Below are 57,671 nucleotides of genomic sequence, written 5' to 3'. Positions count from 1 at the left end.
TGTCGAAGGCGGCGCCGAAGGACTTGCCGTGACACTCGGCTGAATGCGCGGCGTGCTCCCCGTCTCCGGCTGATCCAGCACGACGTCGCACAAAGAACGGACGACCGCCACGTGACGCTTCAGCTCCTCATCACCTTCAGCCGTCTTTGCTTTCTTCAATTCCTCTTCCATCTTCTGAATCAAAGCGGATATATGAATGTTCATAAAAAATCCTCCAAAAATAAAATGTAGTCTCCCTGCATTTTATCAAATTCCCGCCGCAAACGCAGACAAGAGTTTGTTATTTTTTCTGACAAGCGCCTCGCATTTGACAAGCAGAAGACAATTTTCACATAATGAATCACCATGACCCGCAGGAAGGAGAGAGAATATGAACAGCATCCCCTCTATTGTCAGCAGCCATCAAGCATTTTTCGCGGCAGGGCATACGAAATCAATTGACTCAAGACTGGACGTCTTAAAGAAACTGAAACACACCATCAAAGCGTATGAAGCAGACATCACAGCCGCTCTCTATCAGGATCTTCACAAATCTGAACAAGAAGCATACTCAACGGAAATCGGCATCGTTCTGGAGGAAATCAGCTTTGTGATGAAACGGCTGAAAAAATGGGCCAAGCCGAAAAGAGTCAAAACGCCATTAACCCATATCGGTTCCAAAAGTGTCATTATCCCCGAGCCGTATGGCACCGTCTTGGTGATTGCGCCATGGAACTATCCCTTCCAGCTGGCGCTTTCTCCACTGATCGGAGCCATTGCGGCCGGAAACACGGTCGTTCTCAAACCCTCAGAATATACGCCAGCTGTTTCGGCTGTTCTTTCCGATCTCATCCGCGACGTTTTTCCGGATCATTATGTCGCTTTGGCGGAAGGCGGGCCGGACATCAGCACAGCTTTATTACAGCAGCCGTTCGACTACATATTTTTTACGGGAAGCGTCGCCATAGGAAAAGTTGTCATGGAAGCGGCGGCCAAACAATTAATCCCTGTCACCTTAGAGCTGGGGGGCAAAAGCCCCTGCATCGTGCATAAGGATGCTGACATCAAGCTTGCCGCCAAACGCATCGTCTTCGGGAAATTTACGAATGCGGGCCAAACCTGCATCGCACCGGATTATTTGCTCGTTCACAAAGACATCAAAATAGCGCTTGCGGAAGAAATGAAGCGTGTCATTGGCGAGTTTTACGGACCGCAGCCCGAACTGAATCCGGCTTATGGCAAAATCGTCAGTGAACGCCACTATCAGCGGCTGCTGAGCTTTCTGAAAGACGGCGTCGCGCTAAGCGGCGGCCAAGCCGATCACAGGCACCACAAAATAGCGCCGACCATTCTCGATCAAGTCACAGATGATTCCCCTGTAATGCAAGAGGAAATTTTCGGACCCATTCTTCCGCTGTTTACATATCGCGGCATCGATGAAGTCATTGAGAAAATCAAGTCGCGTCCCAAGCCGCTCGCCCTGTATGTGTTTACGACAAACCAAACAATTGAACGAGAGGTATTAGAAAACCTGTCGTTTGGCGGCGGCTGTGTCAACGATACGTTAATGCATGCCGCGACACCGTATTTGCCATTTGGCGGCGTGGGAGAAAGCGGAATCGGCAGCTATCACGGATTTGACAGTTTTAATACATTTACGCATAAAAAAAGCGTCGTCAAGCAAACGAACCGCTTCGACTTCGCTTTCCGTTATCCATCCTCCAAAAACGGCTTGCGTTTGATTCGAAAAATACTCAAATAAAAAAGCGCAGGCCATCTGCGCTTTTTATAAATCCTTTATACACCAATCAATCGGAGCCTCACCCATTTTCTCCAAGAAGGCATTTGCCCTTGAAAATGGCCTGCTGCCAAAAAATCCGTTTCTTGCTGAGAACGGGCTGGGATGCGTCGATTCAATAATAAAATGCTTGGACGTATCGATCCGTTCTTTTTTCATTTGGGCATGCCGGCCCCACAATATAAAGATGATCGGCCGCTCTCTTTCATTCAGCACGTCAATCATCCGGTCAGTCAGCCGCTCCCAGCCTTTTCCCTTATGGGAATTCGCCTGTCCGCGCCGCACCGTGAGCACGGTATTCAGCAAAAGAACCCCCTGCTTCGCCCAGCTGACGAGCGACCCGTGATTCGGTATGCTGCATCCGATATCATCCTGAAGCTCGAGAAAAATATTTTTTAATGAAGGCGGCTGCTTCACGCCCGGCTTTACGGAGAAGCTTAAGCCTTGAGCCTGTCCAGGCCCGTGATACGGATCTTGGCCGAGAATGACCACCTTGACATCATCGTACGGCGTATAGTGCAGCGCATTAAAGATATCGCGGCTGTCCGGATAGATCGTCTCCTCCATGTATTCCCGCTTCAGCATTTCTCTCAGCTCTTGATAATACGGTTTTTCAAACTCTTCCTTCAGCTGTTCCCACCAGCTGTCCTGTAAAAGCTGTTTCAAGATGCAAACCTCCTTACGAACGATGAAGTCTGGAATAGACAGGTTTGCCATCCCAAACAATCTCACTTTGTGCTTCCCGTCTCTTCATCTCAGGCTCTTCAAGCAGGACGGCAAAGTTTTTCGTCGGCAGTTCCCCTAGTCCGTGCTTCTCGCTTAAACGATCCAAATATTGCTTCCGCTTGGCGCCAAGGTCTGCGGACTGATTGTCTCCCGCGTCACTGAATGCATATATTACACTGGCACAAGGCACACGCTTGACCCGGTAATCCTTCGCTGCACGCAAGTAAAAATCCCAGTCCCAATAATTATGCACATCAGCATCGAAATACCCGATCTCATCGTGCAGGAAACGTCTGTACATGCTGCCCGACGGCACGTAGGTCGAGAACACTCTCATATCCTCATAATCAGCGGTATACGCAAATAACTTCCGCGAAATCGGATATCTTGTCCCTTCCCTCTCTTCAAACGACACAATTTCGGCATCAGAATGAACGAAATCTGCCGTTTCCATTTCCTTCGCCATTCTTTCCAGATGGCCCGGCGTGAAGAAATCATCATCATCACAAAGCATGATACAGTCGCCTGACACCTCTTTGACACCCGCATTTCTCGCGGCCACATGGCCTGAGTTCTTCTCTAAATCAATCACAACAATCGGCAGCTCCGGATACAGTGCTTTGGCCCGCTCAACCGATTCCCCGGCATCATTGACAATAATGACTTCATACGGCTTCATAGTCTGCTGCGAAATCGACTCCAGCAGCTCGCACAAAGCCGGAATCCGATTATAGGTCACAATTACGATAGAAATCTTCATGATGCTCTCCTTCTCATTTTCATAGTCATGTACTATTAAAACATATATTGGACGGGAGATCAGTGGGAAGATCCTACCGAACTGTGAAATGGAAACTACAGAAACAGCAATGTGACGCCTACCAGAAGCACCATAATCAGCATCAGATCTGCGCATACACGAACGACATCTTTCAGGCGGACGCCATTCGGCAGGACGAGATGCCACAGCTTCGATTGATAGACCGGCAGCAGCACCAATGCGTAAGAAAGGCACAAAAAAGTGAATGCCGGCGGAACAAAAGCACAGCCTGCATCGTCCCAATCCCTCACAATTTCAGAAACACTCGTTCCATCTGATAAGAACAAACCAATCAGCAAGGCCAGCAGAACAAAGGACCCCAATTGAACATCAAACAGACGCATGCGTTGGTGGCAAGCAAGCCTGAGTGCCCAAAACCAGCCTATAGAATAGAAGAATAATAGAAAAATGATTGCACCAGCAGTAAAAACAACATCTGGCAGCCTATCGAGCAAAAAAACAAGCGGTACGGACACAGCCATAACCAAAAGCATGGAGGCACCCACAAACAAAAATACAGCCACATGAATAACAAAGCCATATAAACAAGAGCCGAGTCTCATGACAATCCCCCTTATTACATAGAATTTCTATGTATATACCTAAAAAATCAGGCAAGCTGGCACCTGCCAAAATAACAGCCTATTCGTCCGCACGCCGGAAATAACAGCGTAGCACAAGCACACGCCCCTATAAACCAAGGTGTCAGCAAAGATTGAAACAGCGCAGCAGGAACGAGATCAAACAGAAAAACAAACATAAAAATAACGTTCGGCACCATGGAAATAAGAATCGTATGTAAAACAAGCCGTTCACCGCGTTGCCCGAACTCCCTGACGCCTTGGTACCCAATCAGCACCCAATAGAGAATATAAGCAGCTAAAATCAGCCACACAGAAACAGAAATGCCTTTCCACACTGCATGAACAAAGGGAGATTCTAACCATGCATGCAATACCGTAATGATAATACCTGCTGCAAATAAAGCACTATTGCAGAAAAGATGGAATAATAAAAACGTACGGGCGGATACAGGCTGTTCTTTCTGAAAGGAAGATACAATCTCATCCGGTGTGCCAAAATCCCGAAGCAAACATTCCATGGCTTCCACCTCACTCTTTCCCTCTTGAATGAAGTGAAACAAGTGGTGTTCAATATGGTTTTCGATCTCTTCGATCATCGCTTCACAATCAGAAACCCCTTTAAGCCCGTTTTTCACTTTATATAAATAAGTCTCTTTATCCATTCTGTCCGCCCCGCTTCAGCATTCGGTCCATCATGGCTGAAAACATGCTCCATTCCTTTGTGCGCTCTGCCAGGATCTCTCTGCCGTCTTCTGTAATCCGATAATACTTACGATCCGGGCCTTTCTCCTGCTTCTCCCAATAGGAAGAAATATATCCTTGCCGTTCAAGTTTATGAAGGGAAGGATACAATGTTCCCTCTTTCATTTGCAGTTCATGATCGCTGCGGCTTCCCATCTCTTTTACAAGCTCATAGCCATACATCGGCCTCTCACTCAGGAGCGTTAATACCAATATCACAGTGCTGCCTTTAATCAGCTCACGATTTAACATGACAAAACCCCTACCTAGTTTTCTTATGTAGCATTTTACGAAATCACCCTGATACTGTCAATTGATTCCTATAAACCTTTCATATTGTGATAAGCAGAAAATCTAACTATAATGAGATATAAAACATTGATGGAGGTTCAACACATGTCTATGCATAAAGCACTCACGATTGCCGGCTCCGATTCCAGCGGCGGCGCGGGAATTCAAGCTGATTTAAAAACATTTCAAGAAAAAAACGTATACGGGATGACGGCCTTAACGGTGATCGTCGCGATGGACCCAAACAACAGCTGGGACCATCAAGTCTTTCCGATCGATCCTGACACGATTCGCGCCCAGCTCGCAACGATTGTAGACGGCATCGGTGTGGACGCCATGAAAACAGGAATGCTGCCAACCGTTGAAATTATTGAGCTTGCGGCGAAAACGATCAAGGAAAAACAACTGCAAAACGTCGTGATTGATCCGGTTATGGTTTGCAAAGGGGCAAATGAGGTCCTTTATCCAGAGCACGCGCAAGCCCTGCGTGAACAATTAGCACCGCTCGCTACCGTGATTACGCCAAATCTGTTCGAAGCCAGCCAGCTCAGCGGCATGGGCGAATTAAAAACGATTGAAGACATGAAAGAAGCGGCGAAAAAAATCCACGCCCTCGGTGCTCAATATGTTGTGATTACAGGCGGAGGCAAGCTGAAGCACGAAAAAGCTGTAGACGTTCTGTATGACGGAGAAACAGCGGAAGTCCTTGAAAGCGAAATGATTGATACGCCTTATACACATGGCGCCGGCTGTACGTTCTCCGCAGCGGTGACAGCAGAACTCGCAAAAGGTGCGGAAGTCAAAGAAGCGATTTACGCGGCGAAAGAATTTATTACAGCTGCGATTAAAGAATCCTTCCCGCTGAATCAGTATGTCGGACCTACGAAGCATTCTGCTTTGCGCCTGAATAAGCAATCATAAGCGTAACAGGCTGCCTTATAAAGAGGCAGCCTGTTTTTATGTTCAATCTTACATATTGGGACGCTCTGTCGCATTCCATTTCACATCTTCGTAACCGTCCGCCTCAAAAATGTCTATATCACAAGAGTCTTTGTGCGTTTCATCTGCCGCTTCCATACTTGAAAGTAGTCCTCTTTTGCAACAGAAAAAACTGCCGATCACATCGGCAGCCTGTTTATTTGGTTTTTAAATTGTTCGCAGATGACCTCAAAAATGTTTCTATCGACTGAACAAAAAGTGCATATTCCTTCATTTGTTCATATGCCCGTGAAAGGGTTTCTGCCGCTTCACTATGCGGCGATGTTCCCCTAAGCATTTTTTTCAGCTGAAGAAGCACATCCTTATATTCTTCCCGCTTATCCTCAACATGATCCGCAGCCTTTTCTAAACATTCCGGTGTTATCTTCTGTTCATGTATATTCAAGAAAACAACTCCTTTTACAGAAAAAAATAGTAGGTTATCGTTGAAGAATAGCACAGATGGCACAGATTTCACATAAGAAAATAGGAGGATTTTCTACATAAGTGTCCAAATTCCGACTTTCATTTCAGATTTTCCATTTGATCTCGCTGTCACTTCATCATTTCCCGGGAAAGGAAAATATCTCGCACTGAATACCTCTTCCCCATGATTGATAAAGACTTCCACAGATGACGCGTCGATAAACATGTGCACTGTGTGCAGATTGCTGATTCGGCAATGTCTCACTTCTGTTCTTGTACCGTCAAAGCTTGTGCGCGTTAGCGTGATAAGCCCTTCTTCCTTCTGGAAAGAGAATGTGGCAGTGGCTCGGATATCGATTTCAAAACCAGACTCCGTATTAATGTCTTCAATCAAAATCTCAGCTCTTTCAGGATTTTCGACTGGCAGCGTACCAGACGATCCATACATGTTGATTTGAACTTCCTGCCTATTTTTCCGCATCGCTTTCAGCTCGGGAAGCGGCTGCTGAATCAGCTTCTCCCCTGATAGCGTCAGCTGTCTCGGCAGCGTCATGCAGTGAATCCAGTGATAATCTTTCGTCGGATGATCCTTCTCATCCTGATCAGGTACAGCCATCCACGCAAACAGTATCCGGCGTCCCTGATCGTCTTCAAGTGTTTGCGGCGCGTAAAAATCAAAGCCTTGATCAAGCTCCGTAAACGCAGCATGCATCAGTCCCGTTTTTTCATAATCGAGCCGGCCTACAAAATATCCAGATTGATACACATTTTGATAATGATAGCCATCAGCTTCAAGTCCTTGGGGCGAGACAATCAGCACTTCGGAGCCTTGAAGAGAAAACAGGTCAGGGCACTCCCACATATACCCGAAACCGTTCAGTCCGTTGAGGCCGGCACCTGTTATCGGGCCGAGAAACGCCCATTCTATCAGGTTATCGGAAGTAAACAAAACAGCTTGGCCTTTCATGTTCTCCGTTTGTGCACCGATCACCATATACCATTTTCCTTCATGCTCCCACACCTTCGGATCGCGAAAATGAGCTGTATAGCCTTCCGGAAGGCGGGCGACAACACCTTTTTTCTCAAAGGTCAGGCCATCATCCGATACAGCAAGGCACTGATACGTTTCCCGATTCCCATCCTGATCCCTGACATTTCCTGTGTAAAACAGATAGAGCCGGTCATCCTTGACAACAGCGCTGCCCGAGTAGCAGCCGTTTTTATCAAACCAATCACTCGGAGCCAGCGCAATCTCTTCCCGCTTCCAATTCACAAAATCGCGTGTCGTATAATGCCCCCAAAACTTTGCGCCATGCCCCGTCTGAAACGGCTGCCACTGAAAAAACAAATGATAGACTCCTTTCCAATACACCACGCCATTTGGATCATTCAGCAAACCAACCGGAGGCATAATGTGAAAGTGCTGGCGGTGCGGATCGCTGGCAGCGATATGTTCTTTTTTCTCAACTTCTTCATAAGCCCGGCGACGCAGCTCCTGATCATGTGCTGTCATTTTTTTCTCTCCTCATCTTCATTAATTTTCATGACAAACGCCGCAATGAATGCTGATACTGCTGCAATAACCATTCCAATCATATAGTTTACTAGATTTCCAAAGCCAAACGGTGCTGCAATGGCGATCATCGGAATGCCTGTTAACCCGTAAGCGTTTGCAGCAACATGTGTAAATACGACATACGCGCCGCCCAACGCGCCCCCGATCATGGCGGCGATAAACGGCTTCCGGTATCGAAGGTTCACCCCGAAAATGACAGGCTCTGTAATGCCTAGAAAAGCGGAAAATGCCGCCGGAAGAGCGATTTCCTTCGTTTTTGCCTTTTTCGCTAAAAAGAAGACGGCAAGGCCTGCCCCGCCTTGGGCGACATTCGCCATAGACCAAATCGGCAATAAATAGTTCCTGCCAAGATCTGAAATAAGCCCCGCTTCAATCGCATGGAAGCTGTGATGAACACCTGTCAGGACGATCAGTGAATAGGTGCCGCCGAAAAGAAGGCCTGCGACAAAACCGGCATGATCATACACATATGTTAAAGCAACAGTAATACCGGAGCCAAGCGCTCTTCCTAGAGGACCGATGGCAATAAATGCGACAAACCCGGTGACAATGACAGTAACAAAAGGCGTAACAAGCAAATCGACCGCATGCGGAACCACTTTTCTTGTCCATTTCTCTACCTTGCTCATGACGTAAACTGCCAGCAGAACAGGGATGACAGTTCCCTGATATCCGAGAAGCGCGATATCAAACCCGAAAAGATGCATATAATCAGGTGATGCTTCCGCCAGACCCCATGGATTCAAAAGAGTGGGGTGTATCATGATTCCCCCGATGACCGCTCCTAAATACGGATTGCTTCCAAACTCTTTTGAAGCGCTGACCCCGATCAAAATCGGCAGGAAGATAAATGCCGCGCTTGAAAACATATCGAGGAGCTGCAGCAGCGCAGAGTCCTTACTCATCCAATGAAAGGCATTGATCATTCCCAATAACCCCATTAACAGGCCGCTGGCTACGATGGCTGGAATGATCGGAACAAAAATATTCGAAAGCGTTTTCGCAAATCTCGCCGCAGGGTTCAGTTTCTCTTTAGCAGCATCCTGGTGATTCACATGTTCTTCACGCTCTACATCGGCTTCCTTAGAAAAAGCGTCATACACTTTATTGACAAGGCCTGTTCCAAAAATAATCTGGTATTGGCCTGAACTGCTGAAAGCGCCTTTGACGCCTTCAAGCTCTTCTACTTGTGCTTGATCTATCTTTGATTCATCCTTAATCACCAAACGCAGTCTTGTCGCACAATGAGCCGCGCTGATGATGTTTTCTTTTCCTCCGAGAAGCTCAATGAGGCGTTTTGCAGTCTCTTTTTCATTCATCTATTTCTCCCCCTTTTATAAACAAAAAAGACCTAAAATTCGCCAACGAATAAAGGACACAGCGATCCTTTTTCATTTACGCAAATTTTAGGTCTTGCCTGCTTTACCAGTCACAATCCCGCTTATTCAAATAAAGAATACGCTTTCATCATAATTGATGACAGCGTTTTCGTCAACTGTTTTTTTAGATAAAAAGTGATGTAAAACATTTAGACAAAAAGTCGTAAATATTAATTGTGAAATACTTCACAATATCGTGCTATACTATGCTCATCTATCAAAGAAAGCAGGAAAAGACAATGGAAACTCAAGCATTGCAAAAGGTTGAACAGTATGCTTTAAGAAAACAAAACATATTCGTTTCAAGCAAAATCCGTTATTTGCTCAGATCCATTTTGGCCAGCATGTTTATCGGTTTTGGCATTACAGCCGCAAGCAAAACAGGCAGCTATTTCTCTATTGCTGACTCACCGTTTGCCTTTCCGGCTGCCGCTGTGACATTTGGAGCTGCTATTGTATTAATTGCCTACGGAGGCGGGGATTTATTCACCGGCAACACCTTTTATTTTACTTATACCGCACTCCGGAAAAGAATCCGCTGGCGCGACACCCTGTACCTGTGGGTTTTCAGCTATACCGGCAATTTGATCGGAGCCGTTTTGTTTGCGATTCTTATCAGCGCAACCGGGCTCTTCGAGGGGGCATCCCATTCCTTTTTGATTCATCTGGCAGAGCACAAGATGGAGCCGCCTGCCTCAGAGCTGTTTTTCCGAGGAATGCTGTGCAATTGGCTTGTATGTCTCGCTTTTTTCATTCCGATGTCTCTCAAAGGAGAAGGGGCAAAGCTGTTTGCCATGATGCTTTTCGTTTTCTGCTTTTTTATTTCCGGTTTTGAACACAGCATTGCCAATATGTGCACATTTGCGATCTCACTTTTGATCGATCACCCTGATACAGTCACACTGGCGGGAGCAGCCAGAAACTTAATTCCTGTTACACTCGGCAATCTGGCCGCAGGAATTGTGATGATGGGCTGGATGTATCACACGCTGAATGCCGATAAATAAAAAAACTTCCAGAGATCACTCCCTGCAAGTCAAAGCGGTTATTCCGAGAGATCTTGAAGACGCTGGACATGCAGCGTGATATAGCCGGCCTCGGACTCCGGCAAATGTAATTGATATTCATTTTTCAGAAACTCCGCCAGCTCCAGCGCACATTGATAGGCAAATGAATACTTTTTTTGGATGAAATAAAGCATCTCTTCGTCCATGGCATGAAACGCTTCATTTGATTCCAACCGGCTGACCGCGTATCGCAAATGCGTGACAAGGCGTTGATAGGAAATGCTGTTTTCATCCACCTTTCGATTAAAGTAGTTTTCTATTTTCTCTATCATTTCTTTTATCATCGTCGTATGCTTCAGCGCTGAATACATACTCTCTGCATCCATCTTTGCCGTATGGATGTGAAGGGCAATATAACCCGCTTCATCTTCAGGCAGAGACACGCCCAATGTCTCTTTTACATGTCCGATCGCCCACAGGCCGATCTCGTATTCTTTTTTATAGAGCGCCTTTATCTCATGCAATAATTTATTTTGCACAAGCAGCCCATTTTGAATCCTTTCGATCGCAAAGGACAAATGGTCAGAAAGCGCGATATGAACATGGTCGCTCAGCGGCGCCGCGAGCTCCCCTTCCGCATAGCTGATGATATCCTCAGCTATGTCAATATGCTCCTCAGGCAGTGTTTGCAGGATTTGTTTAAATTTTTCATTCTCGTCGTGCACGACAAAAATCTTTTCTACTTTATTCATAGGGATGAGATCATTTTTCTTTTTTTGAAAAGCGATGCCCGGACCCATGACGATTTTTTCCTGATCATCCTCTTTGATTAAAGCCGCATTGTTGTTTAATACCTTATAGATTTTCAAGAGGCTCTCTCTCCCGCCAATTAGCTTTTATGACTGGGATTTTACCTCCTTTTGACCGCCATGTAAAGATGCGGGCCGGCCCTCTCCTGCTTTGGCGATTCCTTGAAGGCTTGCAGACATCTTCTTTTATAGAGAGCGGCGGCTTTCGCTTTCTGTTTTTCTTCGTCATTCACAGCCATCCGCCATTCATAAAACGAAACCAGTCCTGCGGCTTGCACCGCCGCTTTTCTTTGATATGTACGCTGAGCCGAATAAATAGCGGCAGCCGCATGTTTTCGGTCCGGCGCCACCCAGTTCATCAAAAAGACCATCCACACCCGTAAAGATACAAGCAAACGTTTCATAGAAAAACATCCCTCCGCTTCTTTTTGGCAGGCAGCCTTTTTAGCAGCCCGTTTTTTCAGCCGCAGCTCACAGGAAAAGACGGCCGATTTCTTTTCTCGCAAACTAGCAGCTCTAGCAAAACTCATGACTCTATGATAGACCGTGGAAAGAGAATTCTTTGTCACAATATGAGTGAAAAAACAAACTAGTTTTAAGAAGTTTTGTTGAAAGCTGAAAGAAATGAAATGAAAATTGGAGAACCGCTTTAAAAAGTTTATACACAAGTTATCCCAAAGATAAGAACAACTTAATCACAAGAGATATCCACATGTCCACAAACCCCATCTATATTTTGTATAAGAACATATATTCCCAACTATATATATACACAGCTTTATTCACTTATACACAGGGTTCTGTGTATAACTCCTTCCTTATACACAATCAAAATCCAATAAATGGTCCAAATGACACAAGGATTTTTTTGAATTTTCAAGAAATATATACTAGATATTTAACACTTTTTCTAAACACAAAGGGGGAAACACATTGAAAAACGGGATTATTCGTTTTCTGCTTCTAGGTTTGGTTTTATTCTTTACGTTATCCACAGGCATTACAGGTGTACAGGCAGCACCGGTTTCTTCAAAAGGATCGGCGGATCTGGAAAAGGCCGAGGTATTCGGTGATATTGACATGACAACAAGAAAACAAACAACGGTGATTGTGGAATTAAAAGAAAAATCCTTAGCAGAGGCGAAAGAAGCGGGAGTAAACCAAACGAAAAGCAAGCTCAAAAACGCCCGCTCAAAAGCAAAAAATAAAGCCGTGAAAGCGGTGAAAAACGGAAAAGTAAAACGAGAATATGAGCAGGTATTCTCCGGATTTTCTATGAAGCTTCCAGCTAATGAAATTCCAAAACTTCTAGCAGTAGATGACGTTAAAGCTGTGTACCCGAACGTCACTTACAAAACAGACAATATCAAGGAGAAAGACATCACCATCTCCGAGGACGCTGTCTCTCCGCAAATGGATGACAGCGCGCCATATATCGGAGCAAATGATGCATGGGATTTAGGCTACACAGGGAAAGGCGTCAAAGTGGCTGTTATTGATACAGGGGTTGAGTACAATCACCCTGATCTGAAGAAAAACTTCGGACAATATAAAGGATACGATTTTGTAGACAATGATTACGATCCGAAAGAAACACCGACAGGCGATCCAAGAGGCGGAGCCACTGACCATGGAACACACGTGGCCGGAACTGTCGCTGCAAACGGTACGATTAAAGGCGTAGCGCCTGATGCAACACTTCTCGCTTACCGCGTTCTCGGACCGGGAGGAAGCGGCACAACAGAAAACGTCATCGCCGGTGTAGAACGTGCAGTTCAGGACGGAGCAGATGTGATGAACCTGTCTCTCGGAAACTCGTTAAACAACCCGGATTGGGCGACGAGCACAGCGCTTGACTGGGCCATGTCAGAAGGCGTTGTCGCCGTTACATCAAATGGCAACAGCGGACCAAACGGCTGGACAGTCGGATCGCCAGGCACATCCAGAGAAGCGATTTCTGTCGGCGCAACGCAGCTTCCTCTCAATGAATACGCCGTCTCATTCGGCTCTTACTCTTCAGCAAAAGTCATGGGCTATGACAAAGAAGAGGACGTCAAGGCGCTTCACAATAAAGAGGTTGAGCTTGTCGACGCTGGCCTCGGCGAAGAAAAGGACTTTGAAGGAAAAGATCTGAAAGGCAAAGTGGCACTCGTCAAACGGGGCAGCATTGCTTTTGTAGATAAAGCAGATAACGCAAAAAAAGCAGGCGCCATCGGCATGGTTGTGTATAACAACCTGTCCGGAGAAGTTGAAGCCAATGTGCCAGGCATGTCAGTACCAACGATTAAGCTTTCATTAGAAGACGGCGAAAAACTCATCAGCGCCATGAAAGCAGGCGAGACAAAAGCAACATTCAAGTTGACGGTCTCAAAAGCGCTCGGTGAACAGGTTGCCGATTTCTCATCCCGCGGCCCTGTGATGGACACGTGGATGATTAAGCCGGATATTTCCGCGCCAGGCGTCAATATCGTAAGCACCATTCCGACACATGATCCTGACAATCCATATGGCTACGGGTCAAAACAAGGAACAAGCATGGCATCACCTCATATTGCCGGAGCGGTTGCCGTTATCAAACAAGCTAAACCGAAATGGAGCGTTGAACAGATCAAGGCTGCCATCATGAATACCGCCGTCACATTAAAGGATGGCGACGGAGAAGTATATCCGCATAACGCTCAAGGCGCAGGCAGCGCAAGAATTATGAACGCGATCAAAGCCGACTCGTTCGTCACACCGGGAAGCTACTCGTACGGCACATTTTTGAAAGAACAAGGAACCGAAACGAAAAAAGAAACCTTTACAATTGAAAATCAATCTTCTATTAGAAAATCATACACGCTAGAATACTCATTTAACGGAAGCGGCATTTCCACATCCGGCACAAGCCGTGTTGTGATTCCGGCTCATAAAACCGGAAAAGCCACTGCAAAAGTAAAGGTCGACACAAAGAAAACAAAAGCAGGCACCTATGAAGGAACAGTCATCGTTAGAGAAGGCGGAAAAACCGTCGCCAAGGTTCCTACATTGCTGATCGTAAAAGAGCCGGATTATCCGAGGGTAACGTCTGTCTCAGTTAATGAGGGCTCTGAACAAGGCACCTATGAAATTGAAACCTACCTTCCTGCGGGAGCGGAAGAGCTAGCATTTCTCGTCTATGACAGCAACCTTGACTTTGCAGGCCAAGCAGGTATTTATAAACATCAAGATAAAGGCTATCAGTACTTCGACTGGGACGGCACGATCAATGGGGGCACAAAGCTCCCAGCCGGTGAATATTATATGCTCGCCTATGCAGCCAACAAAGGAAAATCAAGCCAAGTTCTGACCGAAGAGCCGTTTACTGTTGAATAAAAAGCAGCCCTGCCGAGAAACATCGGCGGGGCTTTTTTCATACAGGCTTTAGCGGCTTCATGCCTCAGCAAACGCCTCCTGTAAAAGGCGATAAGAATGAAGTTTATCCTCAAATCGGTTCGTAATGGTCACCGCCATGATTTCCTCTGTACCATAAGCCTTACTCAAGGACATCAGCTGTTCCTTGACCTGTTTTTTCGTACCGACAATCATTCGGTTTCTGTTATCAGCAATTCGTCTTTGTTCATAAGGAGAGTACGTATTTTGCCGGACAGCTTCATAATCAGGAACGCCTTCTAAAGGTATGCCCTGCTCACCCGCCAAGAGAGTAAAATCAAGCACTGCCCCCAGCTGCTCCGCTTTCTCTTCTGTATCCGCACATAGAACAAAAACAGCAACTGCCGCCCGAGGTGTTTCTCCTAACACAGACGGCTTAAATCGTCTCATATATTGTCTGACCGTATCCTCCCCGCCCTCGCCATTGATAAAATGGGCAAACATATAGCCGGCACCCGATTCAGCGGCGAGCAGCGCGCTTTCTCCAGATGAACCGAGCAGCCACACATCAGGCGCAGTTGAAATATGCGGCGCAGCCGTTAAATTAGGAAACCGGTGACTGTCATCCGCCAAATCATGCAAATACATCGTCAGCTCCTTGATTTGCTGCGGGTACTGATCGGCATTGCGTTTCCCGCCGTCATTCAGCGCCCAAGATGCAATCGGCATTCCTCCCGGCGCTCTGCCTAGGCCGAGATCAATTCTTCCCGGAGTCAAACCTTCCAGCACACGAAAATTCTCCGCTACTTTATAGGCACTGTAGTGCGGCAGCATGACACCTCCTGATCCCACCCTGATCCGGTTCGTTTTCGCCGCAATGTGGCTGATCAGCACCTCTGGACTGGACCCTGCCAGACGCTTTGAAAAGTGATGCTCTGAAACCCAAAATCTCTTATACCCAAGATCCTCAGCCGCCTGGGCAAGCTCAACAGTTTCCCGTAATGCCGTTTCTGCAGAGCTTCCCTCGGACACCGGAGATTGATCTAATATACTTAATGATAACATCCCTACCACCTCGTCCTCATCGTATCACTGATCCATTATTTTTTCTTCTAAGCCGCTCACACTGTTCATCAGTGTCCCCCGATCAATCGTCATTTATTTGGTCATCTTGTCTCTATTTGTCGGAATATGTTACACGTGAAACATAAAAACCTCTCCGCCAGCGGAGAGGTTTCACATTTAGTTCTTATTAAAGCCTTTTTCTTTCACATATTCATTTAAGTACGTACGCGGTTTCTGCTTCATAAAGTTCAGAATTTGATCAGACCACGTTTCCACTCGCTGACCGTTTGTTCTTTCTCTATAATAATCAGAAATGGTTTTGTCATATGCACTCATATGTTTACGAAAATCCTCTTCATTCACGTTATAGGTATTTTCATGATATACAGCCTGCTTCGGCAATCTCGGTTTTTTACCGGATAGGTTGGCAGGATGTCCTACAGCCAGGCCAAAAAGCGGGAGCACATGGTCAGGCGTTTGCAGCACCTCTGTCACCTTGTCCAGTTCATTCCGAATGCCTCCGATATAACATATGCCAAGCCCCATTGATTCTGCGGCGATGCTCATATTTTGAGCCGCAAGCGCAGCATCAATTAAACTGACCATAAACATTTCCGTATTTTCCAGCAGCTCAGAAATATGTTCGCCTTTTTCTTCAGCCAGTTTTTGATGTCGGTACAAGTCCGCACAAAAAACAAAAAAGTGCCCGTTATTTTCTACATAAGGCTGATTCCCCGCAAGCACAGACAGTTCACGCTTTTTCTCCGGATTGGAAACACCGATAATCGAATAAGCCTGCACATAGCTGGACGTAGGCGCAGCCTGCGCGCTTTTCACTAATGTATCAATTTCCTCAGCTGTCAGAAGCTGATCAGTAAAAGATCGGATCGACCGATGGTTTAAAATGGTTTCAATTGTGTTGTTCATCACAAGGACCTCCTTATCTGTTTATCATATCCCAAAAAAAGTGAAGTCAAAAGTGAAATGCTCTGAAACAAAAAAAGACAGCCCTTTAGAGGCTGTCTGCATTTTATGAATTAAACAAATAACTTCTGTATCTCGTCAACTGAACACTCGCATTATACACAATACCGAAACCGATTAACGTGGCAAGCGTCGAGCTACCCCCATAGCTGACAAACAGCAGCGGAATCCCGGTAACAGGCATAATACCGATATTCATCCCGATATTCTGGAATGTGTGGATAACAATTAACGCCGTATAACCTACGCAAAAGAAAGAAGCAAAACGGTTGAATGGATGGATCTTGTCAATCAAAACAACAAGTCTATAGATTAAGAAGAAGAACATGATAACAACAATGGCACAGCCTAAAAATCCGAAGCTTTCTCCTAAAATAGCAAAAATAAAGTCAGTTTGTCCCTCTGGTACGTAAACCTTCAAGTTATGAACACCATTTCCGATAATACCGCCTGAGCCGATAGCCATGACGGCCTGATCAACCTGCCAGCCGCTATTTGCATCTTCCTGAGTTGTTCCATTTGAATCAGAAACCCAAGATGTAACCCTGTTAATTTGATACTCTTGAATACCCACTGACTTAGCGACATCTGGAAAATTAATCATGACTAACAACGCAAGAGAAATAAGTAAGATACCTGAACCGCCAATGATCGCGATTAGCTTCCAGTTTACTCCTGACATAAAGACCATGACAATCACAATGAACATACAGATCCCAGCTGTACCAGCATCCTGCAGAAGGATAAGTCCGATTGGCACTACTGCAACGCCTGCTATCTTCAACAAAAGATAGACATCATCTCTAAGTGAACGAACTTTTTTAGGATTCGCCTTAGATATAACCGAGGCCACCATCATCATGAGCCCTATCTTCATAAATTCAGAAGGCTGCAACGTAACAGGTCCAAATTGGAACCAGCTCTTTGCACCATTTTTCACAGGGGCGATAGACTCAGGACTAATCCTTAATATCAACAGCAATAAGATTCCAAATATAAACACATATAAACTAAGTTTTTCTAGCTGCTCTAAATCGAAATAAAGTAGTGCTGTTATTGCAACAATGCCCAATACATAATAGACGATTTGTTTCTTCCAAGCACCGTCTCCATACTGCCCAAACTGACCGGCAGCATAAATTGATACTACGCTTATGATAAAAAACACACCTAATATAAAAATCAAATCCCCCTGATAAAAGGGGCTTTGCTGTTTCTTATATCGACTCATTCTATCCCGCCTTACATTTTCATCGGAAAATCACTAATGTTTATTATACATGAACCACGTTCAAGATGACACGTGAAGCTCGTTTCCTTTTTTGTTTTTTGCACGCATTAGCGGCGCTTTTTCAGCTACACGAAATATGACGTATCATAAACCGAAATGTTTCGATTGACACAAAACTTTTCATATGAAAAAAACCCTATTTCTCAAGGGTTATGAATGCAGCCTCTTATTAAATAAGTTGATTTGCTCAAAGATTTATTGAATGTTCCTATCGTACATCAAGTTCCCAGAAAACCAATGCCTAAGTAAACAAACTGTTCCATTCACGGTTTCCATACATTCTCCTAGCGGATTGGCGATAAAAAATAAGGCAATAGTGCCAGACCATTTCTGCAAATACCTGTATCAATTTCTGGAAAACATGGTATAATAATTGTAACAAAATGTTCACAAAACAACCACAAAACAGACACAATTCATTTCCTCTACTTCATTTTTGTAAACGCTGTCACAAAATGAAAGGAGACGGGTATGATGGACATGTTTTTTGCTTATTTATTGGTTGCCAGCGCTACTCCCCTCTTTATTTGGCTCGATAACAAAAAAGTCGCACTCTCTGCTATTCCGCCAATTATTTTAATGTGGGTATTCTTCTTCTTTTACGCAACAGAAAGCCTTTCTCCACTCGGACACACTCTCATGATTATCCTGTTTGCCGTCAACGTCATTGTCGCTCATATCGCAGCTTTTATCATTTATGGCCTTCCTTATCTTCGCAGAAAGCGAAGCAGCAGCTGAAACAGCAAAAAAACCCTCTTCTGACGAAGAGGGTTTTTGCTTATTTGTTGTGGCCTGAGTGCTCTGAGTGTTCAGCGCCTCCAGGAGGATTTCCGTCCATATGGTCACCGTGATGATAGTGGGCCGCGAAAATCCAGATGGATCCAAGCACGATAACGATCGCACCGAAGAATCCGAACAGCGTGTTTCCGACTTGGATACCGCCATTTTCGCTCTCTGTCATGTGCATGAACATGAGAAGCTGGAGCGCCGCCTGAATGAAGGCGAAGCCGAAAATGATCCAAAGTTTTGCTGATGAGCTCAGGTCAGTATACACTGCAACCCATAGAGCCAGCAGGGTCAAAACAATAGACAGTGCAAAACCTACAATGTGCTTCCATGGAAAGTGACTGTGTTCAGCAGATTTGTTTGCCATTTTACAGACCCCCCAATCCCATGAGATAGACACCTGTAAAGATGAAAATCCATACAACATCTAAGAAGTGCCAGTACAAGCTTGAGATAAAGATTTTAGATGAAGTTTGCGGAGTTAAGCCGCGTTTCTTCAACTGAATCAGAATTCCTGTAATCCAGAAAATACCGATTGTTACGTGAGTTCCGTGAGTTCCAAGTAAAACAAAGAATCCAGACCAGAACGCACTTGTACCGAGAGATGCTCCTTCATGTACATAGTGGACAAACTCGTTGATCTCACAACCGACGAAGCCGGCGCCGAGAAGAAGAGTAATAATTGTCCAAATGACTACGCCTTTTAAACTTCCGCGGCGCATTTCATGAACAGCGATCCCGCAGGTAAAGCTGCTGATAAGCAGCAAGAACGTCATAATCATTACCAGATTCACTTCAAACAGTTCGTCCGGTAAGACACCTCCTGCTGTTCTGTTTTGAAGAACGAAGAAGGTTGCAAATAGTGTTGAGAACAACACAATTTCTGCCCCTAAAAAGATCCAAAACCCGAGAATATTAAGTCTGCCGGTTTCAGATTGATATTCCATAGGCGCGTTAGAATTGCCGTGTTCTGCATGTTCCATAACTCACGCCTCCTTATTCGGAAATCTTTCTTTCCGTCTCTTTTATTTCATCAACACTAACGTAGTAGCCATTGTCGTATTCGAATGAACGCAGAACCATGCAGAGCAGGACTCCGATCAATCCGACTACGCCCATCCAGTACCATTCAAAGACAAGTCCAAAGCCGGCGATACCGAAGGCAACAGACATAAAGAACGGTCTGCCTGAGTTGCTTGGCATATGGATTTTCTTGAATTTGCTTTCAGGGTATAATTCAGTTTTTTCTTCTTTCATATGCAGGAATGCATCTTGAGATTTGACTTCAGGAAGCACCGCAAAGTTGTAGTGCGGCGGAATCGCAGATGAAGTCGCCCAATCAAGCGTACGTCCCACACCCCATGAATCTCCGCTGATTTCACGAGTAGAGTAACGGAAGCTGTAGTAGATGTTATAGCAAAGGATTAAGAATCCTACACCCATCATGAAAGCTCCGACTGTTGAGATAAAGTTCAATGTTGTCCAGCCGTCATTCGGTCCGTATGTGTAAATACGGCGAGGCATGCCTTGAAGCCCCAAGAAATATTGCGGGAAGAAACAAATATTGAACCCGATCATAAAGATCCAGAAGAACCATTTTCCGATTTTTTCGTTCAGTTTGTGGCCGAACATTTTTGGATACCAGAAAATAAATCCTGCGAAACAAGCAAATACAGTACCCGCGATCAGCACGTAGTGGAAGTGAGATACCAGGAAGTACGTATTATGGTATTGATAATCCGCTGCTGCCATCGCAAGCATAACCCCTGTAACCCCGCCGATAACGAAGTTAGGAATGAACGCAAGCGCCCACAGCATAGGCGTTGTAAAGCTGATTCGGCCTTTATACATTGTAAAGAGCCAGTTAAAGATTTTAACCCCGGTCGGAATCGAGATTGCCATTGTCGTAATTGAGAAGAATGAGTTAACGGACGCACTGTTCCCCATTGTGAAGAAGTGGTGAGTCCAAACTAAGAAACTCAATACGGAGATGGCGATAATAGAACCGACCATCGCTTTGTAACCAAACAATTGTTTTCTTGCAAAGCTTGAGATAATTTCTGAGAAAATACCGAACGCCGGAAGAATAACGATATATACTTCAGGATGTCCCCAAATCCAGAACAGGTTGGCCCAAAGCATCGGCATACCGCCTGCTTCCAGTGTGAAAAAGTGAGCGCCGAACAAACGATCAAATGATAATAGTGCTAAAGCTACTGTAAGCACAGGGAAAGCAAACACGATAATAACCATTGTGATCAGTGTTGTCCACGTGAACATTGGCATACGCATCAGTGTCATGCCTTTTGTTCTCATTTTTAAGATTGTGACCATAAAGTTGATCCCTGTCATCAGGGTACCGATACCGGCAATCTGAAGTCCGAGGAGGTAGTAGTTCTCACCCGGCCCAGGGCTCATGTCGTTACTTGCAAGCGGCATATAACTTGTCCAGCCTGCGTTCGGAGAACCTCCGATAACGAAAGAAATATTGAAAAGCATAGCCCCTACGAAGAACGTCCAGAAGCTCAGGTTGTTCAAGTAAGGAAATGCAACGTCGCGAGCACCGATTTGAAGAGGTACAACAACGTTAATAAGACCGATTAAAAACGGCATCGCCATGAAGATAATCATGATCGTACCGTGAGTCGTAAAAATTTCATTATAGTGGTTTGAGTCTAAAAAACTGTTATTCGGAAGCGCTAGCTGGGCACGCATCATCAAACCGTCGACACCGCCGCGGAATAACATAATTACAGCAGAGATAATATACATGATTCCGAGTTTTTTGTGGTCAACAGTTGTTATCCATTCAGACCAGAGCCATTTCCATTTCTTGAAGTAGGTAAGTACAACAATGATGGCGATGGTAGATAGTGCAATGGAAACTTGTGCGCCCAGAATTAATGGGTCACCTGTTACAAAAAATTCATCCCATTTAAATTTCATGCGGGCTTCCTCCTTTCCTGATCAATATCATTCTTCTGTATCATCAGACTTCTTAAATTCATTTTCCTTTACGTTTTCAAACGGATCTGTTTTAGAGTGCGGTGAAACGGCTTGATAGCCAAGGCGTTTGCGGGCCTCCATCGCGTATTCTGCGTCTTGTCCGTGATCAACGTATTTTAAGTGAGTAGAAGAGAACGTTAATTCGTCCACATTTTCAGGAAGCATCAATTGATCATACTTCTCTTTTGTCAGCTTAGGAGCCTCATTTTGAGTCTTTTTCACCCAGCTGTTAAAGTCTTTTTCTGTTACAGCATTCACATCAAACTCTTGGTCGGCAAAATGTTCACCTGTGAAGTTCGCGTTGCGGCCCTCATAAGTTCCCACTTCATCAGCCTGTAAGTATTGATCCATCAGCATTCCTGCCATCGCGTATTTTTGTCCTCCAAGCTGAGGAATCCATAGCGATGCCATTGAATCTGCAGATGAGATTTTAAACAAGATCGGGCGGTCGACAGGAATGTTTAAGTAGTTGACCGTTTCAATATCCTGTTCAGGGTAGCTGAATACCCATTTCCAGTCTACCGAAGTAGCGTAAACAACAAGAGGCTCTTTATCCTTTGTTGCTTCAGGAGCTTTTTCTAACGAATATATCGTCTGTACGGTTGGCACAGAAAGTGCGATGACGATTAAAATTGGGATCACTGTCCAGACTACTTCTAAGAACGTGTTACCGTGAATTTCTGGGTTATAAGATCCATTATCTTTGCCTTTACGGTCGCGGTATTTTACTAAAATAATGGTAAATAGAACAAAGACGACCCCGACAATAAACAGCATAAATCCGATAGATAACAGGATTAAATCACTTTGCTGATCAGCCACAGGCCCTTTCGGATCTAGTACTGAGGCATTGCTGCATCCCCCAAGGACGAAAACCACAGTTAACAGCGCTAATACAAGTAACGGTTTTATTGCTCTGAACAAGAAGATCACCATCCTTCCTATTGATGTAATAAATCTGAAGTGCATACTTCCTCAAAATCTTTTCTCTACTTTGTTATGCTATCAAAAACTTCACTTATTAGCTTTATTTTTTTATAAACTTCAGCCCATTTTCGCTTAAATGTCATAAAATCGACAAAAATTGCTCCAACTTTATTCATATCTATCGCTTAAGATGAAAAGTTTCTAGTTATTTCCGCATATAAGTAAAGAAAGATGATGAAGAACTAATTCTACTGACAAATAAAGGTTTACCACAATAAAAAACCAAGGTCAATCAAAAATTTCATTTTGTTAAACTTTCTACAAGGGAATTAATTTTTCCTTGCCTAGCATCTTTTCACACGATTACCATTTTAACGCAACCAATATTGAAAGAAAAGGCTGAATAGAGCGGCGATATGCTCTGAACTGATCCCGCTTTTTTATTAGCACATTCAATTGTTTATCTTATACAAAAAGGAGGAATGATATAAGCAAATAAATTTAAAATAGGATGTGTTGCATGATGAGTTTCATAATTTCACTTATCGTCGCTATTATTATCGGATGGGTTGGCAGCCTGTTTGTAAAAGGAGATATGCCCGGAGGAATTATCGGGTCGATGATCGCAGGTCTTATCGGTGCCTGGATCGGCCACGGGCTGCTTGGAACATGGGGACCGCACCTTGCCGGATTTGCCATTATCCCGGCGATTATCGGTTCAGCCATTGTTGTATTTCTAGTAAGCCTCTTAGCAAGAAAAAGAGGATAAGAGCGACAGAGCCCAAAGCGTCACGTTTTGGGCTCTTTTTTCAATAGTAAAAAGCCTCTCCCTTAACGGTTGAGGCTTTTTACTTGTTTGACGCCTAAACAATGGATAAACCTGTTGAAGGCCTGTTTTCCTTCGGGTGTCTGTTTAAATACGCCGGCATGTTCAAGAATGCGTGCGAATACATGGCCAAGCTCTTCTTTTATAACCTGTTCCGCATTCCCTTTTGTTATGGTTCTTCTTTCCATCAGACGAAGAGCCCAATCCTTATGTTTAGCCGTCAGCTCATTTTCTTCTAATGCTGTTTTCGGATCAGCAGAGCACAGGGACGCTGCCGTTGCTTTCATTTCTTCCTGTAAACGGCCCGGCAAAATCGCTAAGCCCATAACCTCAATCAGGCCGATATTTTCTTTTTTAATATGATGAACCTCCTGATGAGGATGGAAGATTCCTAATGGATGCTCCTCATCCGTCCGATTGTTTCTCAGCACGATGTCGAGTTCATATGAGCCTCCCCTGCGTCTTGCAATCGGTGTGACCGTATTATGTGGCGTATCACCTGTGAAGGCGGCTATGCCGGCTTTTTCATCTGAATATTGCTGCCATGCACGGAATATATGGTCCGCTGCGTCAGCGACAATATGCGGATCGTCTCCCTGAAGCCTGAGCACAGACATCGGCCATTTCACTAAGCCCAGTGACACGCCGGGATAACTGTTTAATTCATATCTGTCCGTCATTTCGGCACGCGCCATCGGAAAATCGTGCGCCCCGCCTTGAAAATGGTCGTGGCTTAGAATGCTGCCTCCGACAATCGGCAGGTCTGCGTTTGATCCAATAAAATAATGCGGATATTGCCCGAGGAATGAAAGCAGTCTTTCAAACGTCTTTTTGCTGATCTCCATCGGTTCATGCTCACCCTTTAAAACGATGCAATGCTCCGGATAATACACGTATGGAGAGAACTGCAAATACCATTGCTCGTCTCTGAGAATAACAGGAATAATTCTGTGATTCTGCCGGGCCGGATGGTTCACACTTCCCTCAAAGCCGACATTTTCCTTACAAAGCACACACGGCGGATAATTCGTCTGCGTCTGTTCTTTGGCAGCCGCAATCGCCTTCGGGTCCTTTTCGGGCTTTGACAGGTTAATTGTCATTTCCAGCTCGCCATATTCGGTCGGCACCGTCCAATGAACGTTTTTGGCGATTCTGTCAGACCTGATATAATAGACATCCTCTGCATACTGATAAAACTCTTTTGTCGCCTGTTTCGGTCCGTATAACGCCTTTGTCTCTTCAAACTTGCGGATGACCTCAGACGGAGGCGGGACAAAACAGCCCATCAGCTTTGCACTGAGCAAATCTCGATAGGTGTCTGTATTTGCTTCTATACGGCCGGTTTCTGCCGCCCACTTGTAAATGGGAGAAAGCAAGTCAGGAAGACGCTGGCTCTGCTTAATGAGTGTGCTTGAGACCGGCTGGGGATGTTTGATGTCCAGCGCTTCATAAAGTCGGTTTCTCGTGTATTCCTGATCCCAAATCGATATCAGTTTTCGTTCCAGCCCATACTCGATCAGCTGTTCCAGATGTTCAAAAATGCTCATGTGTCACTCCCCCTTTAGTTCTCTCGCTCCTTCACCAATATCAGCGACATAAAAATCCGCTTTGAGTCCTGTTTTTTCTTGATATTTGTCTCCAACCTTTTGGATAAAGTCATCAACAAAATCATCCTTTACAATACTGATCGTGCAGCCGCCGAAACCCGCTCCCGTCATTCTTGAGCCGATCACTCCTTCTTGCTCCCACGCTGCAAATACGAGCTCATCGAGTTCCGGGCATGTCACCTCGTAATCATCCTTCAATGAAAGGTGGGATTCCTTCATTAACCGCCCGATTTCCTGAATATTGTTTTCTTTAAACATGTCGGCGGTCTTGATGGCGCGGTGGTTTTCATATACGGCGTGCTTTGCGCGGCGTCTGTTCGTTTCATTTTGGATCAGGCCAGAGTGGGCGTCGAAGTCAGAAGGCTTGATGTCGCCAAGTGATGTAATGTCGAGCTCCTTTTGCAGATCCAGCAACGCGTCACTGCACTCTTGGCGTCTCGCATTATAGCTTGAGTCCGCCAATGTCCTTTTTTTGTTCGTGTTCGCAATAACCAGCGCAAGCCCGGAGACATCGAGTTTGCTATATTCATAGTCCAGCGTATCGCAGTTCAGAAGCATCGCATGATGTTCTTTCCCCATTCCGATTGCGAATTGATCCATAATTCCGCAATTGACACCGATAAATGTGTTTTCCGCATGCTGCGCCATTTTGACAAGCTCCAGCGCATCGAGTTGAGGATGAAAATAGCTTTGGAGCACGACCGCCATCAGCAGCTCAATGGAAGCGGAAGATGAAAGCCCTGCCCCGTTTGGAATATTCCCTGAAAACACGATGTCAAAGCCATGCGGAATCGAATAACCCCTTTGCTGAAATTCATATATGACGCCTTTCGGATAATTGGCCCAGTCATCTTCTTTTTGATAACGGATGCCGTCAAGATTGCATTCCTTTATGCCGGCTTCCTGAAAGTTGTCCGAATACAATCTGACCAGCCCGTCTTTTCTTTCTGCAACAGCAGCATATGTACCCATGGTCAGCGCGCACGGAAACACGTGCCCGCCGTTATAATCCGTATGTTCTCCAATCAGATTCACTCTTCCCGGTGCGAAAAAAAACCGTAATCCCTCTTTCTCTCCGAATACACTTGCAAATATCCCCTTCAATTCTTCCCGCATGTGCATCACCTTTCATGGTTTTTATTTTTTGTTTCCCGGCCTTTCTGTAACGAAAACGGAAGATCATATGCTGCCGCCCTTGTCATACCCCTTCTTCTTTTGTCTTTTTAAAGACGAGCCATTTGCTTGCGACATAGTTGACGACAACAATCACCGCATTGTCGAGTATTTTGGCCAGCGTTTCATTTGTATGGAACTGTCCGACAAGGATGATCATCATGCCAAGGTCTATGCCGAGAGACAGCACCCGAACGCTGAAAAAGGCAGTGAGCTCTTTCAGCAGGCTTTGCAGGTCATCTGTCTTCTGCTGAAACACATATACTTTATTTGTGATGTAAGCAAACAGAACAGACAAAATCCAAGCGGCTACTGTAGCAGCTTTATAATCCACATTCATGATCTCTACCAATATATAAAAGCTGGCGATATTCACGATTGTCGTGAAAACCCCCATAATGATATACATAATCATTTCTCTATACTTCACTGATGTTCCTCGCTTTCTGAAAAACTTTTCAAATTTCTTAGCTTTGCGTATTCGCGGTTAAAAGTAACAAAAACGGAAAGCGCGTCAAAAAAGCTGCGGAATGTGGCCGGATGGCCCAATACACGCGATTGTTTGATGATTCCGTCAAGCACCGCACATATTATTTTAGCCGTATATACAGGATCAATACTGTCGTCAACCAGCTTTCTCTCCTTCAGCCAATGAATATATGAAGTATTTTCTTCCACCCACAATTCGTATAGCCCTACATAAGCCTTGCATTTTTGGACAGCTTTAAAGGTCGGCATATTCATTGCAAACGAGGTGATGTCCCATGATGGTTTATTTTTGTAGTAAGAAAACAGCAGCTCTGCGGCATGTTTTGCAGCCTCATGCAGCGTCAGCGGTTTCGCAGATGTCCGCTCGATTTCATCCAGGTAGCCGATGATAATCTGTTTTTTCATTTGATGATTTTCGAAGATATGCTGCAGGAAGTCTTCCATGTTGTCAAAATGAACATAAAATGCGCCTTTACTGTACCCGGCAGCTCTGCTGATTTCTTCCACAGACACAGGGTCATACGCTCGGTCAATCAATAGATTCAAGCCAGCCTCTATAAATTTTTCAAATGTTTGCTCTCTTTTAATTTGAAATTTGTTTTTTTTCATATTTTTCTCCAGCCGGTATGATTACCCTTATCTTACACCGGATCAATCTTTTGCGGTATTTATTTCTTTCCAGAGGTATGCTATTCGGTTGTTAAGGGGTCATATTTAATAGGCAATAGGATTTATTTTCATTTACATACTATCCAGTCAGTATTTAATTGTTTATTATTATAAATAAGGTCCATTGGTTATATTAGTCATTTTTTTAGGGAATAGGTAGGTGATTTTTCCTTCAGTTTGTGAACACCGAGCAACTATGTGTGAAATTTGTTGTACTCGCCTCATCATCGCACCGGCTTGCCTTTTATTGCCAGGATGTTGCAGGAAAACATTTTATACAATTGGAGGTTACTATGAAAACTCAAGTTAAAAAAGATTTGGACAAAGATTGGCATATGTTGATTCAAGAAGCTAGATCCATTGGGTTAGGCATTCATGATGTGAGGCAGTTTTTAGAATCTGAAACAGCGATGAGGAAAACCAATCACAAAAAAACCGTCCGCCAAGACTAATCCGGACAGGCGGATCTTTTACCTCTGGCTTTTCTATCATCTGATCTGAGTTTTCACCATTTCCTCTATTCGATAGCTTATATACTGCGCCGATTTTGAGGACAAACGGTGTTTCAGCCTAAAATATGACAGACAGCTGGTGATGCGGTCACCTCTTGGCACATGCATTGTCATAAAGAGGTGATGCGAACATGAAACCGGACTTTAGAAAAAGAGCAGCTTTGCAAGGCTGCATTTGGTGAGGTTTTGAAAGCAAACTTGTTAATATACAGCAGCTGGAAAACCTTCGCCCGTTTTATACCCCCGCGTTCTTATCTTCACGTTTCCTGCTTTTTTCGTCCACTTTATGATCCTGAAGAATAAATCAGACTTTCTGTACATACCTATTGGTGTACCTTTATGCTTCTTTTTCAGCAGAATAAAAGGAGGAAAGCCATGTACAGATCGCAAGCTGATTACCAAAAGATTGCTGGATCTCCATCTTTTCAAGCCTTTTTGAAGCAGAAACGGGCCTTTATTGTTCCAACTGCGATTTTCTTTTTTGTCTTTTATTTTTCACTCCCTGTTTTAACGTCTTATTTCACCTTTTTGAATACTCCGGCAGTTGGTGCTGTTTCATGGGCTTGGCTGTTTGCTATCGCTCAATTCGCTATGACGTGGACACTCTGTACGGTGTATTCCCGAAAGGCAGCTCGTTACGACCAATTTGTAAACGCTTTAAAAGAAGAGCTGAAGGGTGAACAGACATGAACCTGACAGCGTTTCTGTTATTTGTAGCGATTGTCGGTCTAACGCTTGTGATTACGTATTTTGCAGCGAAACAAACGAAAACGACGAGTGAGTTTTATACGGCCGGCGGCGGGCTCACCGGTGTTCAGAATGGACTGGCAATTGCCGGCGACTACATGTCTGCCGCGTCGTTCCTCGGCATTGCCGGAATGATTGCGTTATATGGGTTCGACGGATTTTTTTACAGCATCGGTTTTCTTGTCGCTTATCTCGTTGTCCTCTATATCGTGGCGGAGCCGCTTCGGAATCTCGGAAAGTATACGATGGCGGACATGATTGCGGCGCGTTTTAAAGAAAAGAAGATCCGCGGTGTCGCCGCTCTCAATACCATCGCCATCTCTACCTTTTATATGATCGCTCAGCTCGTGGGGGCAGGGGCGCTGATTAAACTGCTGCTTGGGCTCGATTATACCGCGGCCGTTCTGATTGTCGGAGTGCTCATGACCATTTATGTCGTGTTCGGCGGAATGATCGCGACGAGCTGGGTTCAGATTATCAAAGCCGTTTTGCTGATGGCCGGCACCCTCGTCATCTCCATCATCGTTTTTTCTAAATTCGGTTTTAACCTTAATACAATGTTTGAGCAAATGAAAACCGCTACCCCGCTTGGCGCTGATTTTTTAAATCCAGGGAACAAATACAAAGTCCCGCTTGAAACCCTGTCGCTGAATTTGGCACTTGTGCTGGGGACCGCCGGCCTTCCGCATATCTTAATTCGCTTTTATACAGTTAAGGATGCCAAAACTGCCCGGGCATCAGTCGTTTCAGCAACATGGATCATCGGTGTGTTTTACATTATGACGGTATTTCTCGGATTTGGTGCAGCCGCGTTTGTCGGTTTTGACGCGATTACAGCGGCCGATCCAGCGGGAAACATGGCGGCGCCGCTTCTGGCAAAAGCACTCGGGGGAGATTTCTTGTTCGCGTTTGTATCAGCCATCGCCTTTGCCACGATTTTGGCAGTGGTGACAGGCTTGGTGCTGTCTGCCGCTTCTGCGTTTGCCCATGATATCTACAGCCAGATTATCAGAAAAGGAGAAGCAACTGAGAAAGAACAGATGAAAGCGGCCAGATGGGCATCTGTCGCCGTGTCAGTGCTGTCTATCATTCTTGCGATTTTTGCTCAATCCTTAAATGTCGCCTTTCTTGTCGCATTGGCATTTGCCGTTGCCGCCAGCGCAAATCTTCCGCTGATTGTGTTTACTGTGTTTTGGAAAAGATTCAATGCCTCAGGTGCATTATGGGGCAGCCTGACTGGGCTGATCAGTGCACTTGTCCTCGTGTCGATGAGCCCGAGTGTGTGGGACCCGGCCGGAGGTGCTATTTTTGTAGGCAAGCCGCTCATCCCGCTGTCTAATCCGGGCATCATTTCGATTCCGCTCGGTTTCCTCGGTGCGTGGCTTGGAACGCTTCTGTCTTCTGATAAAACGGCTAGTGAAGATACATTTGCGGAAATTCAGGTGAAGGCGCATACGGGAATTCATATGGATCAGGATTAAAAAAAGCTCTCTAAACAGATTTTTGTTTAGAGAGCTTTCTTAGGTTACGTTTTCTGTTGTTCCTGAGAAATCGCGTTTTCAAATACTTCCTTGCCGGCTGCTCCTGGAATCACGGTGTCGCCGATGACAAAGGTTGGTACGGCTGTAATGTCAGCTTCTTCATAGGCGTGCTTCAGAGCTTGCCGCTGCACGTCGTGATATGTTCTTCCTTCCAGCGCAGCTTTGAATAATGCTCCGTCTAAGCCAACTTCCTCCGCCAGCTTCGTCAAGATATCAATCTCCCCAATGTTTTGGCCCTCTTGGAAAAATGCTGCAAATACACGGGTATTGTACTCATGTCCTTTGTTGTATTCTTTGGCAAAGTGAAAGCCTTCAAAAGCCAAGTCTGTATATGGGTGAGGCGAGACGTTTGGAAATTTGATATCGACTCCCAATTTCTCCGCCATCGGTCTGATCGAGGTTTGCCACATATACTTCTTGGAAGGGTCGTTTACAGGATCAAGCTGCGGTGAAGGACTTGGACGCAATTCAAACGGCATCCACTCGACTTCAACATCCTTTCCTTTTATCGCCTCTTCAAAAGCGGCTTTTCCAATGAAACAAAATGGGCAGACGTAATCTGAATAAACTTTTATCTGTACTGTCATGATTGTCTCCTTTCGTATAGGTTGATTTTAAACTGTAACAATAAAAGTTACAACTGTTTTTTAAAAAAGAAGCCCGCATGGCTTCTTTTTACGATTCAAGCAACCGCTGAGCGATATATTCTCCTTTTTTACACCCGCCGGGAATTGCATATAAAGCAGAACCAATCGTTTGCGTATATTCATTTAACGCATCCTTTGCCGAAAGTGCCTTCAGCATGGGAATGAACTGATTGTCGGGATTTTTTTGAAAGCTGATAAACAGGAGACCTGCATCCATATAACCGGTTTTGGAGTCAATGCCTTCCGTATAAGAAAAGGCTCTTCGCAAAATTTGTTTCCCTGTAGATTTCGCAAGGCTGACGTGCGAATTTGACGGGATTTGATTCAGCTTGACAGGGTCTGTTTCCTTTTTTTGGCCAAAAGGCGCCCCGGAGCTTTTTCTGCGGCCAAAAGTATCCTCTTGATCCTTCAGGGAAGAGCGGTCCCAAATTTCAAGGAACATTTTGATTTTCCGAAAAGCCATATAAGTTCCGCCTGTCATCCAGTCAGGCTCGCCAGATTGAATCCACACAATCGAGTTCATCAAGGTGTCATCCTTGGTGCTTTGGTTCCCTGTTCCATCTTTAAACCCAAATAGATTGCGCGGCGTTTCTCCATTTTTGCCTCCGCTTAAAAAGCCTTTGTTTATAAAGCGGACTTCACAGGTGCCCACCGCTTGATTCAGCAGGTTTCGCAGCGCGTGAAACGCCACTTGTTCATCATCTGCGCATACTTGGATGCAGATGTCTCCGCTTCCCTGCTTCGCATCGAGATTGTCATTCGGCATCGCCGGAAGAGCAGCAAGGTGTTTCGGTTTCTTGCCTTTCAGTCCGAAACGATCCTTTCCATTTTTTTCGAAAAAGTCAGGCCCGAAGCCAAAAGTAACAGTTAAATTGGAAGGCGGTAAATCAGCCGATTCACCCGTATCCTGCGGAGGCAGATATTGATTTTTCTGCTCGCTCGACATTTTGTTTCCTGACGTCAGCATTTGTGTCAGGCTGGTCCAGTTTCTGAATAACGTGATGATATCGCTTTTCTCCTTCGCCGTCACATCAAGCGCGGCAAAATACACGTACGTCTGATGGGCAGTGGTGATTCCGGCCTGATGCTTTCCGTAAAATGGAACAACCTGGTCATCCTCTTTTTCGTCCTTCTTCGATGGCTTAGCCGCGGTCTGAACAAGCGGAGCGAGACCGCCGAGGCCGCTGGCGCCAATCGCCACGGCCGCCCCAGCCATCGCTCCCCATTTTAAAATGTCCCGTCTGTGAATTTGTTCTGGCTTTTTCTGTTCATCGCTCATGCTGTTACAAAACTCCTTTTATAGCACATTCGCAATCTTCGACATGGTTTCAGAAAGAGTCGTCAGCTTTGTGCTCAGCTCTCTGATTTGATCTTCACTTAATTTATCATAAGACGTATAGGCCTGATCATTCGTTTTGTATTTTGCCATTAAAACTTCAAATTCGCTGAATTCGGTATCCAGCTTTTCCGTCAGATCAGAGTGATCTTTTACGAGAGCGCTTTTCACAGTTTGATACACAGCCTCGGAGCCTTCAACATTTGCCATAAGATCGACTAAGTCGATTCGTGAGTAGCGCTCCTCTTCACCCGTAATTTTAGAAATACCTGCTTCGTTCAGAAGCTCCATCGCGCCTGCCACAATTTGTTCAGGCGTTAATGTCAATGATTCAATCGAGCCATCAAGCTCTTTTACATCCTTGACAAGCTGGTCAGCCGTCGCCTTTTCCCCGGAAATATTTTTATCCTTCCAAATGGCTTTCTCAAGCTTGTGGAACCCTGTCCATTTGTCTCCTTCTTCTACATCGTTTTCACGGGCATCAATTTTCGGGTCAAGATCTCCGAGGCTTTCGGCAATCGGTTCAATTCTTTCGTAATAGACGCGCGCTTTCGCATATAACGTCTTTGATTTTTCAATATCGCCTGCCTTCACGGCAGCTGTAAATGCTTCCGTCGCCTTCACAAGCTGATCGCTCTGCTCTTTGACGTAGTCTTTATATTCATCTGCCGCTTTTGCCAGCTGATCGCTTGCCTTTTTGCTGCTCTTCTTCGCTTCTGTCAGGTCTTCTAAGGACGCTTTCAGTGACTCGGATTCTGTCTTGATTTTGTCTGTATCCGGTTTGGATTTTTGCGCTTCTGTGTAGATTGGCTGAAGATGCTTTTCGATTTCTGTGTATTCGAACGGATAGTCGCTGCGAATATCATTTTCAAAAGAAAGCCAGTAGCTGTTTAATTCTTTCCCCTTCTTTTGAATCTCTTTTTGATCAGCTTTTTCAGCTGATTCATTCAGCTCGGAAATCATATTCTCCATTTTATCGACGGAAGCTGCGATCTCTTTGCTTACCCCGCTTTTATCAGATGACGCTTTTTCTTTAGTTGACGAAGTGTCATTGGCTCCGCATCCTGCACACAGTGCAAGGATGCATCCGGCTGTTACAGCAATCTTTATGATATTCATTTTGTCAGTTCCTTTCCATTTGAATAATGTTTTGCCGCTTCTGAGATAAGCGCAATCAGTAAAAATAGCAAAATCAGCAATTGCGGAATCGTACTGTACACGGACGGATAAATTCCGAGAACGGACACAGACGGCAGCCAGCTTTCTGCATCAGACGGAAGGATCCCCGCGAGTTGCAGGCTGTGGACGCCTGTTCCGAGAAATTTCACGCACATATACAGGACAACCGCCATTGACAGCAGAAAAAACGGCTTCAATGGAATGCGCATTCCGAGCCTCATCATAAGAACACCGACGATGACGAGAACGACAAGACCCGCGGCTGTCCCGCCGATCAGCTCAGTGAGAGAGAGCTTTCCAACAAGGCCGATGAAAAAGATGACTGTTTCAAGCCCTTCCCTCACGACTGCCAGAAATGCAATGAGCGCAAAGGAAAGCAGGCTTCGTTTTTTCAGCGCCTGTGATTTCTGGATATTGATTTTTTCTCTCCACTTGTCCATCGAGGCGTTTCTATGCAGCCACACCCCGACATACAAAAGCATGACAGCGGACAGCAAGCCGGTGATTCCGCCTAGCAAGAAATTGTTTTCTCCGAATACATTCGAGGAGAACAGGAGGGTGACGCCGATTCCGGCTGCTAAGGAAACGAACATGCCGGCTGACGCGCCGCCCCAGACCCATGCAGAAGAACGGGTGACACGGGCTTTTTTTGTCATGGTCAAAAGCGCCCCGATGACAAGCAGCGCCTCCATCCCTTCTCGAATTGGGATCAATGCCGCGTCCCACCAGCTGTAGCTGCTCGAAGCAATCGGCTCAAGCAATTGAATCATTTCGTCAATTTGCTTTATTACCTGATCGGGATGGCTGTCGATTTCAGCCTTCATGAGTGCCAGATTTTCCTCCGATGTGGTATACGCTTCTTTGGATTGGGATACGACGTCTCCTTCTACGGCCAGCCAAGATGTGATTAAGTTGTCGATAGCGGCTGACGCTTCACCCATCTGTTTTTTTTCTATCAATTGTTTTGTGTCTTTTAAGCTTTGAATATAGGCTGTTAAGGACGCCCTTGATTGACCAGAGGATGCCTTCTTCAGTACGGCAGCCTGCTGGTAGGTTTCTAAGTGAGAAGAAAGCTCTTCAAGCTGTGTTTCGAGTTTGTTCGCGTCTTGATTAATGAAAGAAAGAGAAATCATAGCGATATTCGAGTCCATTTTGCTGTGGGATGAAAGGTTTTCCTTCTTAATAGATGGTTCTTCCTTTTTCCACGCCGATTTGAAGGTCTCAAATGTTTGCTGTGCGGAATCTATATCTCCGTCTCGTACAGATTTGATCATTTGCTTGTTTAATTCAAGCAGGGAAGCAATCGGATCATTTTCCGCATGCACCGCCGAACCGAAAAACATCAACAAGCTGAGTAATATAAGTGTCAGCCCCCGAGCCATCATGCTCCTCCTATAATTGAAAATGATTATCATTGTATATCATAATCATAGCCAGTTCCCGATCTTTGTCAATGAAAATTTGAAGGTCTGAAAACCTTGGCGGAACAGCAAAAAGGCTGCCCTTTACAGGACAGCCTTTTGAAGGCAAATCGGGTTATCTGCCGGTCTTATATGTGTGAATAACATCGTAAAATTTGCGTGCGGCTTCTTCCGGATCTTCCGTCAGACTGATAGCGCTGATCATACTGACACCATCAGCCCCCGCTTCGATGACGGGAGCGGCATTTTCTATTGTGATGCCGCCGATGCCGACAATTGGGATGCTGATGCCTTGACGTCTCACCGCTTCAATCAGAGACACACCCTGCACAGCTCTTGTATCCTTTTTTGTTTCCGTCGGATAGATCGGACCAAGACCGACATAATCTGCTCCATCCTCCTCGGCTTGCTTCACCTCAGACATCGTATGGGCGGACACGCCAAGGATCATATCGCCAATGGCGTCACGGACCTCTTTTGCTTTCGCATCCTCTTGGCCGATGTGCACACCGTCTGCCTTCAGCTTCAGTGCCAGCTCCACATCATCATTGACAATAAAAGGGACTCCGGCTTCACGGCATGCCGCCTGAACCTTTGCGCCGAAGGCAATCCGCTCCTCTCCTGTCAATGCGCCTTCGCCCTTTTCACGAAACTGGTACAGAGTGGCACCGCCTTTTAATGCATTTTGCACGACTGCCACAGGATCAGCTTTCGTATTGTTTGAACCCATAATGAAGTAAACAGATAATAGCTCTTTCATCATTTCCCGAGAAATACGTGTCATGAGACTGTCACCCTTTCTATTGTCGCTAGCTCTAGTACATCTTGTTCAGAGACAGAAGACAGCTTGTTCAGCAATTCAATCTGAAAACTCCCCGGACCTTTGTCAGCTGTCTGCTGCGCGGCAAGCTGTGCCGCAACACCATATGAGGAAATCGCAGCGATGGCAGCGTATAACGGATTTTTTTCCACTGCACAAAAAGCACCGACAACTGAAGTCAGAAGACATCCGGCGCCTGTCACCTTCGTCAGCAGTTTGTGGCCGTTATGAAGAGTGTATACGTTAGATGCGTCGGCAATTACGTCGACTTCCCCAGTAATCGCAATGACCGTGTTCAGTTTTTGCGCCGCCTGTTGAGCCAGACGGATGATGTCGCCTCCGCCTTCACCGGCATCGACTCCTTTGATCATCCAATCCGAAACACCGACGGTATGTGCAATTTCCGCGGCATTTCCCCTGATTGCAGAGAGGCGCACCTCACGAATCATCTCACGTGCCGATTCAGTGCGGAACGGTGTCGCTCCAGCCCCCACGGGATCAAGAATGACGGGTACGCCATGTTCATTCGCTGATTTACCCGCAATGATCATAGCTTCGACGGTTTCTTTGCTTAGCGTTCCGATATTTAAAACGAGCGCACCCGCGATTTTCGCCATGTCGGCGACCTCTTCCTTCGCATAAGCCATTACGGGTGATGCACCGAGGGCGAGCAGGCCGTTCGCTGTAAAATTTGTCACAACATTGTTTGTTATACTGTGCACCAGAGGGCTATGCTTCCGGACGGCTGTTAGACGTTTTGCTGCTGATTGTGCATCCATATTAGCATCATCCTTTACTCTCTCTTTTTTTCGGATCCCATAAATACGATTTCGTATGTTCAAGCCAAGCTCTTGCCGCAAAGGACAAATAGCGATCCTTTCTCCATATAATCGCAAGATGCCAAGGGATGACCGGATCGACAAGCGGAATGACTTTGACCTTTTCCGGGTCAAGGCCGCGGCATATGCGTTCCGGCAAAAGTCCGATCCCCAGGTTGGCTGACACCATCTCACTGATAAAATCCCATTGTGAGGTTTCGTAAATGATATGAGGTCTGAATCCGGCCTTGATACATTCCATCATAATTCGATTGTGGAGAACAAAATCCTCCCTGAAGAAAATAAAAGGCTCTTCCTTCAAATCCTGTAATCGGCTCTCTTTCTCACCCGCCAGCCGGTGGGAAGGGTGTACGACAAGCATTAATGTTTCTTTTACGATCGTAAATGAATGAAAAATGTCTTCGTTTGCGGGGAGAACAACAACACCGATGTCAAGAGAACCGTCCCCAACGCCTTCTTGGACTTTGATAGAGCCGTCCTCAACGAGCTGAAAGGTCACATTCGGATAATTTTCCCGAAAATCGCCGAGCACTCGCGGGAAAAATCCTGAGCCGATCATCGGCGGCAGTCCGATTCGCACATGCCCCTTCTTGACCTCCATAATATCATTTAACTCAGATGTCAGGTTTTGAAATGATTTAATGATTTCCTGCGCCTGCACATACATGCTATGGCCGGCGTCCGTCAGCTCCACCTGTCTGCCGTTTCGGTAAAAAAGCTCGATCCCAAGCTCCGCTTCTAAATTTTTGATCATTTTCGATATCGTCGGCTGAGAAACATAAAGTGATTGAGACGCCTTCGTAAAACTTTTCAGACGGGCGACCTCCAGAAAATATGTTAAATGGCGGATGTCCATTTGTTTCACCCTTTCTATAGACAAAAGGAATACTTATTATGCTTAATATATATTTTACCTATAGCGCAACCTCATGTACAATATGAATATAAGGGAGGCATCAATATGAAAAAACTGTTGCTAACCGTTATTCAAATCGCTCTGTTATTTATATTTGCTCGGCTGATTAATTGGGTGACAGCCCTTCTTCATATAAATATTCCCGGCAGTATAATTGGGATTGTGATTCTTTTCACATTATTACACTTTAAAATCATCAAGCTTGAATGGATAGAGCTTGGCGCGGCGTGGCTTCTTGGGGAGCTGCTTTTATTTTTTATCCCGTCTGCCGTCGGAGTGATTGAATACGGAGACATTATGTCAAAATTCGGTGTCAGCATTTTGCTTGTTGTCATCATCAGCACGTTTGTCGTGATGGTGTCCACAGGAACGCTTACACAAATCATTGCGAAAAGAAAGGAGAAAAAACATACGTGTTCATCGGAATTGTAAGTTTGTTATTAACGGTTTTGGTGTATTTAGGAGCAAAAAAAGTATATTCGCGTTTTCCGCGAGTCTATACGTCGCCGCTATTGGTGACGCCCGCTGTGTTAGTCGGTCTGCTGCTGCTGGTTAATGTCCCGTATGAGACATATAATCTCGGCGGTGAAGTGCTGACCGATATGCTTCAGCCGGCTACCGTGGCATTTGCGATCCCGCTTTATAAATATTTCCCTGTTTTAAAGAAATACGCAGTGGAAATTATTTTAAACGTCGCCCTCGGCTCATGCATCGCGATTATTTCTACAGCTCTTATTGCGAAATGGCTTCACCTCGGAACTGGCTTGATTGACAGCCTTGTTCCAAGATCAGTGACAACGCCGATCGCCATGAACGTATCTGAAATGATCGGCGGAATGCCTGCGGTCACAGCCATATTTGTCATTTTGACTGCATTGTTCGGCACCGTCATCGGGCCGATGGTCATCCGCTATTTTCGCATTGATAACGAAATTGCGCGGGGCGTGCTGCTCGGCACAAGCGCACATGGAGCGGGCACATCCAAAGCATTTGAGCTTAGCTCAGTGTCCGGCACGATTTCCAGCGTGTCAATGATCCTTGCGGCGATTATGACGCTTTGCGCGGCGCCGTTTTTACTTTCATTTATGTAGGAAGAAAAAACTGTCCTGGCAAGGGCAGTTTTTTTGTGTCTCCTTCCATTGAAAAGCTGCAAAATTACAATATAATGTAATTTGTGGATACCAAAGGAGGCACCCCCATGCATAACTTGCAGGTGAAACGGCACTACGCAGCATTAAAAGGATTTTATTTGTTTGCTTTCCTGGGCACAGGCAGTATCATTCCGCTGCTCAGTATGTATTTAACAAAGGAACAGCATTTAAGCGGCTCACAAGTCGGCTTGATTATGTCACTCGGCCCGATTGTGATGATCTTTTTCCAGCCGTTTTGGGGTATGCTGAGTGATTATACGCAAAAAACAAAAAGCCTGCTTGCGGTTTGTACATCTGTAACAGGTGTCATCGGGCTCGGCTACATCGCATTTGACGGCTTTCCCCTGTTTATTCTGATTGCGGCCTGTTTTGCAGCCTTTCAGAGCACAATCATTCCATTGTCAGACAGCATTTCTTTACGCTACACACAACAAACAAACGGAAACTACGGCGGAATCCGCCTGTTTGGTTCTCTCGGATTCGGCATTGCGGTGTTTGTCATGGGACAGGTGACGAATCAGCTGTACCCCATTCACGTCATCTTTATCTTTGGCTGTGCCTTTCTGTGCATGGCAGCCATATTGGCCTCACAGATGCCGGGCCAGCAGAAAACAAAAACAAAGATCAATATCCGCAAAGGGTTCCGGGAGCTGGTCAGCAACAAACCTTTCCTCATCTTTATGATCATCACCTTTACGACATTTGCACCAAATTTAGCGAACAATACATACTTCAGTCTGTTTCTCGACAAAAGCGGCGCGTCTCTTTCCGCCATTGGCCTTTTATTTTTTATCGGAGTGATCTCAGAAATTCCGTTTATGAGGTTTGCGCAGAAATTCATAGATAAAATGGGATTGCTCAATGTCATCATACTGTCCGGCGGGGTTTCATTATTCAGATGGACGCTTTACTTCACAGAGCCTTCGTTATGGATCATTTATGCGACGGTATGTCTCCAAGGCGTTTCTATTGGTTTATTTATTCCGGTGGCGCTGCAGTACGTCAAAAAGATTACCCCGAGCCATGTGGAGGCGACAGCGCTAACCATGTACGCCGCCATCGGCAACGGATTCGGCAACTGGTTCTGTACGTTTGTTGGCGGATACATTTTTGACTACGTTTCCATCTTCGCGGTCTATCTGCTCTTCGCCATTCTCAGCATAGCGGGCGCAGGGCTGACATTATATTTAATAAAAGCAGAAAAAAATAAACATACGCTTCATCAGCCGGCTGTTACTTTTAAACCATAACGACTATAATGAATAAAAAGAAAGGAAGTGTGCTATGAACGGGCAAGAGCGGAGCAGCATTTCTAAAGGATTACAGGTTGATATTGTCTTGAAAGCGGATCAAAAAACAGGAAAACTGACGCGAGGCACAGTGAAGGATATTTTGACGAAATCAAGCTATCACCCGCACGGCATTAAAGTCCGTCTGGAAGATGGCCGTATCGGACGCGTCCAGCAAATCATTTCTACATAAAAAGCTGCCCTGAACCGGGCAGCTTTTTTCTTTTATTTTTTCTGCAGAAAGACAACTTTTAAGTAATTGCCTTCCGGATATGCTGACATCGTTTTAAAGTCCTCCGGCAATGTAAATTCCTCTATGATCGTATAGCGTTCATTTGTTTCTTTGAACGCGGCATCGATAAAGCCTTTGAATTTCTTCATTCCGAAGGCGCTGCTGTTTGTAGAGGCGACAATGATGCCCTTGTCGGCTGTAATGGCGATCGTTTCCTTCAGCAGATTTTTATAATCCTTGGCCGCGCTGAAGGTGCGTTTTTTTGTGCGGGCAAAGGATGGCGGGTCGAGAACAATCAGATCAAAGCGCAGATCCTTTTTCGCCGCATATGAGAAGTATTTAAAAACATCCATCACTTTAATATCGTGCGCCTCGTAATCCAGCTTGTTCACGCTGAATTGCTCGATCGTTTTGGCCAGACTTCGATTTGCCACGTCCACGCTTGTTGTTTTCTCCGCTCCGCCAAGCGCTGCCGCCACTGAGAACGCACCTGTATAAGAAAACGTGTTTAAGACGTTTTTTCCATTGGCATAGCGGTCTCTGATCGCTTTGCGCACATGTCTTTGATCTAAAAAGATGCCTGTCATGGCGCCTTCGTTTAAATCAACCGCGTATTGTATCCCGTTTTCTTGAATGATGATCGGGAACTCGCCTCTTTCTCCCTTCACGAAGTCATCATCCTCGACATACTGTCCAGCCGTATCGAAGCGTTTCTTTTCGTAAATCGCTTTATATTCAATATCCAGTTCATCCAGAGCGGCAATGAGCGTTTCTTTAAAGGTGTAAATGCCTTTGCTGTACCATTGGAGCAGCAGGTATCCGTCATAATAATCAACAGTGACGCCGCCGATGCCGTCGCCCTCCCCGTTGAAGAGACGGAAAGCCGTTGTATCAGGCGTCGCAAAAAGATTTGCACGCGCTTGTACCGCTCTTGTTAATTTACTGAGGAAAAATGCTTGGTCGATTTGTTCATTTTTATTGCGGGTGAGCGTCCAGCCGACCCCTTTGTTTTGCAGGCCGTAATAGCCCCTTGCGAGAAACTCGCCGCTTTCAGACACGACATCAACGAGGTCGCCTTCTTTGACGTGCCCCGCACTGCCGGTGAGAGCTTCCTTTTCGATGAGCGGATAGCCTTTTTTGATTTTTGCAGCATGTGCTTGCTTTAGGGTGAGTAGCTTCATATATGTTCGTCCTCTTTCTGTTTGCTTTTTCTTATCGTACCACAAAACGCCAAGATGTCTTCATTGACAGAAAGGAAAGGTTTTTCTACGATAGACAAAAAGAGTTTCTAGGAGGAACAGCATGGCAAAACGAATTGACCATACAGGCATTATGGTAAGGGATATTAACGCGTCCATTTCATTTTATGAAGAGGTTCTCGGCATGAAATTGAAGGACCGCATCACTCATACGAACGGTATTATCGAGCTTGCTTTTCTTGGCTTTGAAGATGGTCCGGAAACAGAAATCGAACTGATTCAAGGCTACAGCAGCGAGCTTCCCGCCGAAGGTAAAGTGCATCACATTGCCCTGCTGACTGATGACATCGCGGCCGAATATACAAAAGCGGAAAGAATGAATGCGAAATTTATCGACGAAGAGATCACAACACTTCCAAACGGGTATCGGTATTTTTATATCGAAGGTCCTGACGGCGAGTGGATAGAGTTCTTTCAGCGGTAAGAAAAAAGAACGCACCTCTGTTTAGAGGTACGTTCTTTTCTTATCTATACCAATTCATATACGCGGTTTCATCGCAAAACATGGCCTCCCAGCCCATACGCTGAACCATGTCATGAATGTTTTCATCTTTCGCAAGAAAAACATTAATGAATGAGTCATATACACTCATAAATACAAAATCCATTTTCTCATCAGTCAACATGAGCTCTGCGGCGGCTTCATCAAGAACCGTCCGTAAGTTAGCCTCAGTTGTGTCCAGAAAGCCGCTGTTTTCCACAATTGGTTCTGAGTAATAAAACCGATTGGACCCGTTGTAACGAAGCACTTTTACCAAACCGGGAATATGAAAATTTGAAATATGGTCCTCACTGGGATAAAAGAGATCTCCTTTTAAGTTCGCGTGTAAAAGTTCAGCCACATCCTCTCTCGCGTACTCATCCCTTAAAGCAAATATCGATGTCTTCAAAGCCAGCGCCAGCTCTGCATGTGTTTGGAATCCGCATGAAGACATGATCTCTTTCCATGTAACTGCTTTTCCTTTTTCCCTTACTTCTTGATCATTTGGATAAATATGCTCATACTCATTTTTTCTCTTAGCTTTTTCCCATCCTTCAGGCATTTGAATAAAAGGAGAAAATAAAATAGCAGCTGATGTATATTCAACTGGTAGTTGTTTTAAGATTGGTGATTCGTCATCTAACCATATGTATTCTAGCATGGGCACCCCCTTTACATATTCTAACATTTACTTATAGTTGATAGAAGATCATCAGCCCTTTAACAGCTGATGATCTATTACAGCTTACATCACGTCGCATTTTTATCCCCGGATTCAACCGCACTCTCTTCCTTCCATTTTTGATGATCCCATATTCTGAAAAACGGATAGTAGATAGCACATGTAATGAGCAGGTTCACCAGCTGCATGACCGCTCCAGATACTTTTCCGCCTGTCGCCAGGTACCCTGATATGAGCGGCGGCATGGTCCATGGCACGGCGATTCCGGCAGGCCTTGCCACCAGTCCTGTGCTCATGCCGATATAAGTGGCGGTAATTGTGAGGAGCGGGGCTATGATGAACGGAACGATAAGGAGCGGGTTCATCACAATCGGCATGCCGAAAATGATCGGCTCGTTGATGTTAAATAGCGCAGGACCAATCCCTAATCGGCCGAGCTGCTTCATCTGTTTGCTCCGGGACCGCACAAGCATTGTGAGTACAAGCGCCAGCGTTGCTCCGCTTCCGCCGACATTGATCCAAATTTGAAAAAACTGAGTCGTAAAAATACTCGGCAGCGCCTCGCCCGCTTGAAACGCGAGACGGTTTGCATCCATGGCGCCATACCAAATCGGCGCCATAATACCGCCGATGATCGAAGCGCCGTGAATGCCGCACGCCCAAAGCAGCATTTGCACGAATTCAGCGATCAGACTCCCGCCGAGGCTGCCGCCAAGGATGGAAAGCGGCGTGCCGAGCAGGTCTCCGACGACATTGTGCAGGCTTTTAAAAGGCGTCATTTCAATCAGAAGACGCGCCAGCCATATAAGAAATACGATAATAAAGCCGGGAATCAGCGCGACAAATGATTTACTTACTGCCGGCGGCACGCCGTCAGGCATGTTAAACACAATATTTTTTTGAATGATGTACCGATAGACTTCAGTCGAAAACAAGGCGATGATCATGGCGACAAACAGTCCCTTGCTGCCGAGCAATGTAATGGGAATTCCGCCTCCGATCATGATTGATTCTGTTGAGCCATCCGGCGTAAAAGGCACCTCGAACGGCGTTGCCAATAAGAAGGCTGCAATTGAAATCGCTCCGGCCGACAGGGCATCAACACCGTAGCTTTCCGCCAGCCGATAGGCGATCCCGAAAGCCGCAATCATTGCCATAATATCGAATGAAGCATTAACAGGATAGCCGAGCTTATCCGCCCACTGTTCCCCAAACACGCTCGTCATAAAATCAGCATAACCGGGAATCGGCAGACTGGTTAAAATCAAAAAGACAGAACCGATAATAATCAGCGGCATGGTCAAAACAATTCCGTCACGCAAAGCGCTGAGATGCCGCTGCCCGGCAATTTTCCCAGCGACAGGCATGATTTTTTCTTCCATCACCCGAGTGAACGCGCTCATCTGAAAAGCCCCCTTTTTTCACTGCTTTGTAAACAACCTTTGCAATGTTTTCTTTATCTTATTTTGAAAACGCTTACAAATTCATGCGGAAAATTTCCTCTTTCTGTGGAAAAAATCTGCATTCTTCTGAACAACCCTGTCAACGAAGAAATCTTTCCTCTTTATTATCAAAATCACATTTTCCTCCGATATATATATCAAACATCATAGAAAAAGGAGCAGAACCATGAAAACCACATTTTGCAAACTTGTTGTATCAGTCACTCTGTTTTTCAGTTTTCTCGCCCTAGAGCCTCTTGCACATGCAGAAACCAGCAGCGAGAAAGAGGTCATTGTGGTCTATAAAAACAAAGACGGCAAGGAAACCGTCCTGGACAGTGATGCTGAGGTTGAGCAGCAGTATCAGCATCTTCCGGCGGTAGCTGTTACAGCAGATCCAGAGACAGTAAAAGAATTCAAACAGGATCCTGATATTTTGTATGTCGAAAACAATGTCACGTTCACTGCAGCGAACAATACAGACCTCAAAGTACTGTCAGAGAACGCCGACACCACTGACAACTTCGAACAATGGAATCTTGAACCGATTCAGGTCAAACAGGCTTGGAAGGAGGGGCTGACAGGCAAAAACGTCAAAATCGCTGTCATTGACAGCGGGATCTCCCCCCACGACGACCTGTCGATTTCCGGCGGGTACTCAGCTGTCAGTTACACCTCTTCTTACAAAGACGATAACGGCCACGGAACACATGTCGCCGGGATTATCGGCGCTAAGCATAACGGCTACGGAATTGACGGCATCGCACCGGAAGCACAAATATATGCGGTTAAAGCGCTGGATCAGAACGGCTCGGGAGATCTTCAAGGTCTTCTCAAAGGGATCGACTGGTCGATAGCGAATGGAATGGATATCGTCAATATGAGCCTTGGCACGTCTTCAGACAGCCAGATTCTTCATGACGCCATGGACAAAGCATATGAAAAAGGCGTACTGCTCGTTGCCGCAAGCGGAAATGAAGGAAACGGCAAGCCAGTAAATTACCCGGCGGCATACAGCAGTGTCGTTGCAGTGTCAGCGACAAATCAACACAATCAGCTTGCAGCCTTTTCAACAACAGGAAATCAAGTTGAATTTTCAGCACCGGGAACAGACATCACGAGCACGTATTTACATCAATATTACGCGACGGGAAGCGGCACATCCCAAGCGACCCCGCACGCCGCTGCCATGTTTGCGTTATTAAAACAGCGTGATCCTGGTAACACGAACGTGCAGCTTCGCGCCCTCATGCAGAAAAACATCGTTGATCTCGGAATTACGGGCCGCGATCAGCAATTCGGCTATGGCCTGATCCGGTATAAAGCCCAGCAGGCAGATAAAGCGTACGCGGCGGCTGAGCAAGCGGTCAAAAAAGCCGAACAGACAAAAACACAAGCCGATATCGACAAAGCGAAAAAGCTCGTCAGCAAGCTGCCTAATTCCAGCGCCAAAAAAGCTTTGCAAAAAAGACTGGATAACGTTCAGGCATACAGAAATGTAAAAGACGCGAAGGACAAAGTGGCAAAGGCAGAAAAGTATAAAACCCAGCAAACCGTTGATACAGCACAAGCCGCGATCAACAAACTGCCGAACGGCACGGATAAAAAGAACCTGCAAAAACGGTTAGATCAGGTCAAGCGCTATATCGTATCAAAGCAAGCAAAGGACAAAGTCGCCAAAGCGGAAAAAAGCAAAAAGAAAACAGATGTCAGCAGCGCTCAATCGGCAGTCAGCAAGCTTCCGGCAGGCTCAGAAAAAACGTCCCTGCAGAAGCGTCTCAACAAAGTGAAAAGCAGCAATGTAAAAAAGGCGCAGCAATCAGTCGCCGCAGCGGAAAAGAAATCAACTGACGCAAACGCGGCGAAAGCCCAAAAGGCCGTCAATGAACTTCAGTCCGGAAAAGACAAAACGTCATTGCAAAAACGGTTAGATAAAGTGAAGAAAAAAGTGGCAGCAGCTGAAGCCAAAAAAGTCGAAACAGCCAAAGCCAAAGTGAAAAAAGCGGAAAAAGACAAGACAAAAAAATCAAAAACAGCCGCTCAGTCCGCAGTAAATCAATTAAAAGCATCCCATGAAAAAACAAAGCTGCAAAAACGGCTGAACGCCGTTAAGCCGAAGAAATAATTGAAAAACCTTTAAGATGAGTGTTACGTCTTAAAGGTTTTTTCGTCTGTTAAACTGTGTACGCAACCTTTTTCCCATTTGCTTCACAGGCTTTTCATACTATTGCTATCCTGCTGTGAACAGCATAAAATGAACGGTATTACAGATATCAACTGCATATTGCGGGATTGTGACTGGCAAGCAGGCAAGACCCAACGATGCAAAGGGAGTATTAGTGCCTAGAAAAAGAAGGCATTTTAACTCTTCTTTTCGTGTTGGGCTCGTAACGGCGCCAATGACATTTCTGCTTTATATGTTTCGTAATGCCCCGTCACCCGACGAGGGCATTTTTTGATGGCTCTGCACGCTTTACATTTTTCTCACTTTTTTCATTTTGATTGTCAACTTTTCATTTGATACGATGAACAAGCCGACTTTTCTTCAGCAGAGGAGGTTTTTATTGTTTGCAAAAAGAAATTGCGAAAGAATTATTGCTCCTCGCAGGAGGAAAAAGCAACATTATCAGCATCAGCCACTGTACAACTCGTCTTCGTTTTGAAGTAAAGGATGAAACGAAAATCGACATACGTGCTATTGAGAATCTGCAAGGTGTGCAGGGCACCTTTTTCAGATATGGCCTGTTCCAGATTATTTTTGGGGCAGGTATCGTCAACAAAATTTATAAAGAAGTCGTTTGTGTGTGGGAGGCATCGCCTTCTGAAGAGGCTGTTCAAGAGAAACATGCCAGACGCAAACTGAACCCCGTCACAACATTTGCTAAAACGCTGTCCGATATTTTCATGCCGATTATCCCGGCGATAACAGCAAACGGTTTGCTCATGGGGCTGATCGGCATGATTCAGGTCTTTCACTGGTTCTCTGCCGACAGCCCGTGGATCAAAATGCTGGATCTCGTGTCCAGCACCGCCTTTATTCTGCTGCCGATTTTGGTTGGCTTCAGTGCCGCCAGACAATTTGGCAGCAACCCATTTTTAGGGGCATTGATAGGAGGGCTTCTGACTCATCCTGATTTGCTTGATCCATCCATGCTCGGCAGCAAAACCCCCGCTTCCTTAGACATATGGGGGCTGCACATTCCATTGATGGGCTATCAGGGCGCCATTATACCGATTCTTCTCTCCATTTATATCATGAGCAAAATTGAGAAGCTTTTAAAAACGATTGTGCCCAAGTCACTTGATGTCGTGATCATTCCCTTTATCACTGTGATGGTGACAGGATGTCTCGCACTGATTGTGATGAACCCCGCCGCAGCTATCATCGGCCAGGTCATATCACAATCGATTGAATACATTTATCACCACGCGGGCATTGCTGCCGGTGCTCTTTTCGGGGGCATCTATTCCACTATCGTTCTATCAGGCTTGCATCATAGCTTTTATGCGATTGAAGCGACTTTGCTTGCTGACCCTCATGTGGGTGTGAACTTTTTGGTGCCGATATGGTCAATGGCGAATGTGGCGCAAGGCGGAGCGGGACTGGCGGTTTTCTTCAAAACGAAGCAGTCAAGCCTGAAGAAAATCGCGCTCCCCGCTTCCCTTACCGCTTTTTTAGGCATTGTGGAGCCAATTGTTTTCGGAGTAAATGTGAAGCTGATCCGCCCCTTTATCGGAGCCGCTATTGGAGGCGCTCTCGGCGGGGCGTATGTAGTTGGGGCACACGTCGTTTCGAATTCCTACGGACTGACCGGCATCCCGATGATTTCAATCGTGCTGCCGTTTGGCATTGCGAATTTTGTTCATTATATGATCGGTTTTTTGATCGCGGCCGTCTCTGCTTTTATAGCTACATTGTTTCTCGGGTTTAAAGAAGAGACAGAATAACTGGATTTATTCGATTTCATTCATAAAACGGGGGATGAAAGGACAAAAAGCTATGAAAATTAAAAGAATCTTAAATCATAATGCAATCGTCGTAAAGGATCAAAATGAAGAGAAGATTCTCTTGGGTGCAGGAATTGCGTTCGACAAAAGAAAAAATGATATTGTCGATCCGTCTAAAATCGAAAAAACATTCGTCAGAAAAGATACACCTGACTATAAACAATTCGAAGAGATTTTAGAAACATTGCCGGAAGACCATATTCAAATCTCCGAGCAAATTATTTCCCATGCTGAACAAGAACTCAACATCAAAATCAACGAACGGATTCACGTTGCGTTTTCAGACCACCTCTCATTTGCGATCGAACGCCTGAGCAACGGAATGGTCATCAAAAATCCGCTGCTGAATGAGATCAAAGTTCTTTATCCGAAGGAATTCCAAATTGGCATGTGGGCTAGAGCGCTGATTAAAGAGAAACTGGGCATTGAGATTCCTGAGGATGAAATCGGCAATATCGCCATGCACATTCACACAGCGAGAAACAACGCCGGCGACATGACACAGACACTTGATATTACAACGATGATCCGTGATATTATCGGCATTATTGAAACCCAGCTGTCAATCAACATTGTGGAGGATACCATTTCTTACGAAAGGCTCGTGACCCATTTGCGCTTTGCCATTCAGCATATCAAAGCAGGCGAAACCATTTACGAGCTGGATTCAGAAATGATCGCCATCATTAAAGAAAGATTCAAGGATGCTTTCCTATGCGCCAAAAGCATCGGCACATTTGTGAAAAAAGAATACGGCTTTGAATTTCCTGAAAAAGAACTGTGCTATATCGCCATGCATATTCAGCGCTTTTATCATCGGTCAGTGGCCCGCTGACAAACAAAAAACGCTTTTGAGATGATCAAAAGCGTTTTTTCATATATAGATTATTGATTGATAGCCGGGTTTCCGATCGTATTCCACTTTGTATAGGACATGTAATGGAAATACTCATCGCGATACGGATGTTTTGTATTGGAGTTCCAAGGCTTTTCTCCGCCGCAGAAGTGGACGATTGCCGGGTTTTCTCTCGTTTCATTATATTGCTTCCGTCCTAACAGTGTCGAAGGTGTTTTCAGTTTTAACATGATGTATGTTTGAGCGTTCCAGCGCGGATGAAGCTCATACCACTTATCATATAAGATCGCGTTCAGCGCATCTTGGTCATGTAACACAAGAAAATCTTCAGAACCGTTTTCATTGATAAAGTTGAGAACTTTTTCTGTGATGTTTTGCTTTCTCCAAGGTTCCATATCAATAACCATAATACCAGAGTTAAAATATTTTCCCGTGTCAGTGATATTCATTTCTTTCAAACGTTCATGCTGCCCCGCATCTTCCACAGCAGCAACGGTGTATGGAGCGATGTCCAAGTCCCATAGTTTCGAAATATCCTCGAGGACAAGTGCATCACAATCGACATAAATCATCCGCTTAATGCTCTCATCCTTAATTAAGTCAGGAATCGAAATGCGGTAATACGCCGCTTTTGTAATGTGGCTGCTTTCCACAGCATGTTCATACTGGTTGGCATCCACTTCTAAAAACTCAATCGGCACGCCGAACTTCAATGTGGTTTCTTCCAGCCTTTTTTTGTTATCAGGCTCAATTCCCCCATCAATCACATATAGCTTTACTTTTCTGTTCTGGTCCATGTTTGTCAATAAAGAAACGAACATCCCACCTAAATGACGAGCATAATTATCATCTGCGCATGATACGATATGCATAATTTCATCTTTCTTCAATGGTATTCATCTCCCTTTGTGTTGTACAAGTTACATTCCCTTTTTCAGAAAATTAAACACTAATCTCCAATATTTTTTTGAATAGAATGTGCTTTACAACAAAAAAGGTGTTATTTTTTGAATATCCGATAAAGCCAATAAAGGATGAAAAAGCTCGCGATCGTAATGGCTTCAGCTGAGGCGATATACCATGGCCAAGGCCCGAGAACATCCAATAGCGAAGAACCGCCCGGCTTTTTCGTTAAATACATATAATTCGCATTCAGCCAGCGGTCAACCAGATAAATGATGCCTCCGTACAGATTGACAATCAATACAGTCACCCATAAAGAGCGCTGTCTGAGTCTGTACGTGCCAATCACCGCCATAAGCAAACAGGACAGAAACACGGATCCGTGCGACATAAAAAAGAGAATATACCGCACATGCGGAAATGAGAACATACCAAGGTCTGGGGTCAGAAGCGCCTGAAGGGAGCTTCCGATGCCGACAAAATACAAAAACACAAACAGCTTTCTGCTTTTTGTCACCAGCATAATAGCTGATAAATACACAGACAAGTCACTCAGCTGAAGGGGCAGAGAAGTCCGCACCGACCACCTGCCCGCGGCGATCATCCATATTTGGTAACCAATTTGTGAAGCAAGCAAAAGAAACACAAACAAATAGCGCAGAAATGTACTGAATGCTGGCCGGCTGAGTGGCCGGCGGAACAAAAACAAAAGAATGGCAAGCATGCCGATCAAGCTTAATGTCACTGCATGCTCTGTCGAAAACAGATGAAACGGATCATGTTTATACACGCCTTGAACATATTTTTGCACAACTGCACCCCCGTCTGCGGGTTTTTCTTTATTGTGGTGTTCTTTTGGCTTTTTTTATGCAACCGAAAAATATAGGCTTGAAGTTCACCATCGTCTCTGCTACAATTCATTTCATAGCTAATGATTCTGATAATTTAAGGCGGCGACAAATGGAACGTTTAGATAAACAGCAGCAGCTTCGCAAAGAAGAGCATGACACACTAAGCAAGCTTAAACAAATGCCCGTTGAGTCACTCAACCTGGAAGCCATTTCGATCGCGACGAATCTGTATCGGTCTGCGCAAAGGCTCCGTGTCAAAATGGAGACTGAGGTTCTTTCTTCTTACAAATTATCTTGGACCGCTTTCTCCATTCTTTACGATCTATGGGTATGGGGCAAACTCGAAACGAGAAAAATCGCTGAGCTGTCAGGCATTTCAACAGCAACAGCAAGCAACGTGATCAAAACGCTCGAAAAAAAGGGCTTTTGCTCCAAAAGCATCGATCCCAGAGATCGGCGACTGGTTTTTGTCACAATCACTGAATCTGGCAAACAAGCGATCGAAAACCTCTACCCCGAGTTTCACAAAGGGGAAACGCAATTGATTACGGGCATGACAAAAGAGGAGCAGAAAACCCTGACAGGACTGCTTAGAAAAGTAGCGGACAATCTTCATACATCATAAGCTTTGACGGGAATCCAGTAGCGGTTTGTCTCCCTGTTTCAGAGAGCCGGCGGAAGGTGCGAGCCGGCACACAGGCAAAAGCGAATTACCTCCCCGAGCTTTCTTTGTGAACGTTAGTAGCAAAGGACGGGAAACCGTTATTCGAATGAGCGGAAGACAATGTCTTCAACCAGGGTGGTACCGCGTGCATTGAGCCACGTCCCTTATCGGGATGCGGCTCTTTTTGTGTTTCTAAAAAAGGAGGAAGAACGATGAAAACATTTGATCAGCTCACAGCAGCACAGCAAAAAGAAGTCGAAAGACAGCTTAATCTATATATGACAGGCGCCCAAGAAGTCATACCGCCGGAGGAATTAAAGGCCAAGCTTGTCAAATCGATTGCGGCAGGCACACCGCTAAAAATTAAACTCGGATTAGATCCTTCTGCACCGGATGTTCATCTGGGACATACGGTCGTTTTAAACAAGCTTCGCCAATTTCAAGAAAACGGCCACATTGTGCAGCTCTTGATTGGCGATTTCACAGGAAAAATCGGTGATCCGACAGGCAAGTCCGCGGCCAGAAAACAGCTGACCGATGAAGAGGTCAAGCACAACGCCAAAACATACTTCCAGCAATTCGGGAAAGTGCTTGATCCAGAAAAAGTCGAGCTGCACTACAACTCGAAATGGCTGAAAACATTGCATCTGGAGGACGTTATTGACTTGGCAGGCAAAATAACAGTAGCCCGCCTGATGGAACGCGATGACTTTGAAGAACGCATCGCCATGCAAAAGCCGATCTCCCTGCATGAATTCTTTTACCCGTTGATGCAGGGATACGATTCCGTCGTTCTGGAAAGCGATATTGAATTAGGCGGAACAGACCAGCATTTCAATGTGCTGATGGGGCGGCATTTTCAAGAACGATACAACAAAGAAAAACAAGTCGTCATCCTGATGCCGCTTTTGGAAGGCTTGGACGGTGTTGAGAAAATGTCGAAATCGAAACACAACTACATCGGCATTGACGAACATCCGAACGACATGTACGGGAAAACAATGTCACTGCCCGACAGCCTGATGAAAAAATACATTCATTTGGCAACGGACTTGGAGCTTGAAGAGAAAAAACGGCTCGTGAAGGACTTAGAAACCGGCGCCGTTCACCCAAGGGATGCCAAAATGCTTTTAGCCAAAACGATTGTCCGAATGTACCACGGATTAGAAGCCGCTGAAGCAGCCGAACAATCTTTCAAAACAGTCTTTCAGGAAAACAGCCTGCCTGAGGATATTCCGGCTGTGAACTGGAAAGGTGAGAAAACGATCGCGATGACCGATCTGCTCGTCACTCTTGATCTTCTCTCTTCGAAAAGCGAGGCGCGCCGCATGATTCAAAACGGCGGTGTCCGGATTAACGGAGAGAAAATAACAGACATTAACGCCGATGCAGAGATAGAGGAGAATATGATCATCCAGGTCGGCAAACGCAAGTTTTTAAAACTCCAATAATTTGATGTCCTGACGCTTATGAAATCGGCTTTCATAAGCGTTTTTTTCAGGTATAAAGAACTGTCTTTTCAAAAATGCGCTTCAATTTGCAGGAAAATCCTTTAGCATCCCGAAATATTCCCCATCCAAACATTAGGGGAGGTTCATATTTATGAAAAAGCTTTTGACTGTAATGACGATGGCCGTTTTAACGGCCGGCACGGTTCTCTTGCCGGCACAGAGTGTCACCCCTGCTGCGCATGCTGTTCAAATATCAGATAGCCAGCGCGAGCTCCCATTCAAAGCAAAGCGCGCATACTCAACCATTTCACAGCTTAGTGAAACAATCGGCCCCAGAATAGCCGGGACATCTGCCGAAAAAAAGAGTGCCTTATGGATCGCTTCATCCTTGAAAAAATTAAAACTGGATGTGAAGGTTCAAACGTTTGGCATTCCTGACCGACTTGAAGGAACGCTATCCTCAGAAGGCCGTGAGATCCTCATTCGGGCGGCATCCGGCTCTACACCAACTGAAGAAAAGGGCCTCAACGCTCCGCTTTATCACGCCGGTTTAGGATATCCTGATGATTTCTCCGCTGACGCCAAGGGGAAAATCGCTTTGATTTCAAGAGGAGACCTGACATTTTATGAGAAAGCCAGGAATGCCGAGACAGCCGGCGCAACGGCTGTGATCATTTACAATAATAAGGAAAGCCTTGTGCCTGTCACCCCAAATCTATCAGGAAATACAGTCAGCATTCCTGTCGTCGGAATTAAGAAAGAAGACGGTGAAACTCTTATCCAGCAAAAAGAAGCAACCTTACAACTAAAAGCATTCTCAAACCAAACCTCTCAGAACATCATCGGTATCAAAAAACCAAAGAACATCAAAAATCCTGATATTGTCTACGTTACAGCCCATTATGACAGTGTTCCTTTCTCGCCCGGCGCAAATGACAACGGATCAGGCACATCTGTCATGCTGGAAATGGCACGCGTCTTGAAAAGCATTCCTTCTGACAAGGAAATCCGCTTTATCGCCTTTGGCGCTGAAGAGCTCGGCCTGCTCGGCTCCTCTCATTATGTAGATCATCTATCAGAAAAAGAGTTGAAACGAAGCGAAGTGAACTTCAACTTAGACATGGTGGGTACAAGCTGGGAGAATGCGTCTGAGCTGTATGTCAACACATTGGACGGACAATCTAACGATGTTTGGGAATCCAGCCATACGGCCGCTGAAAAAATTGGATTCGACAGCCTGTCTCTGACACAGGGAGGCTCATCCGATCATGTGCCGTTCCATGAAGCCGGTATAGATTCCGCTAACTTTATTTGGGGAGATCCGGAAACAGAAGAAGTAGAGCCATGGTACCATACCCCTGAAGACTCTATTGAACATATCAGCAAAGAACGCCTTCAGCAGGCTGGCGACCTTGTGACAGCCTCTGTCTATGAAGCTGTGAAAAAAGAGAAAAAACCGAAAGCCAATAAGAAACAAATAAAGGCAAAAGCCTCTGACATTTATGAAGATATGAAATAAAAAAAGACGGCGCTTTCTGCCGTCTTTTTAAGGTAATAAGCTATTTAGCTGTCTACAAGTAAAGCTTTCAATTTATCTGCCGTATTTTCTTTCTCTAACGGCCGATAAATGGTCAGTTTCAAATCCGGTGAATCATAAATTTGCAATGTCATATGCTCCATTACCATTGTGCCCGCTGCCGGGTGAAGAAGCACTTTTTCTCCTGCGTGAGTGCCTAACACTTCGTGGTGGTTCCACCATTTTTTAAATTCCGGGCTTACTTCGGTTAACTGATCGATCAGCTCTTTTATCCATGCTTCCCCGAGAAACCGGCTGGCTGTCGATCGAAATTGCGCGATGAGTTTTTTGGCGTGGCTTTCCCAGTCGTCCAGCAGATCCCGGTACTCTTTTGACGTGAAACATCGCCATACGGCGTTCCTTTCCTTTCTGCCCATTTGGCCAAAATCGCCGAACACAGCACACGCTGCCGTGTTCCAAGCAATAACGTCCCACTTTTCGTCAGTCACATAAACAGGGCAATTGGTTAAATGATCAATAAAGTGCCGCACAGCCAGAGGAAGGCTCTTGTTTTCCTCATCCTGATCATCTAAAAGAACATGTTGTCCTGCCAACAGAAAAACATGGCGTTTCTCCTCGTAATTCAATTTGAGCACTCTTGATATGCTTTCCAGTACCTGTGTCGATACCCGAATATCCCTTCCCTGCTCCAGCCATGTGTACCATGTGACACCGATACCGGACAGCTGGGCCATTTCCTCTCTTCTTAAGCCTGTCGTTTTCCTTCTGGTGCCTAAAGGCAATCCGAATTCTTGCGGAGAAAGCTGCGCCCTTTTTAATTTTAAAAACTCACCAAGTTCTTTCCGTTTTTCTGCCATACCGTCCACATACACACTCTCCTCCTGCATAGAATTTCCTATTTGTATTCTACATAAAAAAGGAGAAAATTTTTATATTATTTGTTTCGTTCTGCAAATACTTCCGCAGCCACAGGCAAAATGGTATTCAGCGCATTCGGAAATCCTGAGTAAATAATCATCTGCATCATCACTTCTGTGAGTTCTTCTTGTGTCCATCCAACATTCAGGGCTCCGTTAATATAGAATTTTAACTGCTGCGTATTGCCCAATGCAGTCAATCCGGCAACCGTTGCTAATAATCTGGATTTCAGATCAAGGCCCGGTCTTGAAAAAATCTGTCCGTAATTAAACTCCACGGCGAGCACACCAAGGTCCGGAACGATGGATTGTTTAAAACTGTCTACGATCTCTTCGTAGTTCTCCTCATCTATTTGCTTCAGAATATCTAGCCCTTTTTTATAATGTTCACTTGTTTCCACCAGCTTCTATCTCCCTTCCGATACCGCTTTGTTTCGCAGCTCGATTTATGGTAATCCTTGAACTGAAGGCAATACCAATCATGATCATCCCCAAAATACAAATGCCGTTCCAATGAAACAGCATCCAGACTGCACCGCCTGCATACGACCCCAAGGCGCCGCCTAAAAACGTACTGACCATAAAGATGCCATTCAATCTGCTTCTCATATCAGCGGACAATTGGAAAATCTCCGCCTGACATGCCACCTGATTCGCCTGAATACCCATAGTGATGAATAAAGCGACCAGCACAATCACAATCATTGAGGTCCAGCCCGCCATTAACAATACAAATGACAATAAGGTAAAAGACATACAAAGCTTGTTGGCAAAAGCCGCTCCTTTTTGATCAATAATCCAGCCGATCAGAGGAGTCGCAAAAGCTCCTCCAATCCCCACCAAACCGATTGTTCCGGCAGTCTGGCTGCCAAACGAGAATGGCGGTTCACTCACCATAAACACTAACGTCGTCCAAAATAAACTGAAGGCGCCGAACATGAAGCCTTGGTTTACACACGCTTTTCTTAATGCTTTCTCCTTGATCAAAAGCGGAAATAATGAAGAAATGAGTTTTCCATAATCAACGGCATGTGTCCCTTTGCTTTTCGGAAAGCAGAAGCGAATGATAATCATAATGATGACGGCTGCTGCACAGGCAATCCAATACATCACACGCCAGCCATATTGCGCATCTATCGCCCCGCTGACCACTCTTGCACCTAATATTCCGCAAACCAATCCGATGGCTACGTTCCCGAGTACTTTTCCCCTGTTCTTGTCATTTGCTAAACCTGCTGCAAATGGCACAAGGATTTGAGGAATAATCGTGAAGAACCCCAGCAATAAATTTGTGATGACCAGCCATGAAAAGCTTACAGCTAACGCTGAAGCGGCTGAGCAAACCCCCACTAAGAACAGCAGGCTCACAATGAAGCGGCGGCGTTCAAATAGATCTCCCAATGGAACTAGCAGCAGATTTCCAGCCGCATAGCCGATTTGCGCCAATGTAGCAATCATCCCAGCTTGTGCCGCTGTCACATGAAACGTGCCTGCCATGCTGACAAGCAATGTTTGATTGATATAGACATTAGCGACAGTAAACCCGCTAGTCACCGTAATCAGAAAGATCAAACCTCTTGATAATGAAATGGAATGTTTCATGTTTGCCTCCTTTCTTCATGCATGATAAAGCAGGTGCAATCATAGAAACAGAAGTGAGTTTATACTGGTATAGAAAGTACTATCAAAGCAAAAAAGCGAAACCTAATCAGGCTTCGCTTTTGTAAAATATAACGTTTATTAATCCACTTCTTTCTTAATCCCCAGCATTTTTTCATCTAAATAGTGGGCGATCTCCGCCGCTTCCTTCAGTTCATCGGTTAAATGTTTAGGGACGTCGTTGTTCAGTTTATAGTAGATTTTATGCTCCAAGCTCGCCCAGAAATCCATGGCGATGGTGCGGATTTGAATTTCTGCTTTGACGTATTCCACTCTGTTCGTTAAGTTCACAGGCATTTCAATAATCAAATGCAGGCTCCGATAGCCGTTCGGTTTCGGATTCTGAATATAATCCTTTACCTTTACGATCCGCAAATCCTCATGCTGCTTCAGGACGTTCACGACATTATAAATATCAGAAATAAAGGAACAAATGATACGCACACCGGCAATATCGTGGATATTTTCCTTCATTTCCTGTGTCGTAATCTCGCAGCCCTTTCTCATGAGTTTATTTACGATGCTTTCAAAGCTTTTCACACGTGATTTTGTATGCTCAATCGGATTGTGGCCGTGAATTAAATTATATTCCTGACTGATAATCGAAAACTTTGTATCAAGTGCATCTAGCGCAAATTTATAAACTAACAGTTCGTTTTTCCAGTCTTCCATGACGGTTTTTAAATCGTCCATATGTGTTACAGATAAATCCATTTTCGTCATCTCCTTTAACGGATCTTTATCCGCTGTCCATGTACTAGACGTGCCTGCCTGCTGCTAGGTTCTATGAATTTTTTTACAAAATCCTGTCGAATGTAACAAAAAAAGACCGCTCGAAAAAGCGGTCTTCTTTCTTACCGGAAATAGCTGATCAATAATCCAATCGACAGCAGGAATCCGAAAAATGTATTGGTTTGGGCTGTGGATTTCATCGCCACAATCATATTCATCGGCAATTCTTTTTTGACGAAGCCTTTCACCGCCTGAACCGGCTTAGGAACGCTCAAAAAGACGACAAACAGCCATGGGCTTGCAGCTCCGGT

Annotated in this window: 59 protein-coding genes and 1 other annotated feature (2 of these 60 running past the window's edge); of the genes, 20 read left to right on the top strand and 39 right to left on the bottom strand. The window is 45.2% G+C overall.

All coding sequences use genetic code 11. The features are described from left to right. A protein-coding gene (locus DIC78_RS11965) for a YwdI family protein (protein ID WP_095712750.1) crosses the window boundary here: on the bottom strand, positions 1–204 show its 5' portion. 114 nt of this gene lie to the left of the window's left edge; 204 of the gene's 318 nt are visible here — the first part of the coding sequence; it begins with the start codon at positions 202–204; the stop codon falls past the left edge of the window. Between the two features lie 166 nt (positions 205–370). Between DIC78_RS11965 and DIC78_RS11960 the strand changes: the two genes are divergently transcribed. After that, positions 371–1,741, top strand: a complete 1,371-nt coding sequence (locus DIC78_RS11960) for an aldehyde dehydrogenase (RefSeq protein ID WP_127696365.1) — start codon at positions 371–373, stop codon at positions 1,739–1,741. A gap of 24 nt (positions 1,742–1,765) precedes the next feature. Here DIC78_RS11960 and DIC78_RS11955 read toward each other — a convergent pair whose 3' ends face one another. From DIC78_RS11955 to DIC78_RS11935, 5 genes are all read right to left on the bottom strand, one after another. Next, entirely contained in the window at positions 1,766–2,443 is a 678-nt protein-coding gene (locus DIC78_RS11955; RefSeq protein WP_127696364.1) for a uracil-DNA glycosylase, read from the bottom strand. Positions 2,444–2,456: 13 nt separating this feature from the next. Next, the gene (locus tag DIC78_RS11950) at positions 2,457–3,263 is read right to left on the bottom strand and encodes a glycosyltransferase family 2 protein (RefSeq protein WP_127696363.1); all 807 of its coding nucleotides are present in this window, start codon (positions 3,261–3,263) and stop codon (positions 2,457–2,459) included. Between the two features lie 95 nt (positions 3,264–3,358). Beyond that, entirely contained in the window at positions 3,359–3,886 is a 528-nt protein-coding gene (locus tag DIC78_RS11945; protein WP_024123274.1) for a hypothetical protein, read from the bottom strand. 47 nt (positions 3,887–3,933) lie between these two features. Further along, positions 3,934–4,569: a permease prefix domain 1-containing protein gene (locus tag DIC78_RS11940; RefSeq protein ID WP_127696362.1), complete on the bottom strand. Its 636-nt coding sequence runs from the start codon at positions 4,567–4,569 to the stop codon at positions 3,934–3,936. Beyond that, the gene (locus DIC78_RS11935; RefSeq protein WP_095712745.1) at positions 4,562–4,900 is read right to left on the bottom strand and encodes a PadR family transcriptional regulator; all 339 of its coding nucleotides are present in this window, start codon (positions 4,898–4,900) and stop codon (positions 4,562–4,564) included. The genes DIC78_RS11940 and DIC78_RS11935 overlap by 8 nt, the downstream gene beginning before the upstream one ends. Before the next feature lie 144 nt (positions 4,901–5,044). Between DIC78_RS11935 and DIC78_RS11930 the strand changes: the two genes are divergently transcribed. Further along, positions 5,045–5,860, top strand: a complete 816-nt coding sequence (locus DIC78_RS11930; protein WP_024123277.1) for a bifunctional hydroxymethylpyrimidine kinase/phosphomethylpyrimidine kinase — start codon at positions 5,045–5,047, stop codon at positions 5,858–5,860. 214 nt (positions 5,861–6,074) lie between these two features. On the opposite strand, the gene DIC78_RS11925 is transcribed toward DIC78_RS11930, so the two are convergent. The 3 genes from DIC78_RS11925 to scrA all read right to left on the bottom strand — a co-directional run bounded on the left by DIC78_RS11925 (position 6,075) and on the right by scrA (position 9,238). Then, entirely contained in the window at positions 6,075–6,323 is a 249-nt protein-coding gene (locus DIC78_RS11925) for a hypothetical protein (RefSeq protein ID WP_024123279.1), read from the bottom strand. Positions 6,324–6,416: 93 nt separating this feature from the next. Then, positions 6,417–7,856, bottom strand: a complete 1,440-nt coding sequence (sacA, locus tag DIC78_RS11920) for a sucrose-6-phosphate hydrolase (protein ID WP_127696361.1) — start codon at positions 7,854–7,856, stop codon at positions 6,417–6,419. Then, a complete protein-coding gene (gene scrA, locus DIC78_RS11915) occupies positions 7,853–9,238 on the bottom strand; it encodes a PTS system sucrose transporter subunit IIBC (protein WP_127696360.1) in 1,386 nt (461 codons plus the stop codon). The genes sacA and scrA overlap by 4 nt, the downstream gene beginning before the upstream one ends. Positions 9,239–9,537: 299 nt before the next feature. Between scrA and DIC78_RS11910 the strand changes: the two genes are divergently transcribed. Then, the gene (locus DIC78_RS11910) at positions 9,538–10,305 is read left to right on the top strand and encodes a formate/nitrite transporter family protein (protein ID WP_127696359.1); all 768 of its coding nucleotides are present in this window, start codon (positions 9,538–9,540) and stop codon (positions 10,303–10,305) included. A 38-nt stretch (positions 10,306–10,343) separates the two neighbouring features. On the opposite strand, the gene sacT is transcribed toward DIC78_RS11910, so the two are convergent. Next, positions 10,344–11,174 carry a sac operon transcriptional antiterminator SacT gene (gene sacT / locus DIC78_RS11905; RefSeq protein WP_101864325.1) on the bottom strand — a complete coding sequence of 277 codons (831 nt, stop codon included), beginning with the start codon at positions 11,172–11,174 and terminating at the stop codon, positions 10,344–10,346. Positions 11,175–11,215: 41 nt separating this feature from the next. Beyond that, a complete protein-coding gene (locus DIC78_RS11900) occupies positions 11,216–11,518 on the bottom strand; it encodes a hypothetical protein (protein WP_010332348.1) in 303 nt (100 codons plus the stop codon). A 529-nt stretch (positions 11,519–12,047) separates the two neighbouring features. Between DIC78_RS11900 and DIC78_RS11895 the strand changes: the two genes are divergently transcribed. Next, positions 12,048–14,468 (top strand): S8 family peptidase, encoded by a 2,421-nt coding sequence (locus DIC78_RS11895; protein WP_127696358.1) that lies wholly within the window; start codon positions 12,048–12,050, stop codon positions 14,466–14,468. Positions 14,469–14,525: 57 nt separating this feature from the next. On the opposite strand, the gene DIC78_RS11890 is transcribed toward DIC78_RS11895, so the two are convergent. From DIC78_RS11890 to DIC78_RS11880, 3 genes are all read right to left on the bottom strand, one after another. Further along, the gene (locus DIC78_RS11890) at positions 14,526–15,530 is read right to left on the bottom strand and encodes an LLM class flavin-dependent oxidoreductase (RefSeq protein ID WP_127696357.1); all 1,005 of its coding nucleotides are present in this window, start codon (positions 15,528–15,530) and stop codon (positions 14,526–14,528) included. 177 nt (positions 15,531–15,707) lie between these two features. Further along, on the bottom strand, positions 15,708–16,457 hold the full coding sequence (nfsA, locus tag DIC78_RS11885; RefSeq protein ID WP_127696356.1) for an oxygen-insensitive NADPH nitroreductase: 750 nt from the start codon (positions 16,455–16,457) through the stop codon (positions 15,708–15,710). A gap of 103 nt (positions 16,458–16,560) precedes the next feature. Continuing rightward, the gene (locus tag DIC78_RS11880) at positions 16,561–17,745 is read right to left on the bottom strand and encodes an FtsW/RodA/SpoVE family cell cycle protein (protein ID WP_059292274.1); all 1,185 of its coding nucleotides are present in this window, start codon (positions 17,743–17,745) and stop codon (positions 16,561–16,563) included. A gap of 531 nt (positions 17,746–18,276) precedes the next feature. On the opposite strand from DIC78_RS11880, the gene ywcE reads away from it, so the two are divergent. Next, a complete protein-coding gene (gene ywcE, locus DIC78_RS11875) occupies positions 18,277–18,543 on the top strand; it encodes a spore morphogenesis/germination protein YwcE (protein WP_081638379.1) in 267 nt (88 codons plus the stop codon). 40 nt (positions 18,544–18,583) lie between these two features. On the opposite strand, the gene qoxD is transcribed toward ywcE, so the two are convergent. From qoxD to qoxA, 4 genes are read right to left on the bottom strand one after another with little or no spacing between them, the layout of a single operon-like run. Then, entirely contained in the window at positions 18,584–18,958 is a 375-nt protein-coding gene (qoxD, locus tag DIC78_RS11870; protein ID WP_095712737.1) for a cytochrome aa3 quinol oxidase subunit IV, read from the bottom strand. A 1-nt stretch (position 18,959) separates the two neighbouring features. Next, entirely contained in the window at positions 18,960–19,574 is a 615-nt protein-coding gene (gene qoxC / locus DIC78_RS11865; RefSeq protein ID WP_003236031.1) for a cytochrome aa3 quinol oxidase subunit III, read from the bottom strand. A gap of 13 nt (positions 19,575–19,587) precedes the next feature. After that, entirely contained in the window at positions 19,588–21,537 is a 1,950-nt protein-coding gene (qoxB, locus tag DIC78_RS11860) for a cytochrome aa3 quinol oxidase subunit I (RefSeq protein WP_010332354.1), read from the bottom strand. A 27-nt stretch (positions 21,538–21,564) separates the two neighbouring features. Further along, on the bottom strand, positions 21,565–22,530 hold the full coding sequence (qoxA, locus tag DIC78_RS11855) for a cytochrome aa3 quinol oxidase subunit II (protein ID WP_081638380.1): 966 nt from the start codon (positions 22,528–22,530) through the stop codon (positions 21,565–21,567). Positions 22,531–23,047: 517 nt separating this feature from the next. On the opposite strand from qoxA, the gene DIC78_RS11850 reads away from it, so the two are divergent. Beyond that, on the top strand, positions 23,048–23,293 hold the full coding sequence (locus DIC78_RS11850; protein ID WP_010332356.1) for a GlsB/YeaQ/YmgE family stress response membrane protein: 246 nt from the start codon (positions 23,048–23,050) through the stop codon (positions 23,291–23,293). Between the two features lie 62 nt (positions 23,294–23,355). Here the strand turns inward: DIC78_RS11850 and galT are convergent, their stop codons facing one another. The 4 genes from galT to DIC78_RS11830 all read right to left on the bottom strand — a co-directional run bounded on the left by galT (position 23,356) and on the right by DIC78_RS11830 (position 27,228). Beyond that, positions 23,356–24,897, bottom strand: a complete 1,542-nt coding sequence (gene galT, locus DIC78_RS11845) for a UDP-glucose--hexose-1-phosphate uridylyltransferase (protein WP_106019766.1) — start codon at positions 24,895–24,897, stop codon at positions 23,356–23,358. A gap of 3 nt (positions 24,898–24,900) precedes the next feature. Beyond that, complete coding sequence (locus tag DIC78_RS11840; RefSeq protein WP_095712735.1) at positions 24,901–26,073, bottom strand: galactokinase; 1,173 nt, start codon at positions 26,071–26,073, stop codon at positions 24,901–24,903. A gap of 82 nt (positions 26,074–26,155) precedes the next feature. Beyond that, positions 26,156–26,539 carry a GtrA family protein gene (locus tag DIC78_RS11835; protein ID WP_024123295.1) on the bottom strand — a complete coding sequence of 128 codons (384 nt, stop codon included), beginning with the start codon at positions 26,537–26,539 and terminating at the stop codon, positions 26,156–26,158. A gap of 17 nt (positions 26,540–26,556) precedes the next feature. Beyond that, entirely contained in the window at positions 26,557–27,228 is a 672-nt protein-coding gene (locus DIC78_RS11830; RefSeq protein WP_095712734.1) for a TetR/AcrR family transcriptional regulator, read from the bottom strand. A gap of 353 nt (positions 27,229–27,581) precedes the next feature. Here DIC78_RS11830 and slrA point away from each other — a divergent pair, with 353 nt between their 5' ends. From slrA to DIC78_RS11815, 3 genes are all read left to right on the top strand, one after another. Continuing rightward, positions 27,582–27,740, top strand: coding sequence for a transcriptional regulator SlrA (gene slrA / locus DIC78_RS11825; RefSeq protein ID WP_044159932.1), 159 nt, complete (start codon positions 27,582–27,584; stop codon positions 27,738–27,740). 435 nt (positions 27,741–28,175) lie between these two features. Beyond that, a complete protein-coding gene (locus tag DIC78_RS11820) occupies positions 28,176–28,490 on the top strand; it encodes a DUF485 domain-containing protein (RefSeq protein WP_024123298.1) in 315 nt (104 codons plus the stop codon). Then, entirely contained in the window at positions 28,487–30,028 is a 1,542-nt protein-coding gene (locus DIC78_RS11815; RefSeq protein WP_127696355.1) for a solute symporter family protein, read from the top strand. The genes DIC78_RS11820 and DIC78_RS11815 overlap by 4 nt, the downstream gene beginning before the upstream one ends. A gap of 44 nt (positions 30,029–30,072) precedes the next feature. Here the strand turns inward: DIC78_RS11815 and DIC78_RS11810 are convergent, their stop codons facing one another. The 7 genes from DIC78_RS11810 to cidR all read right to left on the bottom strand — a co-directional run bounded on the left by DIC78_RS11810 (position 30,073) and on the right by cidR (position 37,186). After that, positions 30,073–30,675: a DsbA family oxidoreductase gene (locus tag DIC78_RS11810; RefSeq protein ID WP_127696354.1), complete on the bottom strand. Its 603-nt coding sequence runs from the start codon at positions 30,673–30,675 to the stop codon at positions 30,073–30,075. Between the two features lie 88 nt (positions 30,676–30,763). Beyond that, a complete protein-coding gene (gene efeB, locus DIC78_RS11805; RefSeq protein ID WP_059292268.1) occupies positions 30,764–32,014 on the bottom strand; it encodes an iron uptake transporter deferrochelatase/peroxidase subunit in 1,251 nt (416 codons plus the stop codon). An 18-nt stretch (positions 32,015–32,032) separates the two neighbouring features. After that, positions 32,033–33,190, bottom strand: coding sequence for an iron uptake system protein EfeO (gene efeO / locus DIC78_RS11800; RefSeq protein WP_127696353.1), 1,158 nt, complete (start codon positions 33,188–33,190; stop codon positions 32,033–32,035). Beyond that, a complete protein-coding gene (locus DIC78_RS11795; RefSeq protein WP_127696352.1) occupies positions 33,187–34,632 on the bottom strand; it encodes a ferrous ion permease EfeU in 1,446 nt (481 codons plus the stop codon). The genes efeO and DIC78_RS11795 overlap by 4 nt, the downstream gene beginning before the upstream one ends. A gap of 154 nt (positions 34,633–34,786) precedes the next feature. Continuing rightward, a complete protein-coding gene (gene thiE / locus DIC78_RS11790; protein ID WP_106019771.1) occupies positions 34,787–35,455 on the bottom strand; it encodes a thiamine phosphate synthase in 669 nt (222 codons plus the stop codon). Next, entirely contained in the window at positions 35,452–36,270 is an 819-nt protein-coding gene (gene thiM, locus DIC78_RS11785) for a hydroxyethylthiazole kinase (protein ID WP_024123305.1), read from the bottom strand. The genes thiE and thiM overlap by 4 nt, the downstream gene beginning before the upstream one ends. Before the next feature lie 7 nt (positions 36,271–36,277). Further along, a complete protein-coding gene (gene cidR / locus DIC78_RS11780; RefSeq protein ID WP_010332370.1) occupies positions 36,278–37,186 on the bottom strand; it encodes a cidABC operon transcriptional activator CidR in 909 nt (302 codons plus the stop codon). A 105-nt stretch (positions 37,187–37,291) separates the two neighbouring features. On the opposite strand from cidR, the gene DIC78_RS11775 reads away from it, so the two are divergent. The 4 genes from DIC78_RS11775 to DIC78_RS11760 all read left to right on the top strand — a co-directional run bounded on the left by DIC78_RS11775 (position 37,292) and on the right by DIC78_RS11760 (position 39,879). Next, positions 37,292–37,678 carry a CidA/LrgA family holin-like protein gene (locus DIC78_RS11775; RefSeq protein WP_003222205.1) on the top strand — a complete coding sequence of 129 codons (387 nt, stop codon included), beginning with the start codon at positions 37,292–37,294 and terminating at the stop codon, positions 37,676–37,678. Beyond that, a complete protein-coding gene (locus DIC78_RS11770) occupies positions 37,660–38,337 on the top strand; it encodes a CidB/LrgB family autolysis modulator (protein ID WP_044159947.1) in 678 nt (225 codons plus the stop codon). The genes DIC78_RS11775 and DIC78_RS11770 overlap by 19 nt, the downstream gene beginning before the upstream one ends. Positions 38,338–38,444: 107 nt before the next feature. Next, on the top strand, positions 38,445–39,647 hold the full coding sequence (locus DIC78_RS11765) for an MFS transporter (RefSeq protein ID WP_127696351.1): 1,203 nt from the start codon (positions 38,445–38,447) through the stop codon (positions 39,645–39,647). A gap of 34 nt (positions 39,648–39,681) precedes the next feature. Next, on the top strand, positions 39,682–39,879 hold the full coding sequence (locus DIC78_RS11760; RefSeq protein WP_010332373.1) for a YwbE family protein: 198 nt from the start codon (positions 39,682–39,684) through the stop codon (positions 39,877–39,879). A gap of 32 nt (positions 39,880–39,911) precedes the next feature. Here the strand turns inward: DIC78_RS11760 and DIC78_RS11755 are convergent, their stop codons facing one another. After that, on the bottom strand, positions 39,912–41,099 hold the full coding sequence (locus tag DIC78_RS11755) for a class I SAM-dependent rRNA methyltransferase (RefSeq protein ID WP_127696350.1): 1,188 nt from the start codon (positions 41,097–41,099) through the stop codon (positions 39,912–39,914). 121 nt (positions 41,100–41,220) lie between these two features. Between DIC78_RS11755 and glxA the strand changes: the two genes are divergently transcribed. Beyond that, positions 41,221–41,601, top strand: a complete 381-nt coding sequence (glxA, locus tag DIC78_RS11750; RefSeq protein WP_010332375.1) for a glyoxalase GlxA — start codon at positions 41,221–41,223, stop codon at positions 41,599–41,601. A 40-nt stretch (positions 41,602–41,641) separates the two neighbouring features. Here the strand turns inward: glxA and DIC78_RS11745 are convergent, their stop codons facing one another. Together DIC78_RS11745 and celB are read right to left on the bottom strand one after the other, a co-directional pair. After that, positions 41,642–42,319: a DUF2711 family protein gene (locus tag DIC78_RS11745; protein ID WP_106019774.1), complete on the bottom strand. Its 678-nt coding sequence runs from the start codon at positions 42,317–42,319 to the stop codon at positions 41,642–41,644. A gap of 89 nt (positions 42,320–42,408) precedes the next feature. Beyond that, complete coding sequence (gene celB, locus DIC78_RS11740; protein ID WP_127696349.1) at positions 42,409–43,743, bottom strand: PTS cellobiose transporter subunit IIC; 1,335 nt, start codon at positions 43,741–43,743, stop codon at positions 42,409–42,411. A gap of 226 nt (positions 43,744–43,969) precedes the next feature. On the opposite strand from celB, the gene DIC78_RS11730 reads away from it, so the two are divergent. The 3 genes from DIC78_RS11730 to sacY all read left to right on the top strand — a co-directional run bounded on the left by DIC78_RS11730 (position 43,970) and on the right by sacY (position 48,625). Beyond that, on the top strand, positions 43,970–45,907 hold the full coding sequence (locus DIC78_RS11730) for a minor protease Epr (RefSeq protein WP_106019776.1): 1,938 nt from the start codon (positions 43,970–43,972) through the stop codon (positions 45,905–45,907). 443 nt (positions 45,908–46,350) lie between these two features. After that, positions 46,351–47,730, top strand: a complete 1,380-nt coding sequence (locus DIC78_RS11725) for a sucrose-specific PTS transporter subunit IIBC (protein ID WP_095712721.1) — start codon at positions 46,351–46,353, stop codon at positions 47,728–47,730. A 52-nt stretch (positions 47,731–47,782) separates the two neighbouring features. After that, on the top strand, positions 47,783–48,625 hold the full coding sequence (gene sacY / locus DIC78_RS11720) for a transcription antiterminator SacY (protein ID WP_044160381.1): 843 nt from the start codon (positions 47,783–47,785) through the stop codon (positions 48,623–48,625). A gap of 50 nt (positions 48,626–48,675) precedes the next feature. Here sacY and DIC78_RS11715 read toward each other — a convergent pair whose 3' ends face one another. Together DIC78_RS11715 and DIC78_RS11710 are read right to left on the bottom strand one after the other, a co-directional pair. Beyond that, complete coding sequence (locus DIC78_RS11715) at positions 48,676–49,536, bottom strand: glycosyltransferase family 8 protein (RefSeq protein ID WP_024123317.1); 861 nt, start codon at positions 49,534–49,536, stop codon at positions 48,676–48,678. Positions 49,537–49,646: 110 nt separating this feature from the next. Further along, complete coding sequence (locus tag DIC78_RS11710; RefSeq protein ID WP_127696348.1) at positions 49,647–50,360, bottom strand: YwaF family protein; 714 nt, start codon at positions 50,358–50,360, stop codon at positions 49,647–49,649. A 149-nt stretch (positions 50,361–50,509) separates the two neighbouring features. On the opposite strand from DIC78_RS11710, the gene DIC78_RS11705 reads away from it, so the two are divergent. From DIC78_RS11705 to DIC78_RS11695, 3 genes are all read left to right on the top strand, one after another. Further along, positions 50,510–51,025, top strand: a complete 516-nt coding sequence (locus DIC78_RS11705) for a MarR family transcriptional regulator (protein ID WP_106019778.1) — start codon at positions 50,510–50,512, stop codon at positions 51,023–51,025. Further along, positions 51,020–51,232 (top strand) — a binding site (T-box leader). It overlaps the preceding gene by 6 nt. 44 nt (positions 51,233–51,276) lie before the next feature. After that, entirely contained in the window at positions 51,277–52,515 is a 1,239-nt protein-coding gene (tyrS, locus tag DIC78_RS11700) for a tyrosine--tRNA ligase (RefSeq protein ID WP_106021898.1), read from the top strand. A 151-nt stretch (positions 52,516–52,666) separates the two neighbouring features. Beyond that, complete coding sequence (locus tag DIC78_RS11695) at positions 52,667–54,034, top strand: M28 family metallopeptidase (protein ID WP_127696347.1); 1,368 nt, start codon at positions 52,667–52,669, stop codon at positions 54,032–54,034. Between the two features lie 44 nt (positions 54,035–54,078). Here the strand turns inward: DIC78_RS11695 and DIC78_RS11690 are convergent, their stop codons facing one another. The 5 genes from DIC78_RS11690 to DIC78_RS11670 all read right to left on the bottom strand — a co-directional run. Next, complete coding sequence (locus tag DIC78_RS11690) at positions 54,079–54,918, bottom strand: helix-turn-helix transcriptional regulator (protein WP_127696346.1); 840 nt, start codon at positions 54,916–54,918, stop codon at positions 54,079–54,081. Positions 54,919–54,986: 68 nt separating this feature from the next. After that, positions 54,987–55,370 (bottom strand): carboxymuconolactone decarboxylase family protein, encoded by a 384-nt coding sequence (locus DIC78_RS11685; protein WP_038954313.1) that lies wholly within the window; start codon positions 55,368–55,370, stop codon positions 54,987–54,989. After that, positions 55,357–56,571, bottom strand: coding sequence for an MFS transporter (locus tag DIC78_RS11680; RefSeq protein WP_127696345.1), 1,215 nt, complete (start codon positions 56,569–56,571; stop codon positions 55,357–55,359). Before DIC78_RS11680 ends, DIC78_RS11685 begins: the two co-directional genes overlap by 14 nt. A gap of 138 nt (positions 56,572–56,709) precedes the next feature. Next, positions 56,710–57,342, bottom strand: coding sequence for a GTP pyrophosphokinase YwaC (ywaC, locus tag DIC78_RS11675; protein WP_059292252.1), 633 nt, complete (start codon positions 57,340–57,342; stop codon positions 56,710–56,712). Between the two features lie 140 nt (positions 57,343–57,482). Continuing rightward, positions 57,483–57,671: the final stretch of a 1,4-dihydroxy-2-naphthoate polyprenyltransferase gene (locus DIC78_RS11670; RefSeq protein ID WP_059292251.1), read on the bottom strand. Its footprint extends 747 nt past the window's final position; 189 of the gene's 936 nt are visible here — the last part of the coding sequence; its start codon lies beyond the right edge, outside the window; the stop codon is at positions 57,483–57,485.

Origin of the sequence: Bacillus halotolerans (assembly GCF_004006435.1) — a bacterium.
Lineage (GTDB): Bacteria > Bacillota > Bacilli > Bacillales > Bacillaceae > Bacillus > Bacillus halotolerans.
The sequence above is the reverse complement of the archived record's forward strand: the minus strand, read 5'-3'. Positions and strand labels throughout refer to the sequence as shown.

Coding starts and splice junctions, on each gene's coding strand:
- scrA (WP_127696360.1), bottom strand. CDS start 9,238: ATGAATGAAAAAGAGACTGCAAAACGCCTCATTGAGCTTCTCGGAGGA.
- DIC78_RS11945 (WP_024123274.1), bottom strand. CDS start 3,886: ATGAGACTCGGCTCTTGTTTATATGGCTTTGTTATTCATGTGGCTGTA.
- ywaC (WP_059292252.1), bottom strand. CDS start 57,342: ATGGATTTATCTGTAACACATATGGACGATTTAAAAACCGTCATGGAA.
- slrA (WP_044159932.1), top strand. CDS start 27,582: ATGAAAACTCAAGTTAAAAAAGATTTGGACAAAGATTGGCATATGTTG.
- glxA (WP_010332375.1), top strand. CDS start 41,221: ATGGCAAAACGAATTGACCATACAGGCATTATGGTAAGGGATATTAAC.
- DIC78_RS11695 (WP_127696347.1), top strand. CDS start 52,667: ATGAAAAAGCTTTTGACTGTAATGACGATGGCCGTTTTAACGGCCGGC.
- nfsA (WP_127696356.1), bottom strand. CDS start 16,457: ATGAACAACACAATTGAAACCATTTTAAACCATCGGTCGATCCGATCT.
- DIC78_RS11810 (WP_127696354.1), bottom strand. CDS start 30,675: ATGACAGTACAGATAAAAGTTTATTCAGATTACGTCTGCCCATTTTGT.
- DIC78_RS11940 (WP_127696362.1), bottom strand. CDS start 4,569: ATGGATAAAGAGACTTATTTATATAAAGTGAAAAACGGGCTTAAAGGG.
- tyrS (WP_106021898.1), top strand. CDS start 51,277: ATGAAAACATTTGATCAGCTCACAGCAGCACAGCAAAAAGAAGTCGAA.
- thiE (WP_106019771.1), bottom strand. CDS start 35,455: ATGACACGTATTTCTCGGGAAATGATGAAAGAGCTATTATCTGTTTAC.
- DIC78_RS11890 (WP_127696357.1), bottom strand. CDS start 15,530: ATGTTATCATTAAGTATATTAGATCAATCTCCGGTGTCCGAGGGAAGC.
- DIC78_RS11960 (WP_127696365.1), top strand. CDS start 371: ATGAACAGCATCCCCTCTATTGTCAGCAGCCATCAAGCATTTTTCGCG.
- DIC78_RS11795 (WP_127696352.1), bottom strand. CDS start 34,632: ATGGCTCGGGGGCTGACACTTATATTACTCAGCTTGTTGATGTTTTTC.
- DIC78_RS11835 (WP_024123295.1), bottom strand. CDS start 26,539: ATGTATATCATTATGGGGGTTTTCACGACAATCGTGAATATCGCCAGC.
- sacY (WP_044160381.1), top strand. CDS start 47,783: ATGAAAATTAAAAGAATCTTAAATCATAATGCAATCGTCGTAAAGGAT.
- DIC78_RS11760 (WP_010332373.1), top strand. CDS start 39,682: ATGAACGGGCAAGAGCGGAGCAGCATTTCTAAAGGATTACAGGTTGAT.
- DIC78_RS11730 (WP_106019776.1), top strand. CDS start 43,970: ATGAAAACCACATTTTGCAAACTTGTTGTATCAGTCACTCTGTTTTTC.
- DIC78_RS11930 (WP_024123277.1), top strand. CDS start 5,045: ATGTCTATGCATAAAGCACTCACGATTGCCGGCTCCGATTCCAGCGGC.
- DIC78_RS11680 (WP_127696345.1), bottom strand. CDS start 56,571: ATGAAACATTCCATTTCATTATCAAGAGGTTTGATCTTTCTGATTACG.
- DIC78_RS11755 (WP_127696350.1), bottom strand. CDS start 41,099: ATGAAGCTACTCACCCTAAAGCAAGCACATGCTGCAAAAATCAAAAAA.
- DIC78_RS11765 (WP_127696351.1), top strand. CDS start 38,445: ATGCATAACTTGCAGGTGAAACGGCACTACGCAGCATTAAAAGGATTT.
- DIC78_RS11815 (WP_127696355.1), top strand. CDS start 28,487: ATGAACCTGACAGCGTTTCTGTTATTTGTAGCGATTGTCGGTCTAACG.
- ywcE (WP_081638379.1), top strand. CDS start 18,277: ATGATGGACATGTTTTTTGCTTATTTATTGGTTGCCAGCGCTACTCCC.
- DIC78_RS11840 (WP_095712735.1), bottom strand. CDS start 26,073: ATGCGGGAAGAATTGAAGGGGATATTTGCAAGTGTATTCGGAGAGAAA.
- qoxB (WP_010332354.1), bottom strand. CDS start 21,537: ATGAAATTTAAATGGGATGAATTTTTTGTAACAGGTGACCCATTAATT.
- celB (WP_127696349.1), bottom strand. CDS start 43,743: ATGAGCGCGTTCACTCGGGTGATGGAAGAAAAAATCATGCCTGTCGCT.
- DIC78_RS11880 (WP_059292274.1), bottom strand. CDS start 17,745: ATGAGTCGATATAAGAAACAGCAAAGCCCCTTTTATCAGGGGGATTTG.
- DIC78_RS11950 (WP_127696363.1), bottom strand. CDS start 3,263: ATGAAGATTTCTATCGTAATTGTGACCTATAATCGGATTCCGGCTTTG.
- DIC78_RS11820 (WP_024123298.1), top strand. CDS start 28,176: ATGTACAGATCGCAAGCTGATTACCAAAAGATTGCTGGATCTCCATCT.
- qoxD (WP_095712737.1), bottom strand. CDS start 18,958: ATGGCAAACAAATCTGCTGAACACAGTCACTTTCCATGGAAGCACATT.
- DIC78_RS11900 (WP_010332348.1), bottom strand. CDS start 11,518: ATGAAACGTTTGCTTGTATCTTTACGGGTGTGGATGGTCTTTTTGATG.
- efeB (WP_059292268.1), bottom strand. CDS start 32,014: ATGAGCGATGAACAGAAAAAGCCAGAACAAATTCACAGACGGGACATT.
- qoxC (WP_003236031.1), bottom strand. CDS start 19,574: ATGGAACATGCAGAACACGGCAATTCTAACGCGCCTATGGAATATCAA.
- DIC78_RS11910 (WP_127696359.1), top strand. CDS start 9,538: ATGGAAACTCAAGCATTGCAAAAGGTTGAACAGTATGCTTTAAGAAAA.
- DIC78_RS11775 (WP_003222205.1), top strand. CDS start 37,292: ATGAAAAAACTGTTGCTAACCGTTATTCAAATCGCTCTGTTATTTATA.
- galT (WP_106019766.1), bottom strand. CDS start 24,897: ATGAGCATTTTTGAACATCTGGAACAGCTGATCGAGTATGGGCTGGAA.
- sacA (WP_127696361.1), bottom strand. CDS start 7,856: ATGACAGCACATGATCAGGAGCTGCGTCGCCGGGCTTATGAAGAAGTT.
- DIC78_RS11935 (WP_095712745.1), bottom strand. CDS start 4,900: ATGTTAAATCGTGAGCTGATTAAAGGCAGCACTGTGATATTGGTATTA.
- DIC78_RS11850 (WP_010332356.1), top strand. CDS start 23,048: ATGAGTTTCATAATTTCACTTATCGTCGCTATTATTATCGGATGGGTT.
- DIC78_RS11745 (WP_106019774.1), bottom strand. CDS start 42,319: ATGCTAGAATACATATGGTTAGATGACGAATCACCAATCTTAAAACAA.
- thiM (WP_024123305.1), bottom strand. CDS start 36,270: ATGGATGCACAATCAGCAGCAAAACGTCTAACAGCCGTCCGGAAGCAT.
- efeO (WP_127696353.1), bottom strand. CDS start 33,190: ATGAATATCATAAAGATTGCTGTAACAGCCGGATGCATCCTTGCACTG.
- DIC78_RS11705 (WP_106019778.1), top strand. CDS start 50,510: ATGGAACGTTTAGATAAACAGCAGCAGCTTCGCAAAGAAGAGCATGAC.
- cidR (WP_010332370.1), bottom strand. CDS start 37,186: ATGGACATCCGCCATTTAACATATTTTCTGGAGGTCGCCCGTCTGAAA.
- DIC78_RS11830 (WP_095712734.1), bottom strand. CDS start 27,228: ATGAAAAAAAACAAATTTCAAATTAAAAGAGAGCAAACATTTGAAAAA.